Annotated in this window: 31 protein-coding genes and 1 riboswitch (2 of these 32 cut by a window edge); of the genes, 10 read left to right on the top strand and 21 right to left on the bottom strand. The window is 72.6% G+C overall.

The window, feature by feature from the left end:
- Positions 1 to 197, top strand: the 3' end of a protein-coding gene (locus ACIRB7_RS31275) for a DeoR/GlpR family DNA-binding transcription regulator (protein ID WP_403605413.1). It extends 562 nt beyond the left edge of the window; the window shows 197 of its 759 coding nt (coding positions 563–759); the start codon falls outside the window, past its left edge; it ends in the stop codon at positions 195 to 197.
- A 27-nt stretch (positions 198 to 224) separates the two neighbouring features.
- On the opposite strand, the gene ACIRB7_RS31270 is transcribed toward ACIRB7_RS31275, so the two are convergent.
- The 8 genes from ACIRB7_RS31270 to ACIRB7_RS31235 all read right to left on the bottom strand — a co-directional run bounded on the left by ACIRB7_RS31270 (position 225) and on the right by ACIRB7_RS31235 (position 11,248).
- Positions 225 to 434, bottom strand: coding sequence for a Trm112 family protein (locus tag ACIRB7_RS31270; RefSeq protein WP_403605410.1), 210 nt, complete (start codon positions 432 to 434; stop codon positions 225 to 227).
- The gene (locus ACIRB7_RS31265; protein WP_403605407.1) at positions 431 to 1,336 is read right to left on the bottom strand and encodes a DMT family transporter; all 906 of its coding nucleotides are present in this window, start codon (positions 1,334 to 1,336) and stop codon (positions 431 to 433) included. The genes ACIRB7_RS31270 and ACIRB7_RS31265 overlap by 4 nt, the downstream gene beginning before the upstream one ends.
- A 3-nt stretch (positions 1,337 to 1,339) precedes the next feature.
- Positions 1,340 to 2,188, bottom strand: a complete 849-nt coding sequence (locus ACIRB7_RS31260) for a class I SAM-dependent methyltransferase (RefSeq protein ID WP_403605404.1) — start codon at positions 2,186 to 2,188, stop codon at positions 1,340 to 1,342.
- Positions 2,185 to 3,558 carry a condensation protein gene (locus tag ACIRB7_RS31255; RefSeq protein WP_403605401.1) on the bottom strand — a complete coding sequence of 458 codons (1,374 nt, stop codon included), beginning with the start codon at positions 3,556 to 3,558 and terminating at the stop codon, positions 2,185 to 2,187. Before ACIRB7_RS31255 ends, ACIRB7_RS31260 begins: the two co-directional genes overlap by 4 nt.
- Before the next feature lie 125 nt (positions 3,559 to 3,683).
- On the bottom strand, positions 3,684 to 7,994 hold the full coding sequence (locus ACIRB7_RS31250) for an alpha-(1->3)-arabinofuranosyltransferase family protein (RefSeq protein WP_403605398.1): 4,311 nt from the start codon (positions 7,992 to 7,994) through the stop codon (positions 3,684 to 3,686).
- 22 nt (positions 7,995 to 8,016) lie between these two features.
- Positions 8,017 to 8,766 (bottom strand): class I SAM-dependent methyltransferase, encoded by a 750-nt coding sequence (locus ACIRB7_RS31245; protein WP_403605395.1) that lies wholly within the window; start codon positions 8,764 to 8,766, stop codon positions 8,017 to 8,019.
- Positions 8,759 to 9,985, bottom strand: a complete 1,227-nt coding sequence (locus ACIRB7_RS31240; RefSeq protein WP_403605392.1) for a glycosyltransferase family 4 protein — start codon at positions 9,983 to 9,985, stop codon at positions 8,759 to 8,761. Before ACIRB7_RS31240 ends, ACIRB7_RS31245 begins: the two co-directional genes overlap by 8 nt.
- Positions 9,986 to 10,291: 306 nt before the next feature.
- Positions 10,292 to 11,248 carry a DUF3068 domain-containing protein gene (locus ACIRB7_RS31235; RefSeq protein WP_403605389.1) on the bottom strand — a complete coding sequence of 319 codons (957 nt, stop codon included), beginning with the start codon at positions 11,246 to 11,248 and terminating at the stop codon, positions 10,292 to 10,294.
- A 242-nt stretch (positions 11,249 to 11,490) separates the two neighbouring features.
- Here ACIRB7_RS31235 and ACIRB7_RS31230 point away from each other — a divergent pair, with 242 nt between their 5' ends.
- From ACIRB7_RS31230 to ACIRB7_RS31205, 6 genes are all read left to right on the top strand, one after another.
- Positions 11,491 to 11,673, top strand: a complete 183-nt coding sequence (locus ACIRB7_RS31230) for a hypothetical protein (protein ID WP_351215827.1) — start codon at positions 11,491 to 11,493, stop codon at positions 11,671 to 11,673.
- A gap of 8 nt (positions 11,674 to 11,681) precedes the next feature.
- Positions 11,682 to 12,947 (top strand): PucR family transcriptional regulator, encoded by a 1,266-nt coding sequence (locus tag ACIRB7_RS31225; RefSeq protein ID WP_403605386.1) that lies wholly within the window; start codon positions 11,682 to 11,684, stop codon positions 12,945 to 12,947.
- A 160-nt stretch (positions 12,948 to 13,107) separates the two neighbouring features.
- Entirely contained in the window at positions 13,108 to 14,094 is a 987-nt protein-coding gene (locus ACIRB7_RS31220) for an ATP-binding cassette domain-containing protein (RefSeq protein WP_403605383.1), read from the top strand.
- On the top strand, positions 14,091 to 14,894 hold the full coding sequence (locus ACIRB7_RS31215) for an ABC transporter permease (protein WP_403605380.1): 804 nt from the start codon (positions 14,091 to 14,093) through the stop codon (positions 14,892 to 14,894). Before ACIRB7_RS31220 ends, ACIRB7_RS31215 begins: the two co-directional genes overlap by 4 nt.
- A gap of 331 nt (positions 14,895 to 15,225) precedes the next feature.
- A complete protein-coding gene (locus ACIRB7_RS31210; protein WP_403605377.1) occupies positions 15,226 to 15,945 on the top strand; it encodes a winged helix-turn-helix domain-containing protein in 720 nt (239 codons plus the stop codon).
- A gap of 51 nt (positions 15,946 to 15,996) precedes the next feature.
- Positions 15,997 to 19,287 (top strand): AfsR/SARP family transcriptional regulator, encoded by a 3,291-nt coding sequence (locus ACIRB7_RS31205; protein ID WP_403605374.1) that lies wholly within the window; start codon positions 15,997 to 15,999, stop codon positions 19,285 to 19,287.
- Between the two features lie 102 nt (positions 19,288 to 19,389).
- On the opposite strand, the gene ACIRB7_RS31200 is transcribed toward ACIRB7_RS31205, so the two are convergent.
- Both ACIRB7_RS31200 and ACIRB7_RS31195 read right to left on the bottom strand, forming a co-directional pair.
- Entirely contained in the window at positions 19,390 to 20,034 is a 645-nt protein-coding gene (locus ACIRB7_RS31200) for a response regulator (RefSeq protein ID WP_403605371.1), read from the bottom strand.
- On the bottom strand, positions 20,022 to 20,939 hold the full coding sequence (locus tag ACIRB7_RS31195) for a histidine kinase (RefSeq protein WP_403605368.1): 918 nt from the start codon (positions 20,937 to 20,939) through the stop codon (positions 20,022 to 20,024). Before ACIRB7_RS31195 ends, ACIRB7_RS31200 begins: the two co-directional genes overlap by 13 nt.
- A 425-nt stretch (positions 20,940 to 21,364) precedes the next feature.
- Between ACIRB7_RS31195 and ACIRB7_RS31190 the strand changes: the two genes are divergently transcribed.
- Together ACIRB7_RS31190 and ACIRB7_RS31185 are read left to right on the top strand one after the other, a co-directional pair.
- Positions 21,365 to 22,126, top strand: coding sequence for an ABC transporter ATP-binding protein (locus ACIRB7_RS31190; RefSeq protein ID WP_403605365.1), 762 nt, complete (start codon positions 21,365 to 21,367; stop codon positions 22,124 to 22,126).
- A gap of 2 nt (positions 22,127 to 22,128) precedes the next feature.
- Complete coding sequence (locus tag ACIRB7_RS31185; RefSeq protein WP_403605362.1) at positions 22,129 to 24,669, top strand: FtsX-like permease family protein; 2,541 nt, start codon at positions 22,129 to 22,131, stop codon at positions 24,667 to 24,669.
- A gap of 72 nt (positions 24,670 to 24,741) precedes the next feature.
- On the opposite strand, the gene ACIRB7_RS31180 is transcribed toward ACIRB7_RS31185, so the two are convergent.
- The 8 genes from ACIRB7_RS31180 to ACIRB7_RS31145 all read right to left on the bottom strand — a co-directional run bounded on the left by ACIRB7_RS31180 (position 24,742) and on the right by ACIRB7_RS31145 (position 54,262).
- A complete protein-coding gene (locus ACIRB7_RS31180; RefSeq protein ID WP_403605359.1) occupies positions 24,742 to 24,951 on the bottom strand; it encodes an MbtH family protein in 210 nt (69 codons plus the stop codon).
- 78 nt (positions 24,952 to 25,029) lie between these two features.
- Complete coding sequence (locus ACIRB7_RS31175; protein ID WP_403605356.1) at positions 25,030 to 32,841, bottom strand: amino acid adenylation domain-containing protein; 7,812 nt, start codon at positions 32,839 to 32,841, stop codon at positions 25,030 to 25,032.
- A 62-nt stretch (positions 32,842 to 32,903) separates the two neighbouring features.
- On the bottom strand, positions 32,904 to 46,796 hold the full coding sequence (locus tag ACIRB7_RS31170; protein WP_403605353.1) for an amino acid adenylation domain-containing protein: 13,893 nt from the start codon (positions 46,794 to 46,796) through the stop codon (positions 32,904 to 32,906).
- Between the two features lie 168 nt (positions 46,797 to 46,964).
- Positions 46,965 to 48,341, bottom strand: a complete 1,377-nt coding sequence (locus tag ACIRB7_RS31165; protein WP_403605350.1) for a serine hydrolase domain-containing protein — start codon at positions 48,339 to 48,341, stop codon at positions 46,965 to 46,967.
- Between the two features lie 345 nt (positions 48,342 to 48,686).
- Positions 48,687 to 49,337 carry a thymidine kinase gene (locus tag ACIRB7_RS31160; RefSeq protein ID WP_403605348.1) on the bottom strand — a complete coding sequence of 217 codons (651 nt, stop codon included), beginning with the start codon at positions 49,335 to 49,337 and terminating at the stop codon, positions 48,687 to 48,689.
- A 50-nt stretch (positions 49,338 to 49,387) separates the two neighbouring features.
- A complete protein-coding gene (locus ACIRB7_RS31155) occupies positions 49,388 to 50,593 on the bottom strand; it encodes an alkaline phosphatase family protein (protein ID WP_403605345.1) in 1,206 nt (401 codons plus the stop codon).
- Complete coding sequence (locus ACIRB7_RS31150; RefSeq protein ID WP_351215835.1) at positions 50,593 to 51,189, bottom strand: DUF5998 family protein; 597 nt, start codon at positions 51,187 to 51,189, stop codon at positions 50,593 to 50,595. Before ACIRB7_RS31150 ends, ACIRB7_RS31155 begins: the two co-directional genes overlap by 1 nt.
- Positions 51,190 to 51,229: 40 nt before the next feature.
- A complete protein-coding gene (locus ACIRB7_RS31145; protein ID WP_403605341.1) occupies positions 51,230 to 54,262 on the bottom strand; it encodes a GNAT family N-acetyltransferase in 3,033 nt (1,010 codons plus the stop codon).
- Positions 54,263 to 54,479: 217 nt separating this feature from the next.
- On the opposite strand from ACIRB7_RS31145, the gene ACIRB7_RS31140 reads away from it, so the two are divergent.
- Positions 54,480 to 54,761, top strand: a complete 282-nt coding sequence (locus ACIRB7_RS31140; RefSeq protein ID WP_015036698.1) for an HPr family phosphocarrier protein — start codon at positions 54,480 to 54,482, stop codon at positions 54,759 to 54,761.
- Positions 54,762 to 54,916: 155 nt separating this feature from the next.
- On the opposite strand, the gene ACIRB7_RS31135 is transcribed toward ACIRB7_RS31140, so the two are convergent.
- The 3 genes from ACIRB7_RS31135 to ACIRB7_RS31125 form a co-directional block, all read right to left on the bottom strand.
- Positions 54,917 to 55,600 carry a GntR family transcriptional regulator gene (locus ACIRB7_RS31135; RefSeq protein WP_403605338.1) on the bottom strand — a complete coding sequence of 228 codons (684 nt, stop codon included), beginning with the start codon at positions 55,598 to 55,600 and terminating at the stop codon, positions 54,917 to 54,919.
- Between the two features lie 184 nt (positions 55,601 to 55,784).
- Entirely contained in the window at positions 55,785 to 56,555 is a 771-nt protein-coding gene (locus tag ACIRB7_RS31130; RefSeq protein WP_403605335.1) for a M23 family metallopeptidase, read from the bottom strand.
- Positions 56,556 to 56,567: 12 nt separating this feature from the next.
- Positions 56,568 to 56,733: riboswitch (cyclic di-AMP (ydaO/yuaA leader) on the bottom strand.
- A 247-nt stretch (positions 56,734 to 56,980) separates the two neighbouring features.
- A protein-coding gene (locus tag ACIRB7_RS31125) for a M16 family metallopeptidase (RefSeq protein WP_403605332.1) crosses the window boundary here: on the bottom strand, positions 56,981 to 57,671 show its 3' portion. 707 nt of this gene lie beyond the right edge of the window; 691 of the gene's 1,398 nt are visible here — the last part of the coding sequence; its start codon lies beyond the right edge, outside the window; the stop codon is at positions 56,981 to 56,983.

Raw genomic sequence — 57,671 nt, 5'->3', positions numbered from 1 at the left:
CGGCGATGAAGCGCGCCTTGTCGGCGCGGGCGGCGGACACCTACGTCCTGGCCTCCTCGGAGAAGATCGGCACGGCTTCGCGGTTCCGTGTCCTGCCCTGGGAGAAGGTCAGCGGGCTGATCACCGACGCCGGCCCCCGGGACGCGCGCGTCGAGCAACTCACGGCGCTCGGCGTGGAGATCCTGCCGGCCGGCTGACGTACGGCCGTTCTGCCGTCCGTCTCGTCACGTCATCGGCTCTTCACTCCGCGACGCAGGACCCTCCGCGACCGCGGGCACACCCGAGGAGGGCAGGAGTTGCGGGATGCCGTCGACGATCGGGTAACGGCGGTGCAGGCGCGGGTTGTAGAGGGCGCCCCCTGCCTCGTCGAGGAGCAACGGGCCCTTGTCGAGCGGGCAGGCGAGGATCTTCAGCAGCGGGCTGTCTGGCTTCATGATCGGGTTCCTTCGGAGGTGGGGGTGTTCGCTTCGTGTCGCGGCAGGGTGAGCAGGACCGTCAGTGCGAGCACGGTGCCGCCGAGACGCAGTAACAGCCGCAGCGGGTCCTCGGGCAGCGGCTCGTCGAACGCGATCGTGCCGCTCACGATGGAGAACACACAGCTCACCGTCGAGCACACCGGGACGATCAGCGACGCACGGCAGCGCTGCAGGGCGGTCTGCGACAGCACAAGGCCGCTGACCCCTGTCAGCAGCAGAAGGTACGGGTACGGCGAGGCGAGCAGTCCGGGCACGGAGCCCAGGAGGTCCGAGGTGTCCAGATGCCCGGAGACGCCCTTGATGGCGAGCGAGCTGACGCCGTAGATCAGGCCGACCGCGACGGCGTAGGCCACTCCCGTGGTCGGCTGCCGATGGCGTCGCCCGGCGCGCCGCTCGGCGGCGGCGTAGAGCACGAGACCGGCCACGAGGGTCGGCAGGCACAGTGCGAGCAGGATGCCCGTGGGAGCGGTACGGCTGATCTCCTCGCTGGTCTCGTACAGCGAGGCCACCACCATCACGAGCGCCAGGCCGATGACCGCCACCGCGCGCCGCTCGCGGCCGGAGGGGCGCTCGCCGAGCACCACCGACGAGAGCACGAGCAGGAGGACGAGACCGGACAGGAACAGGCCTTGGGCGGCGGCGATCGGCAGGGTGCGGTAGACCGCCAGCTGCGCGGCGAACCCCAGGGCAAGGGCCACGGCCCCGCAGATCCACAGCGGTCGGCCGGCCAGCAGGAGGAGGGCCTGGCCCGGCCGTGCGGCACTCAGCGGCGGCATGCCGGCCAGCGCCCGCTTCTCCAGGACGAAGCCGGTGCTGTACAGGACGTTCGCCAACAGTGCGGCGGCCACACCCCACACCACGGGCTACACCCTTCTCGCATGCACGAGGAGGATGGAGGCGAGCGACGGTACCCCGCAAGCCAGCCGGTCCAACGGACGGAGCGGGCGCGGGACTCCGTGGAACGGCGCACCCGCGACCTTCACCACCTCGAACCCGGAAGCCGCCACGAACTCGCGGAGCGCACGCGCCGTGTACAGCCGCAGGTGGCCCACGACCTCGCTGCCCGGTCTGCCGTGGATACCGCGCAGACTCACCTCGGAGAACACCGGCTGGACTCCGGCGAGCAACAGCGCGCGGTTGTACCAGGCGGCGAGGTTCGGCGTCGAGAGCATGAGATGTCCGCCGGGTCGCAGGACCCTGCGCAGTTCGTCGAGAGCGCTGTCGGGGTCGACGAGGTGCTCGACGACCTCGCTGAACAGCACGGCGTCGGCGCTGCCGGAGGCGAACGGCAGCCCGCTGCCGGTCAGCTCGCCGCGGACGACCTGGCTCAGGCGCGGCGCCGCCCGGCGCAGGGCGTCCTGCGACCAGTCGATCCCCACGATGCGGTGCCCGTCGAGTACGCGGGCGGCGATCGCGCCCGCCGAGCCGTCCCCGCAGCCCACGTCGAGCACGGTCGCGGCCGGGCGGCCGGGCCCGACGGGGCCCAGCGCGTCGGCCAGCATCCGGGCCTGCCGCAGGGTCCGGGCCTCCCCGGAGGCGACGGGAACGGTGGGGTTCTCGTAGAAGTCCCGCAGCCCGGGGACGCGTACGCCCGGCGAAGTCACCGGCGCCTCGGGCGACTTGCCGGTTTCTGCCGAGCCGGTTCCTGCCGAGCCGGATTCTGCACCGGTTTCCGCACCGGTTTCTGCCGAGCCGGTGGCTGAGCGGGTCATGACGGCCTCTTGGGGTTGTCCGGGTTGTTCTGGTTGTTCCGGTTGCTCTGGGTGTTCTGGGTGTTCTGGGTGTTCTGGGCGTCCTGAGCGGAGTGGGATCCAGTCGCCGAGGCGTCCCCGGCCGGGGTGAGAGACGTCGTCGACAGCGACTCCGCGAACACGTCCGCCAGTTCCGCCCCGGCCGCGTCACCGAGCAGCGCCCGCGACCAGCGCAGCGTCACATGCAGTCGCCCGCCGGTGGACGCCGCCGCCACGCTCAGCCCGCGCGGCATCCGCGCCGGTGCGGAGAACCACACGGCCGTCGCCCGGCCGGCGTCGCCGAAGTCCAGCGCGTACGGCACGCGTCCGATGTTGGTGACCAGCACCGTCGACGTCCGGGACGCCGCCGCCCGCCGTGCAGCACGGGTGAGCACGCCCCGGACACCGACCGGCAGCAGCGGTGCGGTCAGCAGGTTCGCCCCGGCGCCCATGGGGGCGCCCTGGGCCGACTTCAGCGCGCGGGTGCGCCGGGCGGTGGTGCGCAGCAGCCGGGCCACGGCCTCCGGGTCCGGCCGCTCACGGAGCAGCAGCTCCGTGTCGCGCGGGCCGTCGGGGGTCATGGCCACCTCGACGAGCCGGGTCCCGTTGCCCATCGGCATCTCCGTGCCGCGCGGACGGTCGTCCACGGGCATCGTGATCCGTACCGGACCGGCCGGCCGGCCTCGCGAGGCGTTCCAGCGGCCTACCGTCAGGGACGCGGCGACAAGGAGTTGGTCGTTGACGGTCCAGGACGGGAGGTCTCCGTCCCGCGCCGCACGGCTCGGAACGGGCAGGTCCGCCTGCACCATGCCGTTGCCCACGGCGCGGGCGCGTACCGGCCCGGGGCGGGAGTCCGGCGCGACCCGTACGGGTCGCGTCCGTAGGGTGCGGCCGGTCCCGCTCGGAGCCGGACCCGGGCGCCCTGGCCGTACCCGCTCGGGTACGGGGAGGGCCGCCGTGCCGCCGTACTGTTCGGCGGTCGTGGCGAGCACCCGCAGCCCCGACCCGGCGTCGAGGGCCGTGTGATGCATCGTCAGCAGCAGCACGGTCCCGGCCCCTTCCCCGGTTTCCCCGTCCACCTCCACGACTTCCAGGCGCATCGGCGGCGACAGGGCGAGCGAGGGGCATTGCGCCAGGGCGCGGGCCCGAGCCCGCGCCAGGGCCTCGGGTCCGCACCCGACGAAGGTCACCGGATCGCTGTCCGGTCGCCCGGTCAGCTCCCACGCGAAGGACCGCCGGTGCCGACGCCCGGGTACTTCCCGTGCCAGCACCCGGGGGTGGGCCAGGAGCGCCCGCCGGAACGCGGCCCGGAGCCGTACCGGGTCCAGCCGCCCGGGCAGATGGACCTCCATGTGTACGCTCTCCGGCTCGTCGTCACTGAGGCAGTGCCGTGACACCTCGTCGACGGTCGGAAAGGGAATCCGGACCGCGCCGGGAGGGGTGGAGGTACCCCTCCCGACGGCGGTCCACGGCTCGGTCACGAAGGGCCACCGCTCTCCGGCCGCCAGAGGGGCTGCTCGGGCCGGTGCCCGTCGCCGGTGCTGCGCGGCCTGGCCGTGACCACCGGTCCGGCCTCCGGCGCGGCGGAACCGTCGTCGCCTTCTCGTCCGCCGCCGCCTTCACCCCCGTCGTCGCCCCCGCGCCCGGCGGCCGCGGCCGTCGGCCTCACCGCCGTCACCAGGGCGGCGGACAGGGCCACCAGCGTGAGCACCTGCGCCAGACCGCTGAACGCGCCTTCCCCGTCGGCGACCGGCTCCCCGGCGCCGAGGGCCGCGACGAGCCCGGCGCCGGCCATCGCCGCCGCCGCTGTCGGCACCAGCACGCCCGGCCGGAACCGCGCCGCCACGGCGAGTACGGGCACGATCAGGGCCCACGGCCCCGCCGCCACCGCGACGACCGCGGTCAGCGCGAGCGTTCCGAGCAGCATCCCCGGGGCCGCCGGTTCGGGCAGCTTCTCGTCGGCGGTGCCACCGTCGTCGCGACGGCGGCCCAGGAAGGCCAGGGCGGCCAGTACGACCAGCGCGAACGCGCCGCCGATCAGGGCCGCTCGGTACGAACCGGAGGGCTCGAACTCCATGGTCACCGTGCCGGACGCCCCGGCCGGGATCACCCAGGCCTGCTGCCAGCCGTCGAGGCGCACCGACTCGAGCTCCGTGCCGTCGAGGGTGGCCGTCCAGCCGTCGTTGGCGTTCTCGTAGGTCCGCAGGTAGGCGGCCTCGGCGGCGCCCGCCGACACCGAGACGGTCCGGCTGTCGTCGGCCCACCTGGTGACGGTGGCCTCACGCCCCGCCGCTCCCTCCAGTGCCCGCGGGGTGCCGCGGGTCAGGGTGACGTCGGTGATCGTCAGCGGGCCGGCGTCGTCCGCCTCCACCTCGTGGTCGCCGGACGGAAGCTCCAGGGTGCCGTCCTCCTCCTCGCCCGCGCACAGGGTGACGGTGACGGGGCGCCGCTCCGTGAGGTCCCGGACGAGTCCGGAGGCCTTCGTCTTGTGCAGGACACCGCCCACGGCGAGGTCGGGGCCCTCGCCGCACGGCAGGGAGAAGCGCGCGGACGGCTTCGGCCGCGGCACTCGCAGATCGGCCAGGGCGGGGACGTGTACCTCGCTCAGCCCGACAGGGAGCTGCACCTGCGCGTTCGCCACCGGGTTGTGGACGGTGAGCGGCGCGACCCTGGTGATGGTGATGTCGAGCCGGTTCGTCTCGATCTCCGGGAACCGGACCCGCCCGTTCTCGTCCACGTCGGCCACCGCGGCACCGTGCGGGGAGCTGATCATCACCTGCTCGGGCCGGGTGGACACCCCGCCCGCCGGCGCGAGGATGACCTCGTCGATCTTCTTCATCCCGGGCCAGCTCAGGTGGACGGCCGGCCGGTCGCCCGCGATCCAGGCGGTCGTCAGATCACCGTCGACCAGGTTGCGGGCGCCGAGCGACGTGCCGTTGCGGCTGGTGGAGTCCACGGCGGCCGTCAGCCGGTTCTTCGATCCGGGGGCCGTACGGTCGAGCAGTTCGTCCAGCGCGCCGCCGGGCACGGCGACGGCCCGCGCCGACACCTGGTACTCGCCCGACTCCTTGGTGCTGAACTGCCGGTGCAGTCCCACCTCGGCCGACGCGGGCGACAGGCCGCCCGCGTCCGTACCGCGGTGCAGGGAGTACACGGTCGCCGCCGCGTCGGTCTGCTCCGCGTCGGCGGGCAGCACCAGCATGCGCGTCACCTGCACGCCCGGGATCGACACCTCGGAGAATCCGGCCCCGGAGAGGCTCGGGCGCGCCTGCTGCGCGGCGAGGACGGTGATCTTCATCCAGGAGGCCTCGCCGGCGGGAGCCTTGACGGTCTGCGGCAGGCCGTTCGTCTGCAGGGGGCTGTCGGCCGAACCACGGTCGGTCTCGATCCGCACCTGCGTGGGAGCCGCGCGCATGGCGTCGCCCGGCAGGGGCGTCAGCTGGAGCGAGGCCGGGATGTCGGTCGGCCGGGAGAAGGCCACCCGGAGCCACTGTCCGACCGGCTTGCCCAGGGTGCCCTCGGCCCACGCGGTGTCCGGGTTGCCGTCGAAGGCGTTCACCGGGTCGTGCTGCGGCAGGTGGAACAGCCAGTTGCCGCTGCTGGAGGCCGTCACGGACTCGGCGCCGCGCAGCACCGCCGTCGTCTGGTGTTCGGTGCCCTCCGACGGCAGGATCTGCTTGGGCTCCTCGCCCGGGTTCTGCATGCTGCCGGAGTGGTTCCGCTCGTCCGCGGTGTAGGTGTACGAAGTGTTGTTGTTGACGAGGCCGAACCGGGTGTCGGCTCGGCGCAGCCCGTCCGCGACCGCCTTCACCGGTGCGAGGACGCCCTTGGGAAGCCTGTCCCCGGCCAGTACGGCCGGTCGCCCGGCCATCGAGGGATCGGCGGACAGCTGGAGCAGCGCCTCGGGTCCGCCGCTGACCACGGCCGTGTCGGCCACGGCGGAGACACCGACCCTGCCGGGCCGCCCGCCCTGGTCCTGCGGCTGGTAGATCTCCACGGCCTGGAGCCGGGCGTAGAGCCCCTGCACCTGGAGCGGGGTGTCGGCGGCGATGCGTCCACCGGTCATCAGCGGGCCGAACCCGGTGACCTTGCGGTAGCCGGACGACTCCAGGGTCCGCTTCACCGTCTGCGGCGGGACGTAGCCGATCTGGTCGGGGTCGAGGTCGTTGCGTACGACGACCTCGTGCATGCCGGCCCGTGCGAGGTACTCGCGAAGGCCCGGAACCTCGGCGCCGGACAGCAGCGCCTGCTCGACGGCGTCCGTCATACGGCGTGCTCCGGGAGTGCCGAAGGGGACGAAGTCCCGCTGCGCCCAAGGGGTCTCGGCCAGCACGTCGAAGGGCTGGTCGATCGGGGAACCCCAGGTGTAGATGCCGTGCGCGGTCGCCGGGACGACGAGTGCCCGGCTGTCGGGGGCGTTGTCCTTGAGCCAGCCGGCGGCCTTCTCCCAGTGGGTGGGCAGCTTGGTGAACGCCCCGGGCTGGAGGATCGAGCCGTTGACGTACGGGAGCGCGAGACCGGGCAGTACGAGGACCGCCGCGGTCGCGGGCACCCAGCGGCGGCCGTGGAAGGCGCGGAGGGCGCGCGAACCTCTGTTCGCGGACAGCACGGCTGTCAGATGGGTCAGTCCGAGGACGAGCGCGAGGGCAAGTCCCGGCTGGAACTTGTAGATGTTGCGGAACGGCTTCAGCGGCCCGTTCAGCCAGTCCTGGACGGCGCCGTGGAACGGTCCGCCGAAGGCTCCGCCGTATCCGGCGAGCGCGATCAGGACGACGGCGAGGACGGTCAGCAGCAGCCAGCGGCGCTCCGGCAGGTCCCGCCGGGCCAGGCCGGCCAGGCCGAGGGCCGCGGCGAACGCCGAACCGAGCACGGCGATGACGGAGGTCGCGACGGTCCAGCCGGCCGGCAGCCACGCCTCCCCGAAGTTCAGATAGGCCACCCAGTTGCCGGCGCCGCGCAGCAGCTCGGTCGCGGACATGGTGGCGGTGGTGGTGTCGGCCTGCTCGACGTACGGCATGAAGTTCTCGCCGTACATACCGAGCAGGAGCAGCGGCACCACCCACCACACGGTGGCGAGGACGACGCCCGGTATCCACCAGGCCAGCAGCGCGCGCCGGCGCCGGCCGGGCGGGCGGCTGAGGAGGTACAGGCCGACGGGCAGCAGCGCGGCCAGCGTCGAGGCGGCGTTCACGCCCCCCATGAAGGGGATCAGCAGGGCCGAGCGGGCGGCGGCCTTCCGGGGGCTCAGCTCGGCGGAGGTCAGCGGCAGCAGCACCCAGGGCAGCAGGGCGCCGGGCAGCGCGGCGGCGGAGGTCGATCCGATGACGATCGTGAAGGTGGGCCACAGGGCGTAGACCAGGGCGCCGAGGACGCGGGACGCGGGCGTGCCCACGCGCAGCCGCTCGGCGAGCCTGAGCGCGCCCCAGAAGGCGGCGGTCACGATGACCGAGAGCCAGAGCCGTTCGGCCAGCCAGACCGGCACCTGCACCAGGTCCATGAGCGCGTAGTAGGGAAGTGCGGGGAAGGCGTAGCCGACGTACTGGTTGGCTATGCCGCCGAGGCCGACGTTCCCGTTCCACAGCGAACCGAGATCGCCGAGGAAGCGCCAGGGGTCGAGGGCGACGCCGAGTTTGGTCTCGAACGTCATCCTGCCGGGTGACACGGCGATGAACGCCACCAGCACGACGGCCCAGAAGCCGAACAGCAGGCGTCGTCCGCGCGGCTCGCCGGACGCGTCCGGCGGCGTCGGCTGCGGCACCCGGGTGGGTGCCTGGACCGTAGTGGTCATGACCGTTCCTCGCTTCGCATGCTCATGGGCTTCGTCTGAGAATCAGCAGCAGATTCCAGGTGGCGATCTCGCGGAGTCCCGGCACCCGGGTGATCGTGCTCGCGAGGAAAGGCCAGTAACGAGACCGCGCTGTCACGACCTGCACGTCGTCGCGACCGCGGACGTGCCGCAGGGTGGGACCGATGTGGACGGGGAAGAGGTTCTCGCCGAGCGTGTGCTTGGCCGCGTGGCCGGTGCGCCGTTCGTAGCGCGCGCGGGCTCGGTCGGCACCGAGGTAGTGCCACGGCGCGGTCTCGTGGCCTCCCCAGGGCGAGAACCAGTTGGTGAACGACAGGTAGATCAGTCCGCCGGGGCGGGTGACCCGTACCATCTCGCTGATGAACGTCTGCGGGTCGGACACGTGCTCGAGCACGTTGGACGAGAAGCACACGTCCGCGGCGCCGTCGGCGAGCGGCAGCAGGTATCCGTCGGCGAGGACCGCGTCCTCGGTGGTACGACCGCGGGCACCGAGCTCCCGCGGGTCGGGCTCGAAGAGGTAGCTCTGCGCGCCACGGCGGCGGAACTCCTCGGTGAAGTGACCGCTGCCGCCGCCGACATCGACGACGATCTTGCCGGTCAGGTCGACATGACGTGCCACCTGTGCGACCGAGTCACGGGCCAGCAGGGTGTAGCACCGCTCGGGATCGCGGGGTTCGCGCATGAACGCCCGGAAGAGGGCGGCCGATCGTCTCAGCGACGGATCCTTGAACCCACGGTCCGTGGTCTCAGCCATGGCCGCTCCCGCGGCGTCCCGGGATCGCGGCGCGTGCCACGGCCTCGGCGGCGACCGCCTGGAACTGACGGACCGTCGCGCTCCAGCGGAAGTGCTGGGCGCGCTGGGCGGCGGCCTGCCCCATGGCCGCGCGCCGCTCGGTGCTGAGGGACAGGGTGCACCACGCGGCGGCGAACGAACTCTCACCCCGGGCGAGCACCCCCGTCTCCCCGTCCTCGATGGAGTCGCGCAGGCCGGGTATGTCGAAGCCGATCGCGGGGGTGGCCCGCGCGGCGGCCTCGGTGACGACAAGGCCCCAGCCCTCGACGAGGGAGGGGTGCAGCAGCAGCCACGCCTCGCACATCAGGCGGTGCTTCTCGGCCTCCGACACCCGGCCGGCGAACGTCACGCCGGGGCCGGCCATGGCTTCGAGCCGCTCCCGTTCGGGGCCGTCACCCACGATGACGAGTCGGCCACCGGTGACGGGACGCACCCGCTCCCACAGCCGTAGGAGCAGGTCGATGCGCTTGTACTCGACCAGCCGGCCGACGGCCAGGAACAGCGGTTCCTTCGCCTCGGGCAGTAGGGGGCCGGGTTCTTCGACGCCGTTGTTGACGATCCGGATGCGGTCCGCCGCCACGCCGATGTCGCGCAGCTCGGAGGCGGTCGACTCGGAGACGGCCACCATCAGGTTGTCCCGGTGGATGCCGGTCAGGGCCCAGTGCTCCAGCCTGCGTCCGAGCCGTGCCGCCGGGCCCGGGTAGCGCATCTGCCAGAGATCCGTGTGCACATGGTTGACCAGGCACAACGTCGCTCCGCGGTGCCACAGCGGGGCAAGGTACGGCATGCCGTTGCACACCTCGACCAGCAGGTCGCAGGTGCCGACCTCGCGGGCGAAGGTCGCCTTGGCGCGCGGGAAGTGACTCGCGTCGCCTCCCGCGGAGACCACCCGGTAGCCGCGGGAGGCGGCCGGGCCGCCGCACACGAGCGTGACCTCGTGGCCGTCGGTGGTCAGACCGTCGGCTATCCGGTCGATGAGCAGTTCTGAGCCGCCGGCGGCCTGGTTGGCCAGGTCGCGACGGGCGAGGAAGGTGATCCGACGCGGCGCGGGCGCTCCGAAGGACGCGACGTGCGTCTCGGGGGTGAGCGGGTCGGTGGCGTGGCCGGTGGTGCGGGCTTGCACGGGGACGGAACGGGAGTCCTTCTGGCCCGGGGCCAGAGCGGACGAGCGCTGGGGCATAGAGGTGCTCCAACTCGGCGGCTGCGGGGTGGAAAACGCATGAGGGTGTGCCGGGCTTCCGGGGATGAAGCGCTGGGCTGTCAGGTACTGCGGGTGGTGGGGCACTGCGGGTGAGCGGGCACTACGGCTGAGCGGGCACTACGGGTGAGCGGACACTGCGCCCGCGGTGGCGGGCTGCCGGGGACGGCAGCCGACGCAGAAGGAAACGTTTGTCTTACCGCGGGGTAACATCAGTGTTCGTTCAAGGATTCGTTCCGGCTACTCACGCCTATGACAATTTCGGGACTTCTGGCGACCCCGTTTCACTCACTCAGTTGAGTGTTCGGCCCGCCGGGAGCCGCGGATCAGCAGTACGGCACCGGCCACGGCGAGCAGACCGCCCACGAGGCCGCCCACGACGGGCGCGGTCTCACCGAGCAGCTTCAGCCGGCTGCTGTCCGCGGAGGCCAGCTCGGCCTGCTCACGCCGGGTATCCGCCGTGAACTCCAGCCCCTCGCTGGCCAGCAGCGTGACCGCGTCCTTCGGTGAACCCGGGGCCCGCAGCGTCTTCTTGGGCGCGATCAGCGCGTTCGTGATCCGTCCCGTGCGCCGGTCCACGGTCAGCTCGATCCTCGCGTTGGAGTACCACTCCTCCGCCAGCACCTGGCCCGGCTTCGAGCTGCCCACCAGCACGCCGGGCACGAGCCGGGTACCGGTCTGGGTGGCCTCGACGCTGCCGGCGAAGCGGTAGTTCTCGCGCCCGTCGGCCCTGATGACCTCCTGGAACTCCAGCGGCACGGTGGCGCCCAGCGTGCTGTCCCACCAGGAGTAGGCGCGCTTCTCCACGTCGAACGGGAACTTCAGATAGGCCTCGCCCTCGAACGCGGGCTTCTCCTCGCAGCAGCGCACCGGCAGGTTCGTCCGGCGGTCGGTCACCCAGCGCTCGGTGGTCCACTGCAGGGACTTCCGCGGGTCGCCCAGGGCGAGCGTCTTCGGCGAGTCGATCTGCGTGGACACGTCCCAGATGGCGTTTCCGCTGCGCTCACCGGCCGCGACGTCTCCCAGCACCCGGCGGGTGATCGTGATCGTCTGGCCTTCCACCGTGGAGACGGACCCGGTGTCGAAGTAGCTGCCCGGACCGGTGAAGACCGTCGTGGAGTTCACGTCGGTCGGTGTGCGTTTGGCACGTGGCTCCACGTACCAGGTCAGCAGCTGGGTGAAGACCAGCAGGAAGACTCCGACACCCAGCAGGATCAGGGACGACGGCGATATGGAACGACGCATGCGGGTACTCCGATACGGGCGCGACGTGCGGGGGCTCGTGGGCCGTGTGGGAAGGGGGCACACACACGGGGTGCAGCCTGTCCGGGGCGATGGAAGATGGATACCCGGCAGTAACAGTGACTGTGGACCGCGAAATTAGGCGGCCCTTGACCATCTGTCAATGCGCCTCCCATACTGGCCGCGCCGGACCGGGCCGGCGCGCTGGGTGACAGACCTCGACGAACGAGAGGCCGATCATCCTCATGCCCAGACTGCTCGCCGCCTTCCTGACCTGCGCCGCCTCCGCCCTCCTGGCCACAGGCGCCGCCTACGGAATCGTCACCGCTCTCGACGCCACACCCGAGCAGCAGAATGTGCCGCTCGTCACGTTCCCCGAACCGCCCGCGGACGGCACGTCCAGCACGGCGGGCTCCGGCGCGGGCTAGGTTGGAACATGCAGCCCACAGCTCGAACGCGTAGGGACCCGACACCCAGGAGCGGTGCGGTGGAAGCGTCGTCAGCGTGGCACGACGTGCCACGAGAACGGATCCAGCAGTTCGCCGACCGTGCCCTGGAGCAGGTCCCCGAACTGGCACAGGACATCCTCGCCGCGATCCGGCGGGAGTATCCGGGTCTGGTGCTGCTCCCCGACGAGTCCGGAGAGCCGAAGGCCCTGGTGGCGATCCGGCACGCGCTGGAGCTCTTCGTGGAACAGATGGCCACGGGCTCGGCCCGCCCGCGCACCCTCCCGGAGCTGTTCCGGGACTTCGGGCGCGGCGAGGTCTCGCAGGGGCGCAGCCTCGACTCCCTGCAGGGGATCTACCGTCTGGGCGTGCGCCTCTCCTGGCGGCGTATGGCGGAGATCGGCCAGCAGGCCGACATCCCGCCCTCGGCCATGTACGAACTCGCCGAGTCCGCGTTCGAGTACCTCGACGTCATGGTGGCCCAGTCGGTACGCGGCTACGCCGAGGCCGTCGCCCGCCAGGCCGGGGAACGGCTGCGGCTGCAACGGCTCCTCGTCGACCTCCTGCTCACCGAGCACCGCACGGATCCGTCCGCCCTGATCGCCGACCGCGCGGCCGGCCTGGGCTGGCAGCTGCCCGGGAAGGTGGCGGTGGCGGTGCTGCTCCGGCCCGCCCAGGAGGCCGTCGCTCCCGCCGTGGGGGACGAGATGCTGCTCGACATGGAGGGCGCGCAGCCGCGTCTGGTCGTACCGGACCCGGACGCCCCCGGACGCGCGGAGTTGCTGCACCGGGCGGTGGCCGGCTGGTCCGGGGCGATCGGCCCGTCGGTTCCCCTGACGGAGGCCGCCACGTCACTGCGCTGGGCCGAGGCCGCCGTCCGGATGATCGAGCAGGGTCTGCTGCCCCGGGGACGGGTCCTGCACTGCGGCGAGCACGTCGAGGCCCTGGTGCTGCTGCCCGCGAGTGAGCTGATCGACGATCTCGCGCGGCGACGCCTTGCGCGGCTTGACGAGGCCGGCGGACCGGCGCACGCCCAGCGGCTCGCCGAGACCCTGCTCGCCTGGCTGGAGACACGGGGTGGTGCCCCCGAGGTGGCCGCCCGGCTCGGAGTCCACCCGCAGACCGTGCGCTACCGGTTGAGACAGCTCCGTGAGCTGTGGGGCGACGACCTGGACGACCCGGACCGCCGCTTCGAACTGGAACTGGCGCTGCGCACCCGTCGGTTGCGCGGAGATCTCGGCCCACCGCCCGACTGACCCGGGGCGGCGCAGCCGTACCGCACGACACCTCGCGCGGTACGGCGTCGGCACGCCTCCGTCACCACGGTCCCCGGCCGGGCCCCGAACCTCTGTCAGCGGGTTGTGGGCCCGTTGTCAGAGCGTTCCTGGACGATCCCCTGGAGACCAGGGAGGCTCCATGACACTCGCAATCCAGGCCGAAGGTCTGGTGAAACGGTACGGATCGCACACGGCGCTCGCCGGAGTGGATCTGGCCGTACCCGCCGGGACGATTCTCGGCGTACTCGGCCCCAACGGCGCGGGCAAGACGACGGCCGTACGCATCCTCTCCACCCTGCTGCGGCCCGACGGTGGCCGGGCCACCGTCGCCGGATACGACGTGCTGCGCCAGCCGGTCGCGGTTCGTCGCCGGATCGGCCTGACCGGTCAGTACGCTTCGGTCGACGAGGAACTCACCGGCTTCGAGAACCTCGCTCTGGTCGGCCGGCTGCTCGAACTGCCGAGGGCGGACGCGCGGGCGCGCGCCACGGAGCTGCTCGAGCGGTTCTCGCTCACCGATGCCGGCGGGCGCCCGGTCAAGACGTACTCGGGCGGGATGCGCCGCCGGGTCGACCTGGCCACCAGCCTGGTCGGCCGGCCGGAGGTGCTCTATCTGGACGAGCCGACCACAGGCCTGGACCCGCGCAGTCGCAACGAGGTCTGGGACGTCGTTCAGGGGTTGGCCGACGACGGCGTGTCCGTCCTGCTCACCACCCAGTACCTGGAGGAGGCGGACCGCCTCGCGGACCGGATCACGGTCATCGACCAGGGCCGTGTGGTCGCGGAGGGCCGGGCCGACGAGCTGAAGAAGCGCACCGGTGGCCAGACGCTCCAGGTACGGCCCGCCGACCCCCGGGACGTGCCGGAGGTGGTACGGATACTCGGCCTGCTCACCGAAGCCGCCCCCACCGCCGACACCGACACCGGCCTGATCACCACCCTGGCCGACGACACCGTCCTGCTGTCCGCGCTGGTGCGGCGGCTGGACGACGCGGGCATCGCGGTGGACGAGCTCGCGCTGCGGCTGCCGAGCCTTGACGAGGTCTTCCTCTCCCTCACCGGCAAGCCCGCCACGGAGAACACGGGCGCCGCCGTCGTACCGACCACCGAGCGGAGTGCGGTATGAGTGCCATGGTCGAGCCGGCCGTCGACGTGCGGATAGGGCTGGTGCGCGGGCTCGGGCACAGCCTCACCCTGGCCGCCCGGAGCATCCGCTCCGTCCTGCGCTCCCCGGCCACCCTGGTGGACACGATCATCCAGCCGGTGCTCTTCCTCGTGGTGTTCGCGCTGCTGTTCGGCGGCGAGATCGCGGGCGACTGGCAGTCGTACCTCCAGCCGCTGGTACCCGGCCTGATGGTGCAGATCATCCTCTACGCCAGCGTGGGCACCGGGCTCGCGCTGAACACGGACGTCGTCAAGGGAGTGTTCGACCGCTTCCGCAGCCTGCCCATCGCGCGCTCCGCGCCGCTCGTCGGTGCCGTCCTGGGCGATGTGGTGCGCTACGCCCTCGCGTTGGTCGTCCTGCTCGCGCTGGCCTTCGCAATGGGCTTCCGGGTCAGGACCGGCCCGGTCGAGGTCGTACTCGCGATGCTTCTGTCGATCGGTTTCGGCCTTACTTTGTGCTGGCTGTCCGTGCTGATCGGCATGGCCGCGCAAAGCCCGCAGGCGGTTCCCGGCATCGCCATGGCGCTGGTGCTCCCGCTGACGTTCGGCAGCAACATCTTCGCTTCGCCTGAGACCATGCCCGGCTGGCTGCAGTGGTGGGTCGGCGTCAACCCGGTCAGCCACTTCGTGGACTCCACCCGGGCCCTGATGCTGGGCGGGGACGCCTCAGGGCCGATTATGGCCAGTCTGATCTGGATGGCCGTCCTCTTTACCGTACTGTTCCCGCTGGCCGTACGGGCGTACGCCCGCCGGACGAGATGAGTCGGTCGCGGACGGGCAAGTCGGCCGTCGGACACAGGCCAGGAGGACAAGCGTGCTGACCGTGCACTTCACTCACGAGGACATCGCCAGAACCCATATGTCACCCAGGGTCCGCCACCGGGCAGAGACGCTGTTCGCCCTCGGTCATCTGGAACGCTCCGCGCAGCGGAACAGGGGCGTGGGTGGCTGGGTCTCGCACGCACGAGCCTGGGTCGCGGCCAGACCGTCCCGCCGACCCCGCCTTCAGCACGCGCTGAGACACAGAGGCGAACTGCTGCCGTTCCTCTTAACCCAGCCCGCTCCGGACCGGGACACGGCGGTTCCGGAGGACATGCGGCAGGCGCTGGCGGCGCTGGCCGACTTCCAGAAGGCGTGCATCACGCCATATCACACGAGCATCCAGGAGATGCTCGACGAGACCCGTCACTGCTACTCGGACATGGTCGCGCAGCTCGGCCTGGCGGCGACGCTCGAACGACTGCAGTACAACACCAAATGGGAGGCCGACACCCTGACCGTCGACGACGGCATGGACCGCGAGGTCTTCCTCGACGGCCGGGGTCTGGAGCTGGTGCCCTCGGTGTTCCTCAGCGGTACCCCGCGGCTGCACACCTTCCGGGACCGGACAGCGGGGCGCACCGCGGCCGAGCGTGCGGCCGTCCGGCCCGTGCGCGTCCTGGTGTTCCCGGTCTGCCCGCACGGTCTGGCCTCCACCGCACTGGTGAAGGAGACCCAGCGGACCGCCAAGCCGCTGCCTCAGCTGCTCGGCCGGACCCGGGCGGCGGTACTGGAACGGCTCACCGAGCCGCAGTCGACCAGTGAACTCAGCAGCGCACTGCGCATCTCGGCGACCACGGCCAGCGAGCACGCCTCGGTGCTGCGCAGCTCCGGACTGGTCTCCACGACCCGGAACGGCGGCAGCGTGCGTCACGAGGTGACCGCACTCGGCGCGCTGATGCTGAACTCCCCCACGGATCCCGCCCGTACGTGGTGCAGCGACTGCGCGGACCGGCGTGCCGTGGGCACCGAAGCCAGGGAGCAGGTCGCGTGACAAGATGATCGCCGAGAGTAGTCGAGAAGGTGGGGCGAGAGAGTAGCGACCGTGCGCCTACTGCTTCTGGGTCCGCTCGAACTGCGGGACCGTGACCAGCGACCGATACCGCCGGGTGGCCGCCGGGTCGGCCTGCTCATCGCCCGGCTCGCACTCAACCCCGCCGAACTCGTCCCCACCAGCACTCTCATCGCCGATCTGTGGGAGGACGAACCGCCGGCCGCCGGCGGGATCAACGCACTGCACCGGCTGGTCTCCCGCGCCCGCCGCGCACTTCAGCAGGCCGGGCACGGCGACGCGGGGGTGGTCTCCGGGCCCGGTGGCTACACCTTGGCCGTCGAGCCCGCGGACGTGGACGCGAACCATTTCGAGCGGCTCGCCGCGCAGGGCCGTCGGCTGCTGCGCGCGCGTGCACCCGAGCAGGCCGCCCCCGTGCTCCAGGAGGCCCTGTCGCTGTGGCGCGGGGCGGCCCTGCCCGAGTACACCGACACCAGGTTCGCCAGCCGCACCGCCGCCCGGCTGGAGCAGCTGCGGCTCGCCGCGGTCGAGGACCACATCGAGGCGCGGATCGCTCTGAACGCTGCCCCCGAACTCCTCTCGGAATTGTATGAACTGACGTCACGTCATCCGTTGCGGGAGCGCGGCGCCGGGCTCCTCATGCGGGCCTTGCAGCTCTCGGGCAGTCCGGCCGAGGCACTCACCGCGTACGAGCGGCTGCGGGCCGCACTCGCCGACGAACTCGGCGCCGTACCGTCGGCCGAGCTGCGGCGCATCCATGCCGAGGCGCTGGCCGACGGCGCCCGGCAAGGCTCGGACGAGGCATCCGGCGGCAGACTCACCGGCGTACGGTCGCGGAGCACGGCCCCCGGCGGGGCGGCCCCGCCGGCCGCACCGCCGACCGGTGCGCCGTCGGCGGGAATCCCGGGACTGCCCAGCCCCATCACCCGCTTCGTCGGCCGGGACGACGAACTGCGGCAGGTGGCGGCCTCCCTGCGCGGCTCCCGGCTGGTCACGCTGTACGGGCCGGGCGGCGTCGGCAAGACACGGCTCGCCACCGAGTTCGCCTCGCGCACCCGCACGGACGTCGCCGACCTGGTGTACCTGGTCGAACTCGTCGGGCTCGGCGGTGGCGAGGACCTCGCCGACACCGTCGCGCGGGCCCTCGGTCTCCCCGGCACCCCCTTGCTGGAGCAATCCCAGTCCGGCCGCAGCCGGTTCGACCAGCTCACGGCGTTCCTGTCGGTCCGGCGCGTACTGCTGGTGCTCGACAACTGCGAGCACCTGATCACCGAGGTCTCCCGGTTCGCCGCCATGGTGCTGGCCGCCTGCCCGGGGCTGCTGCTCCTCGCCACCAGCCGCGAGCCACTGATGATCACCGGAGAGGCGCTGTGCCGGGTCGGCCCGCTGCGTCTTCCCTCCTCGGAGGCCGTGGCCGCACGCTCCACCGCGGTGCAGCTCTTCTGCGACCGGGCCGCGCTGGCACGGCCCGGCTTCACCCTCACACCGGCCAACACGGCCCAGGTGGTGGAGATCTGCCGCACACTCGACGGACTCCCGCTCGCGATCGAACTCGCCGCCGCCCGGCTGCGCTCGATGTCCGTCCAGCAGATCACCGAACGGCTCGACGACCGCTTCCGGCTGCTGACGGCCGGCAACCGCACCTTCACGGCGCGGCACCGGACCCTGCGCGCCACCATGGACTGGAGCTGGGAGCTGCTCACCGGGCCCGAACGCGCCCTGGCCCGGCGGCTTTCCGCGGCCGGCAACGCCGTGACTCAGGATGTGGCCACGGCCCTCGGCGCCGGTGCGGGCCTGACCGAGGACGACGTGCCCTACGTCCTGTCGTCGCTCGTCGACAAGTCCCTGCTGCACCTGTGGGAGACCGAGGGCGGTGAGATGCGCTACCGCATGCCCGAGACCGCCCGCGCGTACTGTGCGGAGCGCCTCGCCGATTCCGGTGAGCGCGAGTCGGCCGAGGCCGCCTGCACCCGGCACTTCGTCGAGCTCGCGGAACGCGCCGCCGAGGAACTGCGCGGCGCGGGCCAGCCACGCTGGATCGCCCGGCTCGACGCCGACCACGACAACGTGCTGCTTGCCCTGCGCCGGGCCGTGGACGGCGAGGAGATCGACACCGCGGTCCGGCTGGGCCTCGCGCTGTCCTGGTACTGGGTCATGCGAGGCCGCTATGCCGAGGCCAACACCTGGTGCGGCGAACTGCTGCGGTTCGGGGCGCGCGTACCGGAGAGAGCCGCGGCCGTGTTCACCATGCTGCGGCTGCTGCTGCCCGCTCCGGCCGCCCAGGAGCGGGACGGCGGGAACCTCGACCGGGACGTCGCCGAGGCGGCCCGGCGCGCCCGCGACTGCGACGCCATGAGCGAGCATCCCCTGCTGGCCCTGTTGGAACCCAAGTGCTGGCTGATGGCGGGCGAGCACGAGGAGATGGAGCGCAGCGCCCGGCGGGCCTGCGCCCATCAGGACGCCTGGGCGCGGGCCTCCGGCCGTGCGGCCCTCGGCTTCGCGGCGGAGACCACGGGCGACAGCGGAGCGGGTGAACGGCATCTGCGGGCCGCGCTCGAGTCGCTCCGCGAGCTCGGCGACCAGTGGTCCACGGCCCAGCTCACCTGCACGCTGTCCCGGTTCACCTCGCTGCGCGGGGACACCGCGGGTGCGCTGGCGCTGCTGCACGAGGCGCGGTCCGCGATCGAGGCGGTCGGCTCGGCCGACGACATCGCACAGATCCGGATCCGGCTCGGCATCGAGCAGTTGCGTTCCGGGGAGCACGAAGCGGCGGAGGTGAGCTTCCACCACGCGGTGCACGGTCCCCGGCGCACCATGCCCGAGTACGAGGTGCTGGTGGCGGCCGGCCTGGCGGAGCTGGCCACCCGGCGCGGCCAGCCGTCGATCGCGTCCGAGCGGCTCGAACGGGCGCTGCGGCTGCTCGACGACGCGGTCTTCGACAAGGAGTTCCTGCGCATCGAGGTGCTGCGGCGCAGCGCCGCGCTGGAACTGTCGCGGGGCTCGGAGGGCGTCGCCGCGGCCCGGTCGGCGGCGGCGGAGGCCTTGCGGCTGGCGGCGCCGCTCAACGACATGTGGGTGCTCGCGACGGTCGCGGAGCTGCTGGCGACGGTCGCCCTCCACGAGGGCCGGCCGCTACGGTCCGCGCAGTTGCTCGGCACCGCGACGGCGCTGCGGGGCCTCGAGGATCTGGGCAGTCCCGAGGTGCGGGCGCTGAGTGCGGAGCTGACCGCGCGTCTGGGCGCGGGGGAGTTTCGCCGCCGGTGCGCGGAGGGCGAGCGTCTGTGTCGCGACGCGGCCGTACGCGAACTCGCGTCCGGGGCCTGAGGCCGTACGCCGACGCGCGTCCGCGGCCGCACAGCTTGGTCACGCCCGCCCACGGCCGCGGGTTCGCGAGCGGCCCCCGCCCCCTGCTACCGACTCGGACGGCTACCGGTTCAGAAAGGCCAGGACAGCCAGGACCCTGCGGTGGCCGGTTCCCGAGGCGGGGAGACCGAGCTTGGTGAAGATGTTCTTGATGTGCTTGCTCACGGCCGGCACCGACAGTTCGAGGAGTTCACAGATGCGCCCGTTGTCGTGTCCCTCGGCCATGAGGCCGAGGACCTCCCGCTCGCGCGGTGTGAGCAGTGCGAGCGGGTCCTGGGCGCGGCGCCGGCCGAGGAGCTGGGAGATCACCTCGGGGTCCATGACGGTGCCGCCCGCGCGGACGCGGTGGACCGCTGCCATGAATTCGGCGACGTTCCCCACCCGGTCCTTCAGCAGATAGCCGATTCCGCTCGCGTCGTCGCCGAGGAGTTCCGTCGCGTAGTTGTCCTCCACGTGCGCGGACAGGACGAGGACCGGGAATCCTGGTCGTTCGCGGCGCAGTTCGGCCGCGGCCCGCAGGCCTTCGTCGCGATAGGTCGGGGGCAGACGTACATCGAGCACCACCACGTCGGGCGTCAAGGCCGTGACGAGCGCGGACAGTTCCTCGGCTCGGTCCACCGTGCCGACGACGGTGATTCCTTCCGTCACCAGCAGTAGTTCGAGCCCGGCCCTCAGCAGGGCGTCGTCCTCGACGATCAGCACGCGCACGGCAGTTCCACCCGAATGGTCGTGGGCCCGCCCGGTGGGCTGGACACCTCGGTCGTTCCGTCGAAGGCCGCGACCCGGCCCCGGATGCCGGCGAGTCCGCTGCCCCGGGTCTCGTCGACGCCACCCTGACCGTCGTCGGTCACGGTGACGTACAAGGTCTGCCCCTCGGTTCTCACGCCCACACGGATCCCGGAGGCTCCACTGTGCTTGACGGCGTTGGTGAGCGCCTCGGCGACGACATGGTACGCGGCCACCTCCACCGCCGCGGGCGCGCGGGTCAGCGTGCCGACCTCCAGCTCGCACGGCAGCGGACAGCGCAGGGCGAGTGCCGAGACCGCACCCGCCAGGCCGCGGTCGGCGAGCACGGGCGGGTAGATGCTGCGTACGACGTTCCTCAACTCCGCGAGCGCCTCCTCGGCCGCGGACTGGGTCACCCCGATCAGCTCGCGGGCCTTCACCGGGTCGCTGTCCATGAGGCGTTCGAGGATGCCCAGGTGTAGGCGCACGGCGACGAGTCGGTTCTGGGTGGAGTCGTGCAGGGCGCGTTCGATGCGGCGCAGTTCCGCGGCGTGCGCCTCCAGGGCCTCCGCCCGGGACGTGGTGACCTCGGCGAGCCGGTGGGCGAGCCGCGCCCTTCCGCCGGCGGTCAGCCGGCGGACCCTGACCCGGGCGTGCAGCAGTGCCGCCGGCGGAGCGAGGCAGACGAGGACGGCCAGGTGCGGGACCGCCGCCACGGGGGTGAGGAGGGCCGTGGGCCAGTCGCGTACCTGGAAGAAGGCGGGGGTGAGGACGATGTGCGGCGGGAGTGCCCACCACCACAGCGGGACGGTGAGGGCCACGGCGGCACTGAGCGTCGGCACGAGGACGCAGATTCCCGCGAGGAGACCGGTCAGAGCGTTGACCACGGACCGGCCGACCGCGCGCCGTACCCGGGCCAATTCCTCCGTGGGCTCCGGCTCCGGACCTTCGGGGACCGAAATGTTTCTTCTGGTGAAGACCGAGATGCTGGCGTCCAGATCTTTGGCGCGATTTCTACTGGCCTGTTCCAGTAGCTCGGACACGAAATCGGCGCGCAATCCCACCGCGGAAATCAGAATCGCGAAGACGAGGAAGGGGAGCGTGGCCCAGGAGACTGCGGCCGAAGCCGCCGCGGCGACCAGATACCGCACCTCCGGCAGGGCGGCACGAACCTTTTTCCGCAGCACGGAGCCGCTTCCCGGCCCCTCGGGTATACCTGCGTACACCCCGTCACGTGCAGTCAGATATGCATTGTCCGGCTTCCTGGCCTCGTGATAACTTCCCGGCGTCATTCTGAGCGGGGGTTCCTCTTGTGTCCGGTGGTTCGACGAATTTCAGCGCGCCCGGCGCGCCTGCACTGGTCTTGCGCGACGTAACCAAAAATTATGGCCGGGGAGGGAATGCGGTGCAAGCTCTTCGTGGCATTTCCGTAGACCTTGCCCGCGGCAGCTTCACTGCGGTAATGGGCCCGTCGGGTTCCGGCAAGAGCACATTCCTGCACTGTGCCGCCGGTCTCGACCGTCCCAGCGGCGGCGAAGTCTGGCTCGGCGGTGTCCCGCTGTCCGGCATGCGCGAGGCCGGGCTGACCCGGCTGCGGCGGGACCGGGTCGGGTTCGTCTTCCAGGCGTACAACCTGCTGCCCTCACTGAGCGTGAAGGACAACATCACCATGCCTCTGCGGCTCAGCGGTGCCTCCCTGGACCGCGGCTGGCTGGAGGAGGTCTCCGGCCGCGTCGGCCTCACCGAACGGCTGCGCCACCGTCCGTCCGAACTGTCCGGCGGCCAGCAGCAGCGGGTGGCGATCGCCCGCGCGCTGATCAGCCGGCCAGACGTCGTCATGGCCGACGAGCCGACCGGCGCCCTGGACTCCCAGACCGGGCAGGACGTACTGCGGCTCTTCCAGGAGTTGGTCCACGACCTGGGTCAGACCGTGCTGATGGTCACCCATGACCCGGTGGCCGCCTCGTACGCGCACAGCGTGCTCTTCCTGGCCGACGGCAGGCTCGTCGAGCGGATGGACTCCCCCACAGCGGAGAGCGTCGCCGAGCGCATGGCGCACCTCGGGGGCCGGTGACCGTGCTCGAGATCGCGTGGAAGACGCTGCGCGCCCGAAAGGCGGCGTTCCTCGGTGCCTTCGTGGCGCTCTTCTGCGGGACGGCGGTGCTCGCCGCGTCCGGCATCCTCGTCGAGTCGGGGCTGCGGACGTCCGTACGGCCCGAACGCTACGCCGGCGCGGCGGTGATGGTCGGCGGCGACCAGACCCTTCGCGTGCCAGGCGGCGACTTCACCGTCCGCGAGACCCTGCCCGAGCGCGCCCGGTTGAAGCGGGACGTCCTGCGCGCGGTGGCGGGCGTTCCGGAAGTGCGGCGCGCCGTCGGCGACTACAGCTTCGCCGCCGCCCTTCCCGGTGCGGACATCGAGCCGCTGTACGGGCACGGCTGGGACGCCGCGGCCCTCGGTCCGTTTCGGCTCACCGAGGGCCGTGCGCCCGCGTCCGACGACGAGGTCGTGCTGGACCTCGCCGCCGCACGGGCCGCCGGCGCGCGCGTCGGAGGCCGGGTCCGTGTCGTCGTCGAGTCCGTGCCCGCCGAGTACCGGATCTCCGGCCTCGCCGCGCCGCCCGGTGACGCCGGACTCGCGCGCCGGAGCGCGGCGTTCTTCACCCCCGGCACCGCGGCCCGACTGTCCGGCCATCCCGGTGTGTTCGACGCCGTCGGCGTGCTCGCCGCGGACGGCGCCGACGCCGACGCGCTGGCCGACCGCATCGAGACGGCGGTCCCCGGAGCCGTCGCCTACACCGGCGACGACCGGAGCAGGCTGGAGTTCCCCGACATCGGCTCCGCCGGCGGACTGCTGCTCCTGGTCGCCGCCTCCTTCGGCGGCATGGCGGCGTTCGTCGCGATGTTCGTCGTCGCGGGCACCCTCGGGCTGACCGTCAACCAGCGGCGCCGGGAGTTCGCGGTGCTGCGCGCCATCGGCTCCACCCCGCGACAGGTCTACAAGCTGGTCCTGTCCGAGGCGCTGCTGGTCGCGGTCGTCGCCGGTGTCCTGGGCTGCGCTCCCGGCGTGGCCGTCGCGGAACTGCTGCGCGGCCTGTTCGCCGGTTTCGGCGCGATCCCCGACGATCTCCCCCTTGTCGTGGGCCCCGCGCCGATGGTGGCGGCGCTGCTCCTCGGCGTCGCCACCGCCCTCGTGGCCGCACTGATCGCCGCACGCCGCCCCGCGCGCATCAATCCGGTCGACGCGTTCGGCGAGGCGGCCGTGGAACGAAGCGGCCTGCCCGTCTGGCGGGTCCTGCTCGGTCTCGCCCTCCTCGGGATCGCCACCCTCTCGGCATTGATGCCGCTCGTGATGCGCAGCGAGCTGGGCGCCGCCGGGGCGGGCAGCGCGGCGCTGATGGGTCTCGTCGGACTGTCCCTGCTGGGCCCGCTGGTGGTGCGCGCCCTGGTCGGCCTGCTCGGGCTGCCGCTGCGGGCGAGCCGCGTCAGCGGCTTCCTCGCCGCCTCCAACAGCACCACGTCGGCGCGGCGAATGAGTTCCGCGGTCATGCCGCTGGTGCTCGCCATCGGTTTCAGCGTGACCCTCGTCTACACCCAGACCACCCTGTCCGCGGTGGCGGGCCGCCAGGTCGAGGCGGGCCTGGGCGCCGACTACGTGGTGGGCGACGGCGGTTCGGGCGGTCTGTCCCCACAGGTCGTCGACCGGGTCCGCGAGGTGGAGGACGTGGAGGTGGCCACCACAGTGTCCACATCCAAGGCGTTCATGACGATCACCGTGTTCGAGGACACGGAGCTCGCCGGGTTCTCGCTGCGCGGCGTCACCCCCGAGAGGCTCTCCCGGACCATCGACCTCGGGGTCGTCGACGGCGACATCGCGCACCTTCGCGGCAGGACCCTGGCCATGGAAGACACCCAGGCCACCCTGCTCGGCGCCTCGGTCGGCGAGCAGGTCGAGCTGTACCTCGGCGACGGCAGCCGGACCCTGCTGAAGCTGGTGGCCACGTACGAACGCGGCATGGGCTTCGGGGAGATGACCGTCCCGCAGGACGTCCTGACCGGTCACACCACGGCTCGCGCCCCCGGGCAGCTGCTGGTGCGGGTGCGGGACGGCGGCGACCACGCGGCCGTCGGCGAGGCGCTGCGCACGCTGGCCGGGACATACCCGTCCCTGTCCGTGAAGGACCGGGACGGCTTCTCCGCCGGAGTGCGCCAGGAGGCCACCCTCGCCGCCTGGATCAACCTCACGGGCCTGGCGCTGATCCTGCTCTACATCGCCATCGCCGTCGTCAACACCCTGGTCGTGGCCACCGCGGCACGTTCCCGCGAGTTCGCCCTGATGCGGCTGATCGGCATGACCCACCGCCAGGTGATCCGCACCCTGCGCTGGGAGTCGTTGCTGATGTGCACCCTCGCCGTGCTGCTCGGCACCGCGATGACCGTGCTGCCGCTCGGGGCGCTGAGCATCGCTTTCCTGGGCGGTCCGGTGCCCGCCGGGTCTCCGCTGATCTATGTGTCGGTGATCGCAGCCACGGTGGTGCTCGGCATGGCGGCGACGATGGTCCCGGTGCGGCTGGCCCTGCGGACCAGGCCGGTGGAGGCCATCGGCGTCCGGGAATAGCGTCACGGGGCACGCGAAAGGGGCGGGGCCCCGGCCGGTTCGGCCGGGGCCCCGCCCCTTTCGCGTGCCCGCTCAGGCGCCCATCGCCTCGACGAGGCTCTTGGGCCGCATGTCGGTCCAGTGGGTGTTGACGTACTCGACGGCCTCGGCGCGCGAGGTCTCGGCCAGGGCGGTCTCCCAGCCGGCCGGTACCTCGGCGAAGGACGGCCACAGGGAGTGCTGGCCCTCGTCGTTGACCAGGACCAGGTAGGTGGCGTTCTCGTCCTCGAAGGGGTTGCTCATGGGGTGTTTCCTCTCGTGTGTCACGTCCGCTGTCCGCGGGGTCTGCTCGCTGCGGTGCTCCGCAGGTCTTCGTGCCGTCTACCTGCCGGGGGCGGCAGCCTCGGCGATCTCGCGCAGGCCGTCGGCGAAGGCCCGCGCGAGCCGTTCGACGGTCTCGCGCCGGTGCAGCGCGGCCGAGTAGGTCCAGACGAACTCCATGCGCTCCCCGGACACGCTGCCCGTCACGTCCAGCACGTTGGTACGGAGTTCGGCGGGCGCGTGGTCGCCGCCGGGACCCGGCAGGAAGCCGTGGTAGAAGCCTTGTCCCCCGCCCTGGCCGCCGAACTGGCCCAGGTAGTTGAAGGAGACCGGCACCATCGGCAGGTCCGTCAGCCCCGCCCGCTGCTCCTCGGCTCCCAGGTGGGCCAGGGCGCCGAAGCCGATGCCGTTGCGGGGCACCCGGCGCAGCTGCCGCTTGACCGCCGAGACGGTCCGGCGCCAGTCCGCGTCGTCCGGCAGGTCGAGGGAGACCGGGTAGACCGTGGTGAACCAGCCGGCCGTACGGGAGAGGTCGACGTCATCGAACAACTCCTCGCGGCCGTGGCCCTCCAGCTCCACCACCACCCGGTTCGAACCGGTCCACTCCGCGAGGGCCCGGCCCAGCGCGGCCAGCAGCACGTCGTTGACGCGGCTGCGGAGGACACCCGGCACCCGCTGCAGCAGCAGCCGGGTGTGCTCCTCGGACAGGGCGGCGGCCACCGTCTCCTGCGAGGCGACGGTGTTGCCCCCGCCGGGGTGGTCCAGCGGCACCTCGACCGGTGCGCCGTCGAGGACGCCCGCCCAGTGGGCGGCCTCGTCGTCGAAGCCGCCGTCGCGGGTGAACTCCGCGAGCCGGCCGGCCCATTCGGGGAAGGAAGTGGACTTGGCGCCCAGTTCGGGACGCTTCCCGGCGGCGAGCTGCTCGTAGGCGGCAGCGAGGTCCTCCAGGAGCACCCTCCAGGTGACCCCGTCGACCACCAGGTGGTGGGCGCCGAGCAGCAGCCGGGCGGGGCGGCCGGCGCCGCGGTCGAACGCGACCGCCTCGAACAACGGACCGGTCTCCAGCCGCCCGGTGGGCCGCGCGCGGTGGGCCCGCTCACGGATCACCTCGTCGAGCCGGTCGTCGCTCATCCCGGAGGCGTCGACGGTCTGCCAGACGTGCGCCGCGTCGTGCGGCTGGTCGTCGTGCGCCGCGATCCGCTGCGTCCACACGCCGTCCTGGCGCGTGACGCGCAGCCTGAGCATGTCGTGCTGCTCCAGGACGGCCGCGACGGCCCGGGGCATCAGGGCCAGGTCGACGCCCGGGTCGAGTTCGACGAGCAGGGTCATGTCGAAGTGCTCGGGCGCCTCGGGGTGGCTGTGCAGGAACCAGTCCTGCACCGGGGTGAGCGGAACCTCTCCCCTCACCGCGCCCTGCTCGGCCGCCACCTCACGGAGGCCGGCCGAGGGCGTGTCCGCGCCCGCGTCCAGCCCGGCCGCGAGTCCGGCCACGGTCTGCCGGACGAACACGTCCTTCGAGGTCAGGACGAGACCGGCCTTACGGGCCCGGGACACCAGCTGGATGCTGAGGATGGAGTCACCGCCGAGTTCGAAGAAGTTGTCCTCGACCCCGACGCGTTCGACGCCGAGCAGCTCGGCCCAGACGCCGGCGAGCACCCGCTCCGTCGGGGTGCGCGGCTCCACGTAGGCGGCACCGGCCAGGGCGTCGTGGGACGGCTGCGGCAGGGCCCTGCGGTCCAGCTTGCCGTTGGCGTTGAGCGGGAGCTCGTCGAGGAGCACGACGGCCGCGGGGACCATGTACTCGGGCAGGGCCGCGGAGGCCGCCGCCCTGATCTCGCGGGCGGAGACGTCATCGGCCACCGCGTAGGCGGCCAGCCGGCGGACGCCGGGCGAGTCCTCCCGTACGACGACGACGGCGTGCCGGACCCCGGGCACGGCGGCCACGACGGCCTCGATCTCGCCGAGTTCGACGCGGAAGCCGCGGATCTTGACCTGGTTGTCGGCGCGGCCGATGAACTCCAGTTCGTGGTCCGGGGTCCAGCGCACCACGTCACCGGTGCGGTACAGGCGCGCGCCCGCCGGGCCGAAGGGGTCGGCGACGAACCGTTCCGCGGTCAGGTCGGGCCGGTCGGCGTACCCCTGGGCGACGCCGGCGCCGCCCAGGTACAGCTCGCCGTGCACGCCGACGGGCACCGGCCGCAGCGAGGCGTCCAGGACGTGCGCGCGCGTCCCCGGCATGGGGCGGCCTATGAGAGGCCGCTCGCCCTCGCGGATCGGCCAGTACACGCTGTTCACGGTGTTCTCGGTGGGACCGTAGAAGTTGTAGCCGGTGGTCACCCCGGCTGCGCGCAGCCGGGCGAGCAGGGCCGCGTCGAGCGCCTCGGCGCCGACGGTGATCACCTGCGGGCGGTGTCGGCCCTCGTCGAGGAGCCCTGCCGCGACGAGCTGGGTGAGGTACGACGGGGTCGCGTCGAAGTAGTCGATGCGCCACTCGTCCAGGCTGCGGCACAGCTTCTCGGCGTCCAGCCGGGTCCGTTCGTCCACCACGTGCAGGTGGTGGCCGTGGATCAGCCACACCAGGGGATCCCAGGACGCGTCGAAGGAGAAGGCCGCGATGTGCGCGGCGCGGCGCGGCACGTCAGGATCCGGCAGCACGTCGAGGACGACGGTCCGGTAACCGTCGATCATGGCCCGCAGATTGCCGTGGCCGATCACGACGCCCTTGGGGGTGCCGGTGGAGCCGGACGTGTACATCACATAGGCGGGATGGGCGTCGGTGAGCGGCCGGGTGCGCTCGGCGTCGGTCAGCGGCGAGCCGTCCCCCTCCGCGAGCGCGGCGGCCGCCTCCCCGTCCACGGTCGTCACGTCGACGTCGGGGCCGAGCAGCTCACGCAGCGCGGTCGCGCTCGCCTCGATGGTGAGGACGCTGTGCGGGCGGGCTCGGCCGATGATCGAGCGGATCCGGTCGTCGGGGTACGAGGGGTCGACGGGTACGTAGGCGGCGCCGGCCCGCAGCACCGCGAACACGGCCGTCACCGTGTCGGCGGTGCGCGGCAGGACCAGTGCGATCCGGTCGCCGGGTCCGGCACCGGAGGCGACGAGCCGGCGGGCCAGCCGGTTGACGCGGGCGTCGAGTCCGCCGAAGGACAGCGTGACGTCCCCCGCGGTCAGCGCGGGCCGCTCCGGGTGCGCGGCGGCGGTCTCGGCCAGGCCGCGCAGGACGTGCCCGCGGCCGGCTTCGAGGGCGGGCCCGGACGCGGCGGCCAGCAGCTCGCTCCGGGTGGCGTCGGACAGCGGGTCGAGGTCGCGCAGGGTGCGGCCGTCGTCCTCGGCCAGCAGCCGCAGGAGCGCGACGAGTTGGTCGGCGAGGCGGACGACCGTCCCGGGGTCGAACAGGTCGGTGTTGTACTCCAGCGCGGCGAGCAGCCGGCCGTCCACCTCGCCGAAGTCCAGGCTGAGGTCGAACAGCGCGTGCTCGCGGACCAGCGGGTGCTCGGTGAGGACCAGGCCGTCGAGGTGGGGAGCCTCCCCCGGCGCGTTCTGCAGCGCGACGACCGCCTGGACCAGGGTGGGCCGCGAGGGGTCGCGCTCGGGCGCCACCGCCTCCACCACCCGGTCGAAGGGCACGTCGGCGTGCTCGAAGGCGTCGAGGACGGTCTCCCGGACCCCGGCGAGCAGCTCGGCGACGGTCGCCGACTCGTCGATCCGGGTGCGCAGCGCCAGCGTGTTGACGAAGAACCCGACGATGTTCTCCAGCTCCGCGCGTTCCCGGCCGGAGGCGACCGTTCCGACGGTGACGTCGTCCTGCCCGGTCCAGCGGGCCAGCAGCAGCTGCACGGCGGCGGTGAGCGTCATGAACAGGGTGGCGCCGTGCGCCCGTCCGAGCCGGTGCAGCCCCTTCAGGACGTCGGCGGGCACCGCGAACTCGTGCACCGCTCCGGCGGTGCCACGCACGGTGGGACGCGGGCGGTCGGTGGGCAGCTCCAGCGGCTGGGCCCCGGCCAGCAGCCGCGCCCAGTGGTCCAGAGAGGCCCGGAGGTCCGCGGAGGACTCCCGGCGCTTCTGCCAGACGGCGAAGTCCGCGTACTGCAGCGGAAGTCCGGCGAGTCCGGCGCGTACGGGCAACTCGGCGACGGGTGTGTCCGGGTGGGACATCGCCGCCGCGTACAGGGCGCAGAGCTCCCGGCTGATCACGGACATCGACCAGGCGTCGGTGACGATGTGATGGATGCTCAGCAGCAGGACGTGCTCATCGGCGCCGAGCCCGACGAGCAGCAGCCGCAGCAGCGGCCCCTCGTCCAGCACGAAGGGCCGCTGGATTTCCGTGGCGAGCAGTGCGTCGAGGTCCGCGGGGGGCCGGCCGGTCAGGTCGGTGAAGGGCAGCGGTACGGGTGCCGCAGGACGGACGACCTGCTCCGGGCTGCCGTCCCGGGAGACGAAGACGGTGCGCAGCGACTCGTGCCGGTGCACCAGGGCGTCCGTGGCCTTCCGCAGCGCCGCCCGGTCCAGCGGGCCGGAGAGCCTGAGCGCACCGCCCGAGTTGTACTCGGAACCGCCCGGTCCGAAGTCGTCCAGGAACCACAGACGGCGCTGCGCGTACGACAGCGGCAGCGGCTCGTCCCGCGGCGCGGGCGTGATCGGGCCGCCGTCCCTGCCCCCACCGCCCGCGGAGGCGTCCAGGAGCGCGGCGAGGCCGGCGATCGTCGGCCGGTCGAACACGCTGCGCGGCGGCAGCCGCACCCCGAGCGCGTCCGCGGCGCGGGACAGCATCCGGACGCTGCCGATGGAGTCGCCGCCGATCCGGAAGAAGTTGTCGTGCACGCCCGGGTTCTCCAGGCCGAGCAGTTCGGCCCAGATCCCGGCGAGCACCGTCTCGGTGGGGGTGGCCGGGGCTACGTGTCCCACACCCGACTGGCCGACCCAGTCGACGGCGGGCAGCGCCTTGCGGTCCACCTTGCCGTTGCTGGTCAGCGGGACCGCGTCGAGCAGGCAGAACGCGGACGGCACCAGGTGGTCCGGCAGGAGCGCGGCCAGCCGCTCCCGCAGCCCGTCCGCGGTCAGCGCCCCGGGCGCGGCCGGCACGGCGTACGCGACGAGCCTGCGGTCGGCGCCGCTGCCCTGGACGTCCACGACGGCCTGCGCCACCCCGGGCAGCCGCACCAGGGTGCCCTCGACCTCGCCGGGCTCGATGCGGTGGCCGCGGATCTTCAGCTGGCCGTCGGATCGTCCCAGGAACTCCAGTTCGCCGTCGTCGCGCCGGCGCACCAAGTCGCCGCTGCGGTACATGCGCGCGCCCGCCGGGCCGAAGGGATCGGCGACGAACCGCTCGGCGGTGAGGGCGGACCGCTGCCAGTAGCCGTATGCCAGGCCGTCCCCCGCGATGTACAGCTCGCCGGGCACGCCGGGCCCGACCGGTCGCAGCCAGCGGTCCAGGACGTACACCCTGGTGCCCTCGATCGCGGTGCCGATCGGCGGGGTGGCCGCACCGGACAGCGGGGCGCTCATGGTGGCACACACGGTGGACTCCGTGGGCCCGTACGCGTTGAACATCCGGCGCCCGCTGGAGAACTCCGCGACCAGCTCGCCGGGGGTGGCCTCGCCCGCCACCAGCAGCGCCCGCAGCGGCCGTAGGTCCCCGGGTGTGAGACTGGGCAGCAGCGCGGGCGGCAGCGTCACATGGGTGACGCCGTGCACGTCCAGCGCCCGGACGAGTCCTTCGCCGCGCAGCTGTTCCCTCGGCAGCACCACGGCCGTGGCGCCGTTCAGCAGCGCCACGGTCAGTTCGGCGATCGCCGCGTCGAAGGCGGGCGAGGCGAACCGCAGCATCCGCGTTCCCGGGCCGACGTCCATGCGGGCGCCCTGCGCCGCGGCCAGGGAGGCGATGCCGCGGTGGCCGACGAGCACGCCTTTGGGGCGGCCGGTGGAACCCGAGGTGTAGATCATGTACGCGGCGTCGTCGACCGTGGCGAGCTGCGGCGCGGGCTCGCAGGCAAGGACCTCGTCGCGCACCCGGTCGAGCAGGATCCGCTCGACCGTGTCCGGGAGCACCCCGGCGACGTCCGTGTCGGTGATGACGGTACGCACCCCCGAGTCGTCCAGGACGTAGGCGAGGCGCTCCGCCGGATAGCCGGGGTCCAGCGGCAGATAGACCCCGCCCGCCTGCATGATGCCGAGCAGCGCGACCACCTCGTCGGCGCCCTGCTCCAGGCACACGCCGACGAACTCGCCCCGACGCAGGCCGCCGCGGCGCAGGTACGTGGCGAAGCGCCCGGCGCGGTCGGCGAGTTCGGCGAAGCTCAGCCGCTCCCGGTCGGAGACGACCGCGAGCTCCCCGGGGTGCCGCGCGGCCCGCACGGCGAGGAGTTCGCCGATGGTGCGCGGCGTCGGGCCCGCCGCGCCCCGGCCGGCGTCCAGTGCCCGCGCGCGGCCGTCGGGGCCGAGCGGTTCGGTGTCCCGCAGCGGCCGGGGGTCAGCCGCCGCGCCGAGGGCCGCGCACAGGTCACGGGCGAGCCGTTCGACCGTGCCCGCGTCGAACAGCTCGGTGGCGAATTCGATCTGCGCGTCCAGACCGTCGGCGGTCTCCAGGAACTCGAAGGTCAGGTCGAAGACGGAGTGCTCGCGTCTCAGCGGGTAGGCGTCGGCCGCGAGCCCGCCGAGGCCGGTCCGCCGCCCGCTGTCCAGGTTCTGCAGGACCACCGTGGCCTGCACCAGCGGCGGTACGGAGGCGTCCCGCTCGTCCAGGACGGCGTCCACGACGGCGTCGAAGGGCACCTCCGCGTGGTCCAGGTCGGCCAGCACGCCGTCCTTGACGTCGGCGAGCAGCTCCCCGAAGGTCCGCCGCTCGTCCACCTGCCCGCGCAGTGCCACCGTGTTGACGAAGAAGCCGACCGTCTGGCGCAGTTGCGGGTCGTCCCGGCCGGCCACGACCGTGCCGACGACCACGTCGTCGGAGCGGGTCCAACGGGACAGCACCAGCCGGACGCCCGCGACCAGCACCGCGAACAGGTTGGCGTCCTGCGCGGCGGCGGCCTGCCGCATGGCGTCCGCGGTGGCCTTCGGGACACGGAAGACGTGCGCGCCGCCGCCGGTGCCGCGCACCGGCGGGCGCGGCCGGTCGGTGGGCAGGTCCAGCGGCTCCGCCCCGGCCAGCTTGGTCCGCCAGTGGTCCAGGGATCGTTCGTAGCGCTCCCCGCTGAGCCGTTCGCGCTGCCACACCGCGTAGTCCGCGTACTGCACGGCCGGTTCGGCCAGGTCCGCGGCGGCGGGCAGCTCGGCGACGGGCGCCGCGGGCCGCTCCAGCGCGGCCCGGTAGAGCCCGTCCAGCTCGGACCGCAGCACCCCCATCGACCAGCCGTCGGTGACGATGTGGTGCATCGCCACCAGCAGCACGTGCCGCTGGTCCCCGGCCCGCACCGTGTGGGCTCGTAACAGGGGCCCCGTGGTCAGGTCGAAGGGCCGGCCCAGGCGCTCGCGCAGCGCCTCGGCCAAGGCCTCCTCGTCGCCCTCCTCGATGTGCTCGAAGACCATCGCGTCCACGGCCTCCCGCGCCGGCCGCACCCGCTGCACGCCCCGGCCGTCGCTCTCGTGGAAGGTGGTGCGCAGCGCCTCGTGCCGCACGACGAGCGCGGCGCAGGCGCGGCGCAGCGCCTCGGGGTCGAGGTCGCCGCGCAGCTCCAGACAGAGGCCCGAGTTGTAGTCCGCACGTCCGGGCTCCAGCTGGTCGAGGAACCACAGCCGCTGCTGGGAGTACGACAGGGGCAGGTCGCCGCCCCGGGGGACGCGGGCGATCCTGTTCCGGTCCTCGCGGGTCTGCTGCGCCGCCAGTCGGCGGAGCATCTCCTGCTTCAGCCGTTCCTTGCGGTCGAGGGTCATCGCACTGTCCTCCGGCGCTGATTCGTGTGGTGCTTGCGGGCATTCGGTGAGGGGGCCATGGCTCAGGCGGGATCCTCGAGGTCCCCGAGCTCCGCGAGAACGGCTTCCTCGACGACCTCGGCGAAGGCCCGCAGCGTCTGGTGCGCGAACAGCGACCGGGTGGGCATCCGCACCCCGAAGGCGGCCTCGACGGCGCCGATGACCTGGATGCCGCGGACCGAGTCGCCGCCGATCTCGAAGAAGTTGTCGTGCGCTCCGACCCGTTCGAGACCGAGGATCCCGGCCCAGACGCCGGCGAGCGCCTCTTCCGTGACGCCTTCCGGCGCCTCGTAGCGGTCCTCCGACAGCCGGGACCAGTCGGGCACGGGCAGCGCCCGGCGGTCCACCTTGCCGTTCGGCGTCAGCGGCAGCGCGTCGATGGGCAGCAGGACCGTCGGCACCATGTACGCGGGGAGCACCCCGGCCAGCTTGGCCCGTACGTCCTCCGGCCCGGGCGGGGCCGCCGGGTCCTCCGGCAGGAGGTGTCCGACCAGCTGCTCGGCCCCGGACGGCGTGTCGACGACGGCCACGGCGGCGCGGGCGACGCCCGGGCAGTCGGCGAGCGCGTTCTCGATCTCGCCGAGCTCGACGCGGAAGCCGCGGATCTTGACCTGCCCGTCGGCACGGCCGATGAACTCGATCCGGCCCTCGGCGCGCCGGCGGACCACGTCGCCGGTGCGGTACAGGCGCCCGCCGGCGGTGAACGGGTCGGCGACGAACCGCTCGGCGGTCAGCGCGGGCCGGTTCTCGTACCCGCGGGCCACTCCGTCACCCGCGAGGTACAGTTCGCCCGCCACTCCGACCGGCACCGGCCTCAGCAGCTCGTCCAGGACGTACGCCCGGGTGTTGTCCATCGGCCGGCCGATGGGCGTCACCGCCGCCCGCGCCTCGTCGCCGGTGATCGGGGTGCAGGTGGCGAAGGTGGTCGTCTCCGTGGGGCCGTAGACGTGCACGACGGTGGTGTCCGGGCAGGCCTCGGCGACCCGGACGAAGGCCGCGGGCTGCGCGGCCTCGCCGCCCGTCCACACCTCCCGCAGTCCGCCGAAGCAGCCTGGGTCCTCCTGGGCGAACAGGTTGAACAGCGCGGTCGTCAGGAACATCGCCGTGACTCCGTACTCCGTGGCGCAGCGGCGGATGACCCCGGCGGTCAGGTCCCCGGCCGGCGCGACGGCGACGGTGCCGCCGGCGAGCAGCGGGGCCCAGACCTCGTACGTGGCGGCGTCGAAGGCGTGCGGCGAGTGGAACAGCACCCGTTCGTGCGCGCCGCGCCAACGTCGGTCCCAGGTCAGTGCCACGACGTTGTGGTGGCTGACGGTGACACCCTTGGGGGTGCCGGTGGAGCCTGACGTGAACATCACATACGCGGTGGAGTGGGCGGGCACCCGCGGCAGCGCGGCGCCCACGTCCTCCGGGCCGGCGTCGCCCTTCGCGTCGTACACGATCACCGGTGGCTCGGGCTCGACGAGCCGGTCGAGCATCGAGGTGTCGGCGACGACCGCCGCGGCGGCGGTGTCCTCAAGAAGCCACGCCACCCGGTCGGCCGGGAAGGCCGCGTGCACGGGTACGTACGCCCCGCCCGCCTTCAGTACGGCCAGCATCGCCACGACCACCCGCACGGAACGCGGCATCAGGAGCAGCACCCGCGACTCGGGGCCGACGCCCGCCTGACGCAGTCGGCGGGCCAGCCCGTCCGCCTCGGCGTCGAGTTCGGCGTACGTCAGCAGCTCGTCCTCGCCGACGACGGCGACCGCGTCCGGCCGCAGTGCCACCTGATCGGCGAACAGCTCGGGCACGCTGCGGCCGGGCACCTCGGTGGCACCCCCGTCCTGGAAGACCGCCAGGGCCGGGTCCTGCCGGACCGGCAGGCGGCCGAGCGGCACGTCGGGCCCCCCGGCCATGGCCCGGACCAGGTCGCCGAGGTGGTCCAGCAGACCGCGCGCGGTCTGCTCGTCGAAGTGCCGGGGATCGTAGCCGAGGACCAGCCGCACCTTGTCGCCGGAGTACGCGCTGAGCGTGAGCGGGTAGTTGGTGGCCTCGTTGGCGGTGACCGACTCGACGGCCAGGCCGTGAGCCCGGGCGCTGTCCTCGTCGACGGGGTAGTTCTCGAAGACGACCAGGCTGTCGAAGAGCGTGGTGTCCGCCGGGAGCCCGGCCTCCGCCTGGATCCGGGCCAGGGAGACGTAGTCGTGTCGCCGGGACTCGGTCTGCCGCAACTGGATGTCCCGCAACCATGCGGCGACCGGCTCGCGCGGGTCGACACGGATCCGCACCGGCAGGGTGTTGATGAAGATGCCGATGGTGGACTCGACGTCCGGCAGGTCGGTGGGCCGGCCCGAGGTCGTCGCGCCGAAGACCAGGTCGGTACGGCCGGAGTACGCCGACAGCAGCAGCGCCCAGGCACCTTGGACGACGGTGTTGACGGTGAGGCGGTGTCGCTTGGCGAAGCCGAGCACGGCGTCCGAAAGACCGGCCGGGAGGTCCAGTTCCTGGCGCTCGGTGGCCCGCGCGGCGCGGACGTCCTCGGGCACCCTGTCGTAGGGCAGGGGGACAGGTGTGTCGTAGCCGGCGAGGACTTCGCGCCAGTAGGCGTGCGCGGTCTCCGCGTCCTGCTCCCGGAGCCAGGCGTGGTAGTCCCGGAAGGAGGGGCGTGGGGGCAGAGTGCCGCCGCGGTAGGCGGTGAACAGGTCGGCCATCAGCAGCGGGAGGCTCCAGCCGTCGAGGAGGATGTGGTGGAACGTCCACACCACCTGCACCCGAGTCTCGGAGAGCCGGAACAGCGCCACCCGGGACAGCGGCGCCACCGTCAGATCGATACCCGACCGCTCGTCCGCCGCCGTGAACTCCGCCAGCGCCGCCCGCTGCTCCTCCTCCGACAGACCGCTCCAGTCCCCGACGGTGACGGGCAGGACGACATCGCGCCGGACGACCTGGACGGGCCGCTCGACGCCCTGCCAGGCGATCGTCGTCCGCAGCGCGGGCGTGGCGTCGACGACCTGCTGCCAGGCGCGGGCGAGCCCTTGGACGTCCGCGACGCCGTCGAGCACCAGGAGCGTCTGCTCGAAGTAGGAGGAGGAATCGGGTTCCAGGAGGCTGTGGAAGAGCATGCCCTGCTGCATCGGGGTCAGCGGATAGATGTCCTCCACCTGCCGGCCGTCCCCGGCCAGCCGGTCCACCTCGGCCTGGGTGAGCGAGGCGAGCGGGAAGTCGGACGGAGTCACCCCGCCCGCGCCGTCGGCGACGCAATGCGCGATCAGTTCCGTGAGCTCCGTGATGAGCCGTTCGGCCAGGCCGGCCACCGTGCTCTCGTCGTGCACGGCGGTCGAGTACGCCCACTCGAACACCAGCCGCCCGTCCACCACCCGGCCGACCACGTCCAGCAGATGCGCTCGCAACTCCACCGGGGCGTACTCACCCCCGGGGGCGAGGTCCGAGGCGGCGAAGAGCCGTCCCTCGCCGGCCGACGCGTCGAACTGGCCGAGGTAGTTGAAGCTGACCTGGGGGGTGGGCAGTTCTTCCAGCTCGCCGCGGAGGTGGCGCAGGGCGCCGTAACCCAGACCGCGGTGCGGGATCGCCCGCAGCAGCTCCTTGGTGTGCTTGATCTGCGTGTCCCAGCCCTCATGCGCTTCGAGGGCGACCGGGAACATCGTGGTGAACCAGCCCACCGTCCGCGACAGATCCACCCCCTCGAACAACTCCTCACGACCATGGCCTTCGAGGTCGACAAGCAACCGCCGCTCCCCCGACCACCCGCACAACACCCGCGCAAGAGCCGCAAGAAGCACGTCGTTGACCTGCGTCCGATACGCCCCAGGCACCTCCTGCAACAGCCGACGCGTCAACTCCACCGAAAGCCCGGCCCGCACCGACTCCTGCGTGCCCATCAGGTTGGAGCCCGCACCGTCCACCGGGACGTCGACGGACGCACCCTCGGTCAGCGCGGCCCAGTAGGGCAGTTCAGCGTCGAAGCCGCCCTGCTCCGTGTACTCGCCCAGACGTGCCGCCCACTGCTGGAACGGGGTGGTCTTCGCGCCGAGCGGGACACGGCGGCAAACGCTGTCCAGATCCTCCAGAAGGACACGCCAGGACACACCGTCGACAACCAGATGGTGCGCCGCCAACAGCAGCCGGGATCCGCCCACGGTGCCTCCGTCGAAGAACACCACCCGCACCAACGGCCCCCGCGCCAGATCCAGCCCCGACTGCACCCGCAGCGAGTGTTCCCGCACCACCTCGTCCAGCACCCGCCCGGACAGACCCGAGACATCCACCGTCTCAAGCACCCGCCCGACGTCCTCCGACCCGGCGAGCGACAGCTTCCCCTCCACCACCCGCAACCGCAGCATGTCGTGCTGCGCAAGCAGCACCCCGACCGCCTCCGGCAGCACACCCGCATCGAAACCGTCCGCCACCTCCAGCAGCACCGCCATGTTGAAATGCCCCGGCGCCTGCGGATGCGTCCCGAAGAACCAGTCCACGATCGGCGTCACCGCCACCTCACCCGTCACCGGACCCTGGTCGGCTGCCGGTGCCGCGCCCTGGCCGGGTGCGGCGGTCTCGGCGAGGCCGGCGACGGTCTGCCGGGCGAAGACGTCCTTCGAGGTGAGGTGGACACCCTCGCGACGGGCGCGGGAGACCACCTGGATGCTCAGGATCGAATCGCCCCCCAGATCGAAGAAGTTGTCGTGCACCCCGACCCGCTCCACACCCAGCACCGACGCGAACACACCCGCAAGCACCCGCTCGGTCACATCGCGCGGAGCGACATACGCAGAGTCCTCGGCAGCGGCCCAGACCGGGTCCGGCAGCGCCTTGGTGTCGATCTTGCCGTTGGAAGTGAGCGGGAGTTCGTCCAGCGCCACCACGGCCGCCGGGACCATGTGCGCGGGCAGGATCTCGCCGACGTGGGCGCGCAGATCGGCGGCGTCCAGGGCCGTACCGGCCTCGGGGACGACGTACCCGACGAGCCGCTTGGATCCGGGGCGGTCCTCACGGACCGTGACCACGGCCTGGTCGACCCCCGGCCGGGCGAGCAGCGCGGCCTCGATCTCGCCGAGCTCGACGCGGAAACCGCGGATCTTCACCTGGTTGTCGACGCGGCCCAGGTACTCCAGCTCGCCGTCGGTGCGTCGGCGGACCACGTCACCGCTGCGGTACATCCGGGCTCCGGACGCGCCGAACGGGTCGGCGACGAACCGCTCGGCGGTCAGGCCGGGCCGTCCCCAGTAGCAGCGGGCGAGTCCGGCGCCGCCGATGTACAGCTCGCCCGCGACCCCGTCCGGCACCGGCCGCAGGAACGCGTCCAGGACGTACAGCGCGGTGCCCTCGACCCTGGTGCCGATCGGCGGCGCGGCACTGCCGGACAGCGGGTCGCTCAGCGTGACGCATACGGTGGTCTCGGTCGGGCCATAGGCGTTGATCAGGCAGCGCTCCCGCGACCACCGGTCGGCGAGTTCGCCGGGCAGCGCCTCGCCGCCCGTCAGCAGGACGGCGAGTCCGGGCACCTCCCGGGGGTCCATGGTGGGCAGGACGGCGGGCGGCAGGAGCGCGTGCGTCACCTTGAAGTCGCGGATGACCTGGGCGAGTTCGTCACCGGCGAGCCCGCCGCGGGACGGTGTGACGAGTGCGGCGCCGTTGAGGAGGGAGCAGGTCACCTCGAAGACCGCTGCGTCGAAGCTCGGTGAGGCGAACTGGAGGGTGCGCGAGTCCGGCGTGATCCGCATCCGGTCCCGCTGGGTGCGCGCCAGGTCGGCCACACCCCGGTGGCTGACCACGACGCCCTTGGGGCGGCCTGTCGACCCGGACGTGTAGATCACGTACGCGGCGTCGTCGAGGCCGACCTCCGGCGCCGTGACCTCGTCGGCGGCGGTCAGTTCGTCCAGGATCAGCTGCCGCTCGGTACCGGGGACGACCTCGACGAGGGAGCGTTGGGTGAGGACCGTACGGACGCCGGAGTCATCGACCATGTACTGGAGGCGGTCGAGCGGGTACGTCGGGTCCATCGGCAGATAGGCCGCACCGGCCTTCATCACACCCAGGTAGGACACGGTCTGGGACGGGCCGCGCTCCAGGCAGACGCCGACGAACGCCCCGCGCTCCACGCCTTGTGCGCGCAGCGCGCGGGCGACCCGGTCGGAACGGGCGTCGAGTTCGGCGAAGGTCAGCTGCTCATGTTCCCCGACGAGGGCGACGCGCTCCGGGTGCCGCGCGGCCTGCTCGGCGAACAGCGAGACGAAGGTTCCGGCGGCAGCACCCCGCTGTACGGGGCCGGCCAGTACGGTCTGCTCCTCGTCCGGCGTGAGCAGCGGTACGGCGGCCAGCCGGCGTCCGGGCTCGGCGACGAGTGCGGTCAGCAGGTGGACCAGCCGGTCAAGGAGCCGCCGGGCGGTGTCCGTGTCGAAGTGGTGCGGGTCGTAGCGCAGGTGGAAACTGATCCGGGCGCCGTCGTAGGCGGCCAGCGTCAGCGGGTAGTTGGTGGCCTCGTTGGCGGTGACGGCCTCGACGGTCAGGCCGTGGGCTCGGGCGCTGTCCTCGTCGACGGGGTAGTTCTCGAAGACGACCAGGCTGTCGAAGAGCGTGGTGTCCGCCGGGAGCCCGGCCTCCGCCTGGATCCGAGCCAGGGAGACGTAGTCGTGGCCGCGTGCCTCGGACTGCTGCAGCTGAATACCCCGCAGCCATTCGGCGACCTGCCGGTCCGGTTCGATGCGGATCCGGACCGGCAGCGTGTTGATGAAGAGACCGACGGCCGACTCGACGTCCGGCAGGTCGGTGGGCCGGCCCGAGGTCGTCGCGCCGAAGACCAGGTCCGTCTGGCCCGAGTGGGTCGAGAGCAGCAGCGCCCAGGCCGCCTGTACCACGGCGTTGACGGTGAGCCGGTGACGCTTGGCGAAGTCGTGCGCGGCACCGGTCAGGTCGGCGGACAGGTCGTCGACCAGCCGGGCGGTCGAGCGGGCGGCGCGGACGTCCTCGGGCACTCTGTCGTAGGGCAGGGGGACGGGTGTGTCGTAGCCGGCGAGGACTTCGCGCCAGTAGGCGTGCGCGGTCTCCGTGTCCTGCTCCCGGAGCCAGGCGTGGTAGTCCCGGAAGGAAGGCCGCGAGGGGAGGTCGCCGCCGCGGTAGGCGGTGAACAGGTCGGCCATCAGCAGCGGGAGGCTCCAGCCGTCGAGGAGGATGTGGTGGAACGTCCACACCACCTGCACCCGAGTCTCGGAGAGCCGGAACAGCGCCACCCGGGACAGCGGCGCCACCGTCAGATCGATGCCCGTCCGCTCGTCCGCCGCCGTGAACTCCGCCAGCGCCGCCCGCTGCTCCTCCTCCGACAGACCGCTCCAGTCCCCGACGGTGACGGGGAAGACGGCCGAGCGGTGGACCCGCTGGACCGGCTCGGCCAGATCCTCCCAGGCGAGGGAGGTACGCAGGACGGGCACGGCGTCCGCGACCTGTTGCCAGGCCCGGGCGAGTCCCTGGATGTCGGTGACTCCGTCGAGCCCGAACATGATCTGCTCGAAGTAGGAGGAGGAATCGGGTTCCAGGAGGGTGTGGAAGAGCATGCCCTGCTGCATCGGGGTCAGCGGATAGATGTCCTCCACCTGCCGGCCGTCCCCGGCCAGCCGGTCCACCTCGGCCTGGGTGAGCGAGGCGAGCGGGAAGTCGGACGGAGTCACCCCGCCCGCGCCGTCGGCGAGGCAATGCGCGATCACGTCAGTGAGTTCGGCCATGAACCGCTGGGCCAGGCCGGCCACCGTGCTCTCGTCGTGCACGGTGGTCGAATACGCCCACTCGAACACCAGCCGCCCGTCCACCACCCGGCCGACCACGTCCAGCAGATGCGCACGCTCCTCCACCGGGGCGTACTCACCCCCCGGATTCAGCTCGATCGACGTGAACAGGCCGTCCTCGGCACGCAGGTCGAACCGACCCAGGTAGTTGAAGCTGACCTGGGGGGTGGGCAACCCTGCCAGCTCGCCGCGGAGGTGGCGCAGAGCGCCGTAGCCCAGGCCGCGGTGCGGGATCGCCCGCAACGACTCCTTGGTGTGCTTGATCTGCGCGTCCCAGCCCTCATGCGCTTCGAGGGCGACCGGGAACATCGTGGTGAACCAGCCCACCGTCCGGGACAGATCCACCCCCTCGAACAACTCCTCACGACCATGGCCTTCGAGGTCGACAAGCAACCGCCGCTCCCCCGACCACCCGCACAACACCCGCGCAAGAGCCGCAAGAAGCACGTCGTTGACCTGCGTCCGATACGCCCCAGGCACCTCCTGCAACAGCCGACGCGTCAACTCCACCGAAAGCCCGGCCCGCACCGACTCCTGCGTGCCCATCAGGTTGGAGCCCGCACCGTCCACCGGGATCTCCGCCTCGGCGCGCGCGGTGGCCTCGGTCCAGTACGACGTCTCCGCGTCGAAGCGGCCCTCGGTGGCGGCGGCCGTCAGCATCCGGGCCCACTGCTGGAACGAGGTGGTCTTCGCGCCGAGCGGGACACGGCGGCAAACGCTGTCCAGATCCTCCAGAAGGACACGCCAGGACACACCGTCGACAACCAGATGGTGCGCCGCCAACAGCAGCCGGGATCCGCCCACGGTGCCTCCGTCGAAGAACACCACCCGCACCAACGGCCCCCGCGCCAGATCCAGCCCCGACTGCACCCGCAGCGAGTGTTCCCGCACCACCTCGTCCAGCACCCGCCCGGACAGACCCGAGACATCCACCGTCTCAAGCACCCGCCCGACGTCCTCCGACCCGGCGAGCGACAGCTTCCCCTCCACCACCCGCAACCGCAGCATGTCGTGCTGAGCCAGCAGCGCCCCGACCGCCTCCGGCAGCACACCCGCATCGAAACCGTCCGCCACCTCCAGCAGCACCGCCATGTTGAAATGCCCCGGCGCCTGCGGATGCGTCCCGAAGAACCAGTCCACGATCGGCGTCGCCGCCACCTCACCCGTCACCGGACCCTGGTCCGCGAGAGTCCGCCCACCACCGGCCGGAACGGCCACGGCCGCCAGACCCGCGACAGTCTGCCGGGCGAAGACGTCCTTCGAAGTGAGACGCAGGCCCCCCTTACGGGCGCGGGAGACCACCTGGATGCTCAGGATCGAATCACCCCCCAGATCGAAGAAGTTGTCGTGCACCCCGACCCGCTCCACACCCAGCACCGACGCGAACACACCCGCAAGCACCCGCTCGGTCACATCGCGCGGAGCGACATACGCGGCGCCGGCCAGGACCTCCTGGGAGGGCGCGGGCAGAGCGCGCCGGTCGACCTTGCCGTTGCTGTTCAGGGGCAGGGCTGCGAGCGGGGTCAGTTCCGCGGGGAGCATGTACTCGGGGAGCCGGTCGCCCAGCCGGGCCCGGATGCCGTCGAGGTCGAGCGGTGTGTTCCGGCTCCGCTCCGGCACCACGTAGCCGATGATGCGCTTGCCGCCGGCCTCGGTGCCGTGCACCATGACCGTCGCCTCGCCGATCTCCGGCCGGGCGAGCAGCGCGGCCTCGATCTCGCCGAGCTCGACGCGGAAACCGCGGATCTTCACCTGCGCGTCGACGCGGCCCAGATACTCCAGTTCGCCGTCGGGCGACCAACGGACCAGATCGCCGGTGCGGTAGAGGCGCTCGCCGGGCGCGGCCGGGTGGGCGACGAAGCGCTCGGCGGTGAGGTCGGGGCGGGCCCAGTAGCCGCGGGCGAGTCCGGCGCCGCCGATGTACAGCTCGCCCGTGACCCCGGCCGGCACCGGCCGCAGGAATTCGTCGAGAACCAGCAGCCGGGTGTCGTCGAGGGCGGTGCCGATCGGCAGCGTCGGCGCTTCGCCGTCGTGCGGCGCATAGGCGTGGACGGTGGCGAAGGTGGTGGTTTCGGTGGGTCCGTAGGCGTTGCAGAGCAGCAGATCCGGGCAGGCCTCGGCGACCCTGCGGACGGCCGGCATGCTCGCGGTCTCGCCGCCGGTGAGCACCGCACGCAGGCCGGAGAAGCACTCCGGCAGCTGGTTGGCGTACAGGTTGAACAGCGCGGAGGTGACGAACGTCGAGTGGACGCCGTGGGCGTCGACCAGTGCGCCGAAGGCCTCCGCGTCGAGCTGCTCCGGCGGGGCGACGACCACGCTGCCGCCGTTCAGCAGGGGCGTCCAGATCTCGAAGGTCGCCGCGTCGAACGCGTGCGAGGAGTGGAAGAGCGTCCGCTCGTGGCGGCCGTCGCGCCAGCGGCTGTCGACGGCGAGCCGGGTGATGTCCTCGTGGGTGATGCCCACGCCCTTGGGGGTTCCGGTGGAACCCGAGGTGAACATGACGTAGGCGAGCTGCTCCGGGTGGTGCGTGGCGGTCGCGGGGAGCGGTTCCCGCCGGCTCTCGTCGACGAAAGGCCCCGATGTCGCCCGGCCGCCCTCGTCGAGGACGATCAGGGGCAGCCCGGTGTCCTGCGGGACCCGGTCTGCCGACGTCTCGTCGGTGATCACGCAGACCGCGCCGGCCTGTTCGGTCAGCGCCCGGACCCGGTCGAGCGGATACCCGGTGTGTGCCGGTACGTAGGCGCCGCCCGCGCGCAGCACGGCGAGCATGGCGACCACGACCTGCACGCCGCGTTCCAGGACGAGCACGACCCGCGTCTCGGATCGCACCCCGGCGGCCCGCAGGCGGTGGGCCAGGGCCTCGGCGCGGGAGTCGAGTTCGGCGTAACTGAGATCTTCGGAGGGGCCGATGAGGGCCGTCTCGTCCGGCACCCTCGCGGCGACGTCCGCGAACAGTTCGGGGACGCCCGGCACCCGGTCCTGCGGAGCGCGGCCGGTCCACCGGGCGAGCTGCCGCCGCTCGTCGGGCGACAGGAGGTCCAGGGCGGCGAGCGGCAGACGCGGCTGCGCGGTGGCCAGGGAGACGAGGCGGCGCAGCCGCTCGCCGAGCCGACGGGCCGTCGGCTCCTCGAACAGGTCGGTGTTGTACTCGACGGCGACCCGCAGGGCGCCGTCGCGTTCCTCGTACTCCACCACCAGGTCGAACAGCGAGCGGGTGCGCGGCAGCGGCACCTCGTCGACGTCGAGGCCGGGCAGGTCGACCTGCTGGGGCAGGGTGTTCTGGAGCACCATCATGGCCTGGAACAGCGGGGTGCGGCTGGGGTCGCGCTCGGTGACCAGCTCCTCGACCAGCCGGTCGAAGGGGAGCTCGTGGTCGAAGGCCTGCCCGACGGTGGTGCGCACGCCGTCGAGGAAGGACGTCACGGTGTCCGTGGTGCGCGCTCTGGAGCGGATGACGACGGGGTTGACGAAGAAGCCGACCAGGTCATCGGTCTGCCGGTGGTCCCGGCCCGCGGAAGCGACACCGAGGGTCACGTCGCGGCTGCCGGACACGGTCGCCAGCAGCAGCTGGGTCAGCGCGGTCAGCGTCATGAAGAGGGTCGCGCCACGGCCCCGGCCCAGCTCCTTCAGCGCATGGGTCTCGTCGGCGGTCAGCTCGAAGCGGTGCACGGCGCCCTTGGTGGTACGGACCTCGGGGCGCGGCCGGTCGGTGGGCAGCGCGAGCGGCTGCAGCTCGTCCAGCTGCCGCTGCCAGTAGGCGAACCGGTCGGAGGCCGCCGCGCGGTCCCAGCGGGCCTGCTCCCAGGCGGCGAAGTCGGCGTACTGCACGGACAGCTCGGCCGGCGGGGCCGCCCGCGGGTCGGTCGCGGCCTGGTAGAGCGCCTTGAGGTCCTTGGTCAGCACGTCCAGGGACCAGCCGTCGCTGACGATGTGGTGGGTGCTCAGGACCAGGACGTGCTCGTCGTCGGCGAGCCGCACCAGCACCGTCCGCAGCAGCGGACCCGCCGTCAGGTCGAACGGCGTCTCCACCTCCGCGAGCAGCAGCGCGGACAGCGCCGCCTCGCGCTCGGTGCCGGGCAGGGCTGACAGGTCCCGCTCGTCGAGCACGAGCGGCGCGTCGGTGACGCCGTGCACCCGCTGGACGGGGTGGCCGCCGTCCTCGTGGAAGGTGGTGCGCAGCGACTCGTGGCGGGCGAGCAGCCCGCGCAGGGCGGTGGTCAGGGCGGCTACGTCAAGGCCGCCGCACAGCCGGTAGGCGCTGCCCGTGTAGTACTCGGTGGAGTCACCCTCGTACTGGTCGAGGAACCACAGACGGCGCTGCGCGGACGACAGCGGCAGCGGGCGGTCACGGGCGGCTTGCGGGATGCCGTCGTCGACGGCGTCGGAAGCCAGTCCTCCGGCCACGAGTCCGGCGACGGTGGGGTGGGCGAACAGTGCGCGCCGCCCGGCCCGTGCGCCCAGCCGGGCCTCGATGCGTGACAGGGCCTGAACGGCGCGGATGGAGTCGCCGCCGAGGTCGAAGAAGTCGTCGTGGACACCGATCCGGGCCACGCCGAGGATCTCGGCGAACACCTCGGCGACGGCCTCTTCGCGGGGGTCGCGCGGGGCGACGTACTCGCCGACCAGCTGGCCGGGGGACGGCTCGGGCAGCGCGGCACGATCGATCTTGCCGTTGACGGTGAGCGGCAGCGCGTCCAGTACGACGACGGCCGACGGCACCATGTAGTCCGGCAGTTCGCGCCCGAGGGCCGAACGGACCGCGGCGGGCGTGGGCGCCTCGGTCACGGTGCCGGGGGCGGCCGTCGCGGCGTCGGGGACCACGTACGCCACGAGACGGCGGTGGCCGGGGAGGTGTTCCCGTACCAGCGCGACGGCATGGGCGATGCCGGGCAACCGCATGGCGGCGGCCTCGATCTCGCCGGGTTCGATGCGGAAGCCGCGCATCTTGACCTGGTCGTCGACGCGGCCGACGAACTCCAGTTCGCCGTCGGCGGTGCTCCGTACCCGGTCACCGGTGCGGTACATCCGTGCCCCGGAGGGTCCGTACGGGTCGGCGACGAAACGTTCCCCCGTGAGATCGGGACGGCCCCGGTAACCGCGGGCCAGCCCCTCGCCCGCGATGTAGAGCTCACCGGTGGCGCCCGCCGGGACCGGCCGCAGCCGCTCGTCCAGGACGTACACCTCGGTGCCCTCGACCGAGACGCCGAGCGGCGGGGTACCGCTGCCGCTCATCGGCTCGCTCATGGTGGCGCACACGGTGGCCTCGGTCGGTCCGTAGCCGTTGTACATGCGGCGGCCTCGCGACCACAGATCGACCAGCTCGCCCGGGCACGCCTCACCGGCCACCATCAGGGCGGTGAGGCCGGGCAGGTCCTCGGGGTTCATGGTGGGCAGCACGGCGGGCGGCAGCGTCGCATGGGTGACCTCGAAGTCGCGCAGCGCCTGGGCCAGTTCGGCGCCCGCCAGTCCGCCGCGGTCGAGCACGACGAGGGCCGCGCCGTTCAGCAGCGACTTGGTGACCTCGAAGACCGCCGCGTCGAAACTGGGCGAGGCGAACTGCAGCACCCGCGAGTCGGGGGTGACCTCCATCCGCTCCCGCTGGGTGCGGGACAGGTCGGCGATGCCGCGGTGGGTGACGACGACGCCCTTGGGGCGGCCGGTGGAGCCCGAGGTGTAGATCATGTACGCGGCGTCGTCAGGACCCAGCTCCACGGCGGGCGCGTCCGCCCGCGCCGCGTCGTCCAGATCCGCCACGAGCAGCCGCTGCGGCCCGTCCGGCACCACCTCGGCGACGGACGGCTGGGTGATCACCAGGCCGATCCCGGAGTCGTCCGTCATGTAGCGCAGCCGCTCCACCGGATAGGCCGGGTCCAGCGGTACGTACACGCCGCCCGCCCGCATGACGGCGAGCATCGACACCACCAGGGCGGTGCCGCGCTCCAGGCACACCCCGACCGGCGTCCCGCGCCGCACCCCGTGGCCGTGCAGCACGGCGGCCGCCCGCCCCACACGCGCGTCCAGCTCCGTGTAGCTCATGGATCCGGATTCGGCCATCAGCGCGGTCGCGTCCGGCCGGCGGGCCACCTGCGCGCCGAACAGCGCCGGCAGCGTCCGGTACTCCGCGTGCTGGGCAGAAGCCACGGTTGCTACTCCTTCAAGAGCGGTGTGCGCCGCCGCGTCGGTCGGGCGCGAGAAGGGCCGCACGCCGGTGCGACACCGCGCGCGAGGAATGGGCAGGGCGGAGCCGCCGGTCGGGCCGGCGGCAGCGCGAAAGGGGGAGGGGACGAGAGCGTGGGGGACGGACGAAGCTCAGGCGGCCTGGCGGGAGGCGGCCCCCGCCCTGCGCAGGGTCCGGCCGTTGTACTGCATGAGGTCGGCCGGGCGGCCCTTCCCCGAGCTGAGGAAACGGCCGCTGAACAGCACGTCGTCCCGGTCCTCGGCACGCACGCTGAACACGAGGTCGGACCCGATGCTGAGCACGCCGGAAACACCGCTGTCGGCGTCCATGCGCAGCGTGCCGCCGGTCGATTCGTGGGACACCCGGATGGCGAGTTCCCCGTTGACGAACTCCCCGGTGAGCGCGGCAGCCTCGTGGTAGGGACGGCCGGCGGGCGCGGGCTGTTCGTAATGACCGACGCGCAGGCCGAGGGTGCGGTGGAGCTCGCCGACCAGGTCGAGCCAGGCCGCCAGGCCGGTGGTGGAGTTGGTGGTGAAGGCGAGTGCCGTACCGCTCGCCGGGTCGACGCGGACGTTGCAGGAGCCGCCGTCGAGGGTGCCGTCGTGGCCGAGCCACAGGACGTCCCCGCCCGGGTAGAGGCCCCATCCCGCGCCCCACCCGGCTGCCAGGCCGAACGGATCGGCGGCCGGCACGGCGCAGCCCATCGCCGCCAGCGCCTCGGGATCGGCGATGTCGGCGTCCAGGGCCTCATGGCCCTCGCCGAGGAACGCCCGTCCGAAGCGGACCAGGTCGGTGGCGCTGCCCGCGATGCCTCCGGCGGCGGCCAGCGTCGACTCGCAGTAGAAGTCCACGGGTTCGGCGCGGCCGGTCCGTGCGTCCACGGCATGGCCGCTCACGGTGGCACCCGGGACACGGCCCGTGCGCGGATCCTCGACGAACGCGAGATCGAGTCCGGCCGGGCGCGCCACGTAGGACTCCATGGAGTCCCACCAGCTCTGCCCGGTGAGCACCTCGATCACGTACGCGGCCACGGCGTAGCCGGTGTTCGAGTACGAGAACGTACTGCCGGGCACACCGAAGTGTCCCTCGCGCACCACCGACTCGAAGTAGCGGCGCAGGGAGGGGGAACGCAGGGGAGCGCCCTCATGGTCGGAGACGAGTCCGGCGGTGTGGCTGAGCAGTTGGCGCAGCGTCACCCTGCGCATCGGATGGTCCACGGCCACGCGCGTGTGCCCTGCGACGCCCGCGAGGAGCTCGGTCACCGGCGCGTCGAGCTCCGCCTCGCCCTCCTCGACCAACTGCATGACGAGCGCGGCCGTGAACACCTTGCTCACCGAGCCGTAGGCGAAACGGGACCGGGGGGACACCAGCGCGTCCGACCCGATCCGCTCGACACCGGCGCAGACCTCCCGGAGCGTGCCGTCTCTGTAGAGGGATAACTGGGCCCCCGGTATCCGGTGTTCACGGATCAACCCGTGCACCGTGTCGGAGAGGACGTCGACGTCCATGATCTCTCGTACCCCCGTTCGAGAGTGCCGCGGCCTCGCGGCCGGTCGACCTGATTGGGATGGCTGGCTCTACCTGTTCGGTAGGGCCAGCCGGACTACTGTCCCAGACTCATCTATACCGTCAGCGATCTCAAGATCTGCCCCCTCAAGCCGAAATCCGCATGTCAGCGCCGCGCTACACGCGCAGACCGGGCGGTTCGGGGCCCTGTCACGCACGGTGGCAGGTGTGATGTGCGCTGCTCCCGTGTGACCGATTCCGCCAGGGTGACCACCGGAGCCGGCGGTTGCCGACCGCGTGCTGCCGTGAGGCGTACGCGTCACCGGGCGCTCAGCACCTCGGAGCCGTCAGGCGTGGTTGACGGGGAGGACGTCCGGGGAGAGCGCGCCCGCGTGGGCGGAGGCCGAGGTCATCCGCTTGCGGTGGTGGCGGCGGCAGAGGACCTCGTAACCGACCTCCCCCGACGGCCGGTTCACGTCCCCGACCACGACCTGCTCACCCTCGACGACCATCTCCCCGTCCACCGTACGGGCGTTGTGCGTGGCCCGCGCACCGCACCAGCACAGCGCCTCGACCTGGAGCTGCTCGAGCCGGTCCGCCAGCTCGATCAGCCGCTGCGAGCCGGGGAAGAGCTTCGTCCGGAAGTCGGTGGTGATGCCGAAGGCGAAAACGTCCAGGCCGAGGTCGTCGACGATACGGGCGAGCTGGTCGATCTGGTCCGGCCCGAGGAACTGCGCCTCGTCCACGATCACGTAGTCGGCCTTGCCGCCCTGGGAGAGCTGGCCCACCAGATAGGCGTACAGGTCCATGCCCTCGCCGGCCTCGACCGCCTCCGTGACCAGACCGAGCCGGGACGAGAGCTTGCCCTCGCCCGCCCTGTCATCACGGGTGAAGATCACGCCCTGTAGCCCGCGAGCCGACCGGTTGTGCCCGATTTGAAGTGCCAATGTGCTCTTCCCGCAATCCATGGTTCCGGAGAAGAAGACCAGCTCGGGCATGACGGGTCGGGACCTTTCAGGTCGTGGGAGGGAAGGAGGGAGAGCGGTGCTCAGGAACGGACTTCGAGCAGCGGGACGAGCTGCTCGGCGGGGGTCATCGACCCGTGCATGCCGACCATCGCGGACTCGTGGGGCTCGTTGACGGAGGCGGTGATCGCCACGTCGTCGTGGGCCGCGGCGACGACGTCGCCGATCCGGCCGTACACCCGCTCGTCGATCTCGTCGCCGAACCAGCCCAGGGAGATGGCCTCGTCGCGGCTCGCCACCCAGAACTGCTCGCCGATCACCTCGCGCCAGCAGGTGAGGACGTCCGCCTCCGCGCCGGGCACGGCGTAGACATGACGGGCCCGCCCCTCGCCGCCGAGGAGGGCGACGCCCGCGCGCAGCTCCCAGTCCTCGTCGAAGTCGATGCGGTGCTGCTCGTCGAAGGGGATGTCGACCATGCCGTGGTCCGCCGTGACGTACAGGGCGGAGCGGGGCGGCAGCTGCTCGGCGAGCCGCTGCACGAGCCGGTCGACGAACATCAGCTGGCCGCGCCAGGCGTCGGAGTCGATGCCGAAGCGGTGCCCGGCGCCGTCGAGTTCGCTGTAGTACGTGTAGACGAGCGAGCGGTCACCGGCGGCGAGCTGCTCGGCCGAGAAGTCCATGCGCTCCTCGCCGGAGAGCCGCCCGTGGAACGCTCCGCCGCTGAGCGCGACCTTGGTGAGCGGGGTCTGCTCGAAGATCGGGGAGGACACCTGGGCGGTGTGGATCCCGGCCTCGTGCGCGAGCTGGAAGACGGTCGGGTACGGCTGCCAGACGTGCGGCGCCGTCCACGGCTTCCAGCGCAGCTGGTTCATCAGCCGGCCGGTCGCGGGATCGCGCACGGTGTAGCCGGGCAGCCCGTGCGTACCCGGGTAGCGGCCGGTGCCGACGGAGGCCAGCGAGGTCGCCGTGGTGGCGGGGAAGCCGGCCGTGACCGGGCGGCCCGTGCCGCCGCGCGAGGAGCCGAGGAGCGAGGTCAGATAGGGGGCCTCGTCCGGGTGGGCCTTGATCTGCTCCCAGCCGAGCCCGTCGATCAGGAAGAGGCAGTTCCGGTCGGCCGGGGCCAGCTCCGCGATCCGGGACGTGAAACCGGGCACGCCCTGGCCGGCGACGAGCGTCGGCAGCAGGTCGGCGAGGGAGCCGGAGGCGTACTCGGGGACCGGCGCGGTCTCCGGGGCGAGCGGAACCGGATCGTCGGGCCAGCCGTGGTTCGCTACCGCGGGCTGCACCATCAGCGGGCGGGGGCGGCGGTGGCCGCGATGGCTTCGGAGAGGGCCTGGGCGAAGACGAGGGTCTGCCGGACGGTGTCCGGGCCGTCCCCGGCCTCGCTGACACGCAGGCTGAGGTCGTCGGCGGTGGCGTTGCCGGTGTAGCCGTGGTCGGCGTCGCAGTTGGAGTCGCCGCAGGCGGCGGGCTCCAGGTCGATCCGGGAGACGGCACCCCAGCCGATGGTGAGGACCACCTCGCGGGGCAGCGTGCCCGGCGTGTACGACTCCGGGTTGGCCACCACGCGGCTGACGACGACGGACGAGATCCGGTCGAGCTTCACGGACTCGGTGGACGTCGTGGCGTACGGGGTCGGGGAGCTGGTGTCGGCGGCCTGCTCGTCGGTGTGGCTGACGATGAAGCGGTGCGGCGTCAGGACGAGGACGGTGACATGGCGCCGGACCTCGTTCGCGTCGAAGGTGGTCTCCTGGTGCACCACGTACGACGCGACGGCCTCGCCGCCGACAGCGGCCTCCACCGCCTCGGCCACGAGGGCCGGGTAGTAGCCGCTGCGCTCGATCGCCGCGCGCAGCCCCTGGGTCGTCGTACCGGTCTTCGCCATGGACTCCATCCTACGGGGCGGTGGGGGCCCCTCAGGCCGTTCAGTAACTCGGGAGGCTGCGCGGCCCGAGGTCGGTGCGGGGTGCCGGCGGGGCCAGCCGGACGGTGGCGCCGAGGACGGAAAGGCCGCGCGGTGCCACGACCACCGGCTCCAGGGAGACGGCGACCACCTCGGGATGGTCGTCGACGAGCCGGGAGACCCGGAGGAGGACTTCTTCGAGGGCCGGGGTGTCGACGGGGGCGGAGCCGCGCCAGCCGAAGAGCAGCGGGGCGGTACGGAGGGAACGGACGAGTTCGGCGACGTCCCGGTCCGTGGCCGGAACCAGTCGGTGGGCGGTGTCGCCGAGCAGCTCGGACGCGGCGCCGGAGAGGCCGAAGGAGAGGACGGCGCCGACGGCCGGGTCGATGGCGGACCGTACGACCGTGTCGACACCCCGGGGCACCATGGCCTGCACGACCGGCTGGAGCTCCTCGGGCTTGCCGAGGACCTCGGTCAGCTCGGCGTACGCCGTGCGCAGCTGTTCCTCGGACGCCAGGTCGAGCCGTACGCCGCCGAGGTCGGGGCGGTGGCGGAGGTGTGGCGCGGTCGTCTTGAGGGCGACCGGGTAGCCGAGCCGGCCGGCGGCCGCGACGGCGGCGTCGGGCGTCGGCGCGGGCAGGGTCGGCAGTACGGCGATCCCGTACCGCGCGAGCAGCTCCCCGGCCTGCTCGGTGTCGAGGGTCACCCCCCGGGGGTCGGCCTCCTCGCCGCTGCCGAGCACCCGCTCGACGAGCGCCGCGGCCCCGGCCTCGTCGATGTCCTCGTACTCGGGCACCCGCCCGGGATCGGCCGCCTGCCGCCGCCACTGCCCGTACCGCACGGCTTCGGCCAGCGCCCGCACGGCCCGCTCGGCGGCGGGGTAGGCGGGGATGGTGGGGGTGGTGGCCCGGGGTACGGCGCCCGTGGTGCTGACCGTGTCGGCTGTGCCCGCGGTGCTGACCGTGTCGGCTGTGCCCGCGGGTGCCTGCGCCGTGGCGGGCCGGGGATCGGCCGGGGCCGCGGGGCTGCTCTGGGCCTCCGTTCCCGTGGGCCGGAGACCGGTCACCGACCCCGTACCGCCGCCCCCTCCCTTCCCCTGCGCCGCCGGTCGCGTGCTCGTCGCGATCGCGAGGGCCTCCGCGAGGCCGCCCATCTCGACGTGGACGACGACGACCGGCTTGGTCGGGGCCGGGGCCGAGGCGACGGCCTCGCGGAGGCTGGCGGCGAGGACCTCCCCGTCGCCGAACTCGGTGGCGCCGTTCTCGCCGACCCAGGGGATCGCGTTCACGACGACCGCGTCGGAGGTCTCGTCCGCGAGCGCCGCGGCCAGCGCGTCCCGGAAGTCCGCCGGCTCCGCCGCCGTCGTCAGGTCGAGCGGCCGCAGCGGGCGCAGCCCCTCCGTCAGGCAGGCGTCGTACGTGAGGAGGCCGAGGGACTCGGAGTTGCCGAGGATCGCGACCCGGGGCCCGGCAGGCAGCGGCTGGGCGGCCAGGAGCAGTCCCGCGTCCACGAGTTCGGTGACCGTGTCGACGCGGATGACCCCGGCCTGGCGGAGCAGGGCCGAGACCGTGGCGTGCGGGATGCGGGTGACGGGCACCCGGTGGCCGGGCGGGGCGCTGCCGCTGTGCCGGGCACCCTTGACGACGACGACCGGCTTGACGGCGGCGGTGCGGCGGGCCAGCCGGGTGAACTTCCGGGGGTTGCCGATCGACTCCAGGTAGAGGAGGACGACGTCGGTCCCGGGGTCGTCGTACCAGTGCTGGAGGAAGTCGTTGCCGGAGACGTCGGCGCGGTTGCCCGCCGAGATGAAGGAAGACAGGCCCGCGCCACGCCGGTGCAGTCCGGCGAGGAGGGCGATGCCGATCGCGCCGGACTGGGTGAAGAGTCCGATGCGCCCGGCGGCCGGCATCTGCGGTGCGAGGGAGGCGTTGAGCCGGACGTCGGCGGTGTTGATGATCCCGAAGGCGTTGGGGCCGATGATCCGCATCCCGTACGAGCGGGCCTGACGGACGAGCTGGCGCTGCCGCTCGCGCCCTTCCGCCCCGCTCTCCGCGTACCCGGCGGAGAGGACGACGAGGCCCCGTACGCCGTGCTCGCCGCAGTCCGCGACGGCCTCCGGCACCCGTTCGGCGGGGACGGCGACGATCGCGAGGTCAACGGTCTGCCCGATGGCGCCGACGGAGGGGTACGCGGGGACGCCGTCGAACTCCGCGGCCGCGCCCTCACCCCCGGCGCCCCCGGCGAGCGCGGCGAGCGCGGCGTTGACCGCGTACACGCGTCCGGTGAAGCCGGCCCCGAGGAGGTTACGGAGGACCGTGCGGCCGACGCCTCCGGCGGCGCGCCCGGCTCCGACGACGGCGACCGACCGGGGGGTCAGGAGGCGCTGCACGGAGCGCGCCTCGGCCCGCTGCTCCCGTGCGCGCTGGACGGCGAGGGAGCGGTCGGTGGGTTCGAGGTCGAGGTGGAGCCGTACGGACCCGTCCTCGAAGCTGCGCTTCTGGGTGTAGCCCGCGTCCGTGAAGACCTTGATCATCTTGGTGTTGGCGGGCAGGACCTCGGCGGCGAAGCGCCGGATGTCCCGCTCCCGCGCGACCGCCGCGATGTGTTCGAGGAGGGCGGAGGCGACTCCGCGTCCCTGGTGGGCGTCCTGGACGAGGAAGGCGACCTCGGCCTCGTCGGCCGGCGCGGAGGCCGGCAGTCCGCGCTCGTTGATGCGGTCGTAGCGGACGGTGGCGATGAACTCGCCGCCCACCGTCGCCGCGAGCCCGACCCGGTCCACGAAGTCGTGGTGGGTGAAGCGGTGGACGTCCTTGGCGGAGAGCCGGGGGTAGGGGGCGAAGAAGCGGTAGTACTTCGACTCGTCCGAGACCTGCTCGTAGAAGCTGACGAGGCGGTCGGCGTCGTCGGCGGTGATGGGCCTGATGCGCGCGGTGCCGCCGTCGCGGAGCACGACGTCCGCTTCCCAGTGGTCGGGGTAGTCGTGGTCCGGTGGTTCCGGACGCGCCGGTCGTGCCGGGTGTTCCGCCGCTTCCGACTGTTCCGACGCGCTCTGCATGGGGTCAGCCTACGGCCGCGACACGGCGGTGGCACGGGTCGCGCGGTGGGTGTACGCCGTGCATGGTGGGGTCACTCCGTGCAAGGTGGTGAGCACGCCGTGGGCGGCGGGGGCGGGCCGAGAGGCGGTCCGGTCCCGGGCCGAAGGTCGGCGTGAGCACGGAGCATCCCGTGAGAGACTGGTCTAGACAACCGCTTAAGACTTGAAGGGCAACACCATGGCTGAGCGCCGCGTCAACGTCGGCTGGGCCGAGGGCCTGCACGCCCGCCCCGCGTCCATCTTCGTCCGTGCCGCCACGGCTTCCGGCGTTCCGGTGACGATCGCCAAGTCCGACGGCACCCCGGTGAACGCCGCCTCCATGCTCGCGGTGCTCGGCCTGGGCGCGCAGGGCGGCGAGGAGATCGTCCTCGCTTCGGAGGCCGACGGCGCCGAGGCCGCTCTGGACCGTCTGGCGAAGCTGGTCGCCGAGGGTCTCGACGAGCTCCCCGAGACCGTCTGACCCGGGTCGACCTCTCCCGTACGACGAAAGGCCGTGGCCGCCGGAATTCCGGCGGCCACGGCCTTTCGCATTTCCACCGACCCGGATTCGGCCCGCTTTTGGGCAGCACGGAACGCGGGCCACGGAATTGCTATTCTTTGTATACGGTGTGCGCGTTAATTCCGGACGCTCGCCGTGTTGACGACATGTTGCGAAACCCTCACGTGCCCGCGCTCCGGCCTTTTGAGCCGGTGCAGCGGCTGCGAGCGCTCCGCGTGCAGCGCGGTCAGCGCCCGCGCGCGCTCGGCGTCACCGCGCGCCACGGCGTCCACGATCGCGCCGTGTTCGGCCCAGGCCTCCACCGGCTGAGCGGGCTGCTCGACCGCGTACATCCAGGCGATCTTGTGGCGCAGCTGGGTCAGCAGCGCTGTCAGGGCCGGGCTGCCCGAGGCCTGCGCCAGCGTCTCGTGGAACCAGCCCCCGAGCGAGCGCAGGTCCTCGCCCTGGCCCCGTCTCGCCCGCTCCTGCCCCAGTCTGACCAGGCCCCGCAGCACCTTGAGGTGGGCCTCGGTGCGCCGCTGGGCGGCACGCGCGGCGCCCAGCGGTTCGAGCAGCGCCCTCATGTCGAGCAGGTCGGCCGCCTCCTGCTCGGTGGGCTCGGCGACGTGCGCGCCCGCGTGGCGGCGGGTGACGACGAAGCCCTCGGACTCCAGGGTGCGCAGGGCCTCGCGGACCGGGACGCGGGAGACGCCGTACCGGCGGGCGAGCTGTTCCTCGGTCAGCCGGCTGCCCCGCTCGAAGACGCCGGAGACGATGTCGTCCCGGATCGCCGTGCATACCGAGTGCGCGGGAATGCGCATGTCCGACCTCCGCCTTGGTCTGCGCGAGACAATTCTGCGACGCCTGTTCTGCGCCCGATCTGCGACTCTATTGCAGCGCGCCGGAATTTCCGATGCCTCAGCGAAATATGGAAGCCTTTTTGACCGACGAAAAGCCCCGGCTCAGCACGAGCCGGGGCTTTTGCGACGTTGAGGTGGGCGTGCGTCAGACGCTGACGCCGCGCGCGCGGAGGTAGGCGAGCGGGTTGATGTCGGAGCCGTACTCGGAGCTCGTGCGCGCCTCGAAGTGGAGGTGCGGGCCGGTCGAGTTGCCGGTCGAGCCGGAGATGCCTATCTGCTCGCCCGGTTCGACGCTCTGGCCGACGTACACGCCGATGGAGGAGAGGTGGCCGTACTGGGTGTACGTGCCGTCGTTCATCCGGATGACGATGTTGTTGCCGTACGCGCCGCCCCAGCCGGCCTCGACGACGGTGCCGGAGCCGACGGAGACGACACTGCTGCCGTAGCCGGCGTGGAAGTCGACGCCGGAGTGGCTGCCGGAGGACCAGAGCGAGCCGCCGGTCTGGTAGCCGGTGGAGACGTACGAGCCGGCGACGGGGAGCTGGAAGGAGTTCAGGCGGCGGCGCTCGGCCTCACGGGCGGCGCGCTCCTCCGCCTCGCGGATCTCCTTGGCGCGGGCCTCCGCCTTGCGCTTCGCCTCGGCCTCGGCCTTCGCCTTGGCGGCGGCCTCGAAGGCCTCCTGCTCCTGGGCGGCGGCCTGGGCGTTGATCCGGTCCACGAGGGAGTCCTCGGTGATCACCTTGGTGAGGCCGGTGTCCTCGACGGAGCGGTTGTCCGCGTCGGCGGCGAGCGCCGGGGAAGCGAGGGTTCCGATGACGCCGGTGGTGGCGAGGGTCGCGGCGCCGGCGAAGCCCACGCTGCGGCGCGCCATCCGGCTCGACCCACGATGCTTCCCGGTGGCACGGGTGAACGCCATGTAGTGGCTGATCCTTTCCTTCCTTCTCGCCTACCGGGTTAGCTGACGGGTTCGGAGCAGGAAGGTCTCCTACGAGCCCCTCCGTACGAGACGAAGGCGCCCGATTCACCCCAGGGACTACGTATGGGTCCCCGGCTCCCCAGGCTCGCGCCTGACGGGGACTCGGCGATGACTGTCCGGGTGCCGCGGGTGCGGCGGGTGCAACTGCCGAACAGACGCACCGACGCTATGCGGATCATCTTTCAATCACCAACCGGACTCGCCAGTTTGTAAGACATGCCACAGGGCAAACGATCACCCTTGCGCTTAATACGGACAAAGGGGAGGGCTCCGACGAAACATGCCGTCGGAGCCCTCCCCTTACCGGATCAGAGCCGGGTCAGACCGTGTCGGAGCCGGGCCGGGAGCCGGGCCGGGAGCCGGAATCAGCCGGTCACGACGGTGACTTCACCGATGCCGAGCGCGCGCACCGGGTCCGCGATCTGCGCCGCGTCGCCCACGAGCACGGTGACGAGCCGGTCCACCGGGAAGGCGCTGACCACGGCCGCGGTCGCCTCGACCGTGCCGGTCTCGGCGAGCCGCGCGTACAACTGGGCCTGGTAGTCGTCGGGGAGGTGCTGCTCGACCTGGTCGGCGAGCGTCCCGGCGACCGAGGCGGCCGTCTCGTACTTGAGCGGGGCGACCCCGACCAGGTTCTGCACGGCCGTCTCGCGCTCGGCGTCGGTGAGACCCTCGGCGGCCAGCGTCCGCAGCACCTTCCACAGGTCGTCGAGCGCCGGGCCGGTGTTGGGCGTGTCGACGGAACCGCTGATGGCGAGCATCGCGGCGCCGTTCCCCTGGCTGTCGGAGCGCAGTACCTGCCCGAAGGCACGCACCCCGTACGTGTAGCCCTTCTCCTCCCGCAGCACCCGGTCGAGTCGCGAGGTGAGGGTGCCGCCGAGGCAGTACGTGCCCAGGACCTGGGCCGACCAGACGCGGTCGTGCCGGTCGGGGCCGATCCGTCCGATCAGCAACTGGGTCTGGACGGCGCCGGGTCGGTCGACGATGACGACCCGTCCGGTGTCGTCGGCCGAGATCGGCGGCATCGGGAGCGGCTCGGCCGGCTCACCGGTCCAG

This window comes from Streptomyces sp. NPDC093795, from assembly GCF_044764665.1.
Lineage (GTDB): Bacteria > Actinomycetota > Actinomycetes > Streptomycetales > Streptomycetaceae > Streptomyces.
The sequence above is the reverse complement of the archived record's forward strand: the minus strand, read 5'-3'. Positions and strand labels throughout refer to the sequence as shown.

Bases quoted from the DNA above. Each gene is read 5' to 3' on its own strand.
- ACIRB7_RS31270 (WP_403605410.1), bottom strand. From the start codon at position 434: ATGAAGCCAGACAGCCCGCTGCTGAAGATCCTCGCCTGCCCGCTCGAC.
- ACIRB7_RS31260 (WP_403605404.1), bottom strand. From the start codon at position 2,188: ATGACCCGCTCAGCCACCGGCTCGGCAGAAACCGGTGCGGAAACCGGT.
- ACIRB7_RS31255 (WP_403605401.1), bottom strand. From the start codon at position 3,558: ATGGAGGTCCATCTGCCCGGGCGGCTGGACCCGGTACGGCTCCGGGCC.
- ACIRB7_RS31250 (WP_403605398.1), bottom strand. From the start codon at position 7,994: ATGACCACTACGGTCCAGGCACCCACCCGGGTGCCGCAGCCGACGCCG.
- ACIRB7_RS31245 (WP_403605395.1), bottom strand. From the start codon at position 8,766: ATGGCTGAGACCACGGACCGTGGGTTCAAGGATCCGTCGCTGAGACGA.
- ACIRB7_RS31240 (WP_403605392.1), bottom strand. From the start codon at position 9,985: ATGCCCCAGCGCTCGTCCGCTCTGGCCCCGGGCCAGAAGGACTCCCGT.
- ACIRB7_RS31235 (WP_403605389.1), bottom strand. From the start codon at position 11,248: ATGCGTCGTTCCATATCGCCGTCGTCCCTGATCCTGCTGGGTGTCGGA.
- ACIRB7_RS31230 (WP_351215827.1), top strand. From the start codon at position 11,491: ATGCCCAGACTGCTCGCCGCCTTCCTGACCTGCGCCGCCTCCGCCCTC.
- ACIRB7_RS31225 (WP_403605386.1), top strand. From the start codon at position 11,682: ATGCAGCCCACAGCTCGAACGCGTAGGGACCCGACACCCAGGAGCGGT.
- ACIRB7_RS31220 (WP_403605383.1), top strand. From the start codon at position 13,108: ATGACACTCGCAATCCAGGCCGAAGGTCTGGTGAAACGGTACGGATCG.
- ACIRB7_RS31215 (WP_403605380.1), top strand. From the start codon at position 14,091: ATGAGTGCCATGGTCGAGCCGGCCGTCGACGTGCGGATAGGGCTGGTG.
- ACIRB7_RS31210 (WP_403605377.1), top strand. From the start codon at position 15,226: ATGCGGCAGGCGCTGGCGGCGCTGGCCGACTTCCAGAAGGCGTGCATC.
- ACIRB7_RS31180 (WP_403605359.1), bottom strand. From the start codon at position 24,951: ATGAGCAACCCCTTCGAGGACGAGAACGCCACCTACCTGGTCCTGGTC.
- ACIRB7_RS31175 (WP_403605356.1), bottom strand. From the start codon at position 32,841: ATGACCCTCGACCGCAAGGAACGGCTGAAGCAGGAGATGCTCCGCCGA.
- ACIRB7_RS31165 (WP_403605350.1), bottom strand. From the start codon at position 48,341: ATGGACGTCGACGTCCTCTCCGACACGGTGCACGGGTTGATCCGTGAA.
- ACIRB7_RS31160 (WP_403605348.1), bottom strand. From the start codon at position 49,337: ATGCCCGAGCTGGTCTTCTTCTCCGGAACCATGGATTGCGGGAAGAGC.
- ACIRB7_RS31155 (WP_403605345.1), bottom strand. From the start codon at position 50,593: ATGGTGCAGCCCGCGGTAGCGAACCACGGCTGGCCCGACGATCCGGTT.
- ACIRB7_RS31150 (WP_351215835.1), bottom strand. From the start codon at position 51,189: ATGGCGAAGACCGGTACGACGACCCAGGGGCTGCGCGCGGCGATCGAG.
- ACIRB7_RS31145 (WP_403605341.1), bottom strand. From the start codon at position 54,262: ATGCAGAGCGCGTCGGAACAGTCGGAAGCGGCGGAACACCCGGCACGA.
- ACIRB7_RS31140 (WP_015036698.1), top strand. From the start codon at position 54,480: ATGGCTGAGCGCCGCGTCAACGTCGGCTGGGCCGAGGGCCTGCACGCC.
- ACIRB7_RS31135 (WP_403605338.1), bottom strand. From the start codon at position 55,600: ATGCGCATTCCCGCGCACTCGGTATGCACGGCGATCCGGGACGACATC.
- ACIRB7_RS31130 (WP_403605335.1), bottom strand. From the start codon at position 56,555: ATGGCGTTCACCCGTGCCACCGGGAAGCATCGTGGGTCGAGCCGGATG.